We start from the raw sequence: 57671 nt of genomic DNA, 5'->3' as shown, positions 1-57671 counted from the left end.
TTCAGCTTGCGTCATGTATTCCGCACATCGAGCGAGAAGGTCTTCTACATTTACGATTTGTTTATTTGTCATCCCTTTTCCTCACCCAGTCCCCGGGATCGTCTGCAACGGAATCCCTAATATATAATTCTTATTATCGTGAAATCTTGAGAAGATGTCAAAATAAAAAGAAATACCCCCTTGGTCATCAAGTACCAAGAGAGTATAGTGTCTTCAGTCTTCGTAGCGAATCAATGAAAGAATGTCATATCCTTCGAGTTTCTCACGTCCGCCAAGACCATCGAGTTCAATTAAGAATCCGATTCCGGCAACTGTTCCGCCTAATTTTTCGATCATTTGGATCGTTGCTTCAATCGTACCACCTGTCGCAAGCAAATCGTCAAGGATGACGACGCGTTGTCCCGGTTGGATTGCATCTTCGTGCATCGTCAAGACGTCTTTTCCGTACTCAAGACCATACTCGACACGGACTGTCTCGCGCGGTAATTTTCCTTCTTTACGAACAGGAACGAATCCGATTTCCATCGCGTAAGCTGCTGGGCAACCAACGACGAATCCACGTGCTTCCGGACCCGCGATGACATCCGCGCCTTTACTCCGTGCATACTCAACGAGTGCATCGACCGATTGTTTGTACACTGGTCCGTTCTGCATGAGTGATGTGATATCTTTGAAACTGATTCCTTCTTTCGGCCAGTTCTCGACCTCTTTTATATGCTGTTTGAACTCCATGTCTTTTCCTCCTGCTTCGCCGCTTCTACCAAAGTATCAAAACGCTCTTTCAACTGAGCGAGTGACGAATAAATGTATTGTTGCTCGAGCTCTTGACGCGCTTCATGACGCTGGTACGTCGGAGCTTCCGTCAGATCTCGTTTTGCAGCATTTGGGTTCACACCCGGCAGCCCGTCCTCCATTGTAACAAGAAAATCAAGTTCCGAGAATACCGAATGCATAAAGTTAATCGATCGTTTCGTCCATTTTCGCGATTTCGACAAACGTACGAGACCGATCCGGAGCTCGTCTCGTGGACATTTCGCGAAATACTGGAAGTAATGCTTGAAGTCTTCCCGCGACGGAATCGTCTCGAAATAGTATCCTTCATCCTTAAAGGCACAATAAATCCGCTCTGCCTGTTCCACATATGGATAAAATGCTGCTTCCTCTTCCGGCAGGTCAAGAAAGACAATGTTTTGTCGAATCGGACCATTCAATGGACGTTCAGTGTATTTCTCCTTCATCTCATCGGTAAAGGCGACGAATGTCGTCGTCTCGTGCGGTAAGGCGAATAGATCGCTCAGCGGACGCTTACCTCCACGGTAATCAAACACTTGAACATCTTCGACAGCGACGTCTTGAATCATCAATTGAGGTTTACGGAAACCATTCCATTCATTGATGTTCAGACTGCCCATCAAGTGAATCTCCGATAAGGTTGAAACTTCATCGACGAGGTCGCCGAAGCTGAAGCCAATTGCATCGAGTTCCTTCCCGTCGCCTGATAGGAGTGCCTTGACATGCGTCAAATCACGACCGATCCGTTTCATATCGCGAATCTTCGCCTGCTCAATGACAATCCGTGGCGCGGGGTTTCCTATCCCGAACGGTGCCAGTCGCTGAATGTCTTCAATCAACTGAATCGAGACATCACTGACGTGTAGACGTAGGTCGACATCGATTGTCGCGATGAACGCGTCATCCGGTAACGTGCTCGCTTGTTCATTCAAGCGTTGACGTAACGTCTCAACGTCATCGGAAGAGAGCGTCATGCCGGCAGCAGCCGGATGTCCTCCGAAATGCGGCAAGATATCTTCACATTTCGTCAGTTCAGCGAAGAGGTCAAAGGCTGGAATCGACCGTCCAGAACCCTTCGCTGTTCCTTTTTCAGCATCATGACACAGCATGATGACAGGACGATGATATTTTTCAACGAGTCGCGAGGCGACGATGCCGACGACACCTGGGTTCCAGTCTGCCGCATCGACGACGAGGACGCGGTCATCCTTGAAGCGTTCCTCGACAAGCGCCGTTGCTTCCTCCGCAATCTGCTTGACGATATCTTGACGTTGTTTATTTTGTTGGTCGAGTTGTTTCGCGAGATGAAGTGCTTCATCTTTACTTTCTGCTAGCAACATCTCGAGCGCTGGCATCGCAGAATCAAGACGACCTGCTGCATTGATCCGTGGACCGAATGCAAATCCGACCGACTCTTCCGTTAGTTCGTCCTCAGTTAAACTGCAGACGTCACGTAACGCAAGGATACCTGGACGTTCACTTGCGTTTAGCGCCTCGATTCCACGAATCGCAAGCAAGCGGTTTTCGCCGACGAGCGGGACAAGATCGGCAATCGTTCCGAGCACGGCAAGATCGAGTAATTCGACTGGTTCACGATCAAGGAGAGCATGTGCGACTTTAAAGGCGACGCCTGCCCCAGCAAGTTTTGAGAACGGATAGTCTGGATCGACACCTGGATGGATCAAGGCAAAGGCATCGGGTAACGTTTCTTTGGCTTCGTGGTGATCGGTGATGATTAAATCGACCCCGAGTTCCTTCAGGACATCTGCTTCGTGGATACCGGAAATCCCACAGTCGACAGTGATGACGAGACTAAACCCTTCTTCCGCTGCCCAGCGAAATGCTGCTTCATTCGGTCCATAGCCTTCCGTGAATCGGTTTGGGATATAACACTCTGCCATCCCTCCAATTTCAATCAAGGCATGCCAGAGAATCGCAGCGGAACTCACACCATCGACGTCATAATCACCGTAAATTAAAATCATCTCACCTTCGTTGACGGCACGTTGAATCCGTTCAACGACTTTCGGCATGTCTTTAAAAGCAAATGGATCGTGGAATGCCATTTGATCCGTCTCTAAAAAATCACGAGCAGCTTCACGTGTCGTGAATCCCCGTTGGACAAGTAATTGTGCGACGTGCGGTGAGATCGTGCCATCCGCCGTCAATTGTTCGATTTGTTCTGAATCGATGACTTTATCAAGCCATGTTTTTTTAGCATGGTACATCTCAAACCCTCCAATCAACTTCCCCATTATAATTGAAAATCCGCACCAGCGATAGCTGATGCGGATACTCTTTTAAGAAGCGCGTTTTGTGCGACCAAGTGTCCGACCTTTCATGACGAGCCAGAGCTGCGCGGCGATGAAGATCGAAGAATACATCCCCATGATCAAACCGACAAGCAGGGCGAGACTGAATCCACGGATTGCCTCACTACCGAAGATGTAGAGTGCCGCTGCCGTCATGATGACCGTGACGACCGTATTGATCGAGCGAATGATCGTTTGTTGAATCGATTCATTGACGATGTGTGCCAATTCATCAAATGAGACTTTCCGTCCACCTTTTTCAGCAAGTCCGAGATTTTCTCGCACCCTGTCGAACGTAACGATCGTATCGTTGACAGAATACCCGATGATCGTCAGAATCGCTGCGATAAAGTACAGATTGACCTCAATCTGGAACAGCGAGAAGAAGGCGACAATCATCAATGCATCGTGCAATAGTGCAAGCACTGTCGCAATCCCGTATAACGGTTGGAATCGGAACGAGACATAGATGACGATCCCAAGTGACGCGAGTAAGACGGCATAAATCGCGTTACGCGCGATTTCTTGACCAACTTGTGCCGAAACCGTCGAGATACTCGGTTCTTTCTTATATTCCGTTTCAATCGTTTGTTTCATTTTAGAGATTTGATTTTGGCTGAATTCCCCAACGAACGTGACGTTCGCTAGTTTTCCACCTTGAGCAAATTGGATGCCATCGATTTCCGCAGCATCAATGCCTGACTCTTCAATGACAGAGCGGACATCGGCTTCCTTGATTTGATTCTCAGAAGAAATCTCGACGCGTGTACCTTGCGTGAAGTCGATCCCGAGGTTCAGACCACGGAACGACAACAAAAGGACCGACACGATGACAAGCGCAATCGTGATTGCGAAATAGATTTTACGATGTTTGACGTAATCGAATTTCGTAGGATTAAAGCTCACGGATTTCACTCTCCTTTACACCGAACCATGATTTCTTCTTATCGAACCATCGGCTACTGACAAGGAGTTGCATCAGGTAACGTGAGACAAAAACGTTCGTGACGAACGTGACGGCGATCGAAACCATCAACATGATGGCGAATCCTTTGACCGTACTTGTACCAAAGTAGTACAACACGCCAGCAGAGATTAACGTCGTCAAGTTGGCATCAAGAATCGTACCAAACGAACGACGGTTACCGGCTTTGAACGCGGACAAGACAGATTTACCACTTCGTAATTCATCCTTGATCCGCTCAGCAGTGATGATGTTCGCATCGACCGCCATCCCGACTCCAAGAACGAGTGCCGCAATCCCCGGTAATGTGAGGACAGCATTGATCCCGTTAAAGAAGATCATGACGAGATAGATGTAGAACAGCAACGTAATAATCGAAACGAATCCAGAGACCCGGTAGAACAGTAGCATGAACAAGAAGACTGCAGCTACACCGATTGCTGAGGCGAAGAGCGTCTGATCAAGTGCGTCCTGTCCAAAAGCAGCAGAGACCGACGTCGAGTAGATTTCCTCGAGTTTGACCGGCAGTGCTCCTGCGTTAAGGATTGAGGACAATTGTTTACCATACTCGGCATCGATATCGCCACCGGAAATGATTGCCTTATCCGAGTTGATTGGTTGAGTGACCGATGCATCCGAAACGATTTTCGAATTCTTCTTTTGAATCTCTTTTTCGTACGTATCACCTTTTTCGTAATCGAGCCAGATGACAAGGCGGTTCGCCGGTGCTTGCATTTGTGAGACTTTTTGAGTTACTTCATAAAATTTCTGTTTTGACTTCATCGTCAATTCGACGAGTGGTTCATTCGTATTCGGATCATATCCGACTTTTGCTCCTTTAGCTTTTAAGTCTGAACCGTCAAGCAACAACTTATCGTTGATGTCACGGAATGACAATTGTGCTGTCGAAGATAGGATTTGACGCGCTTCCGTCTGATCCTTGACGCCAGCAAGTTGAACACGAATCCGGTTGTTACCTTCGATCCGAATATCCGGTTCAGAGACACCGAGAACGTTGACACGGTTCTCAATTGCCGTCAATGTGGCACTCATCGCATTTTGGTCGATGACGTCTCCTTCTTTCAGTGGTTGTACTTCATACAAGACTTCGAAGCCACCTTTAAGGTCAAGGCCAAGCTTCGTATCCTTCAGCAACCATGACGATGTCGTACCGATCAGCACGAGCAACGCGATGACGACGATGAAGAATGTGGCAAGTTTCCCTTTCTTGATCATGCTACATTATCCTTTCTCTAGTTCCCAGTATATTTTCAGACAACTTTGTTCTCCTACCCTAGCTTACAAAAGAAATGGTAATCTTAGCAAACGTTTTTCTCATATATAAACAGAAAAGACGCTCCGGAATCCGGAAAGCGTCTTTTCAATGCCTTATTCGACCGTTTCGTCGCCCATGACAGTCGTTGATTTTTTCGTCACTTCTGCCACAGCACTTCGGTTGAATGTCAATTGTGCGTTTCCTGACTTCAATGTCACCGTCGTGTCGTCCACTTTTTGGACAACCCCGTGAAGACCACCGATCGTTACGATCGAATCGCCGCGTGAGAGTTCATTTTGCATCTGACGCACTTGCTTCTGGCGTTTGTTCTGTGGACGGATCAACAAGAAATAGAACACCACGAAGATCAAGATCATCGGGAGGAATGTCAATAATTGTTGCATCATATTCAGCTCCTTTTATCATTCAAATCACGTTCATTATACCGTGAAAGGATTGATTTGTCAGACGATTTGTTAGAAATTCTTTGCGTTCGGCAAATTGTAACCGTATTCTTCGAAGAATTCTTCCTTGAAATCGAGCAGACGATCCTCACGAATCGCTTGACGAACGCCTTCCATCAACTTGACGAGGAAGTGAAGATTGTGTGTCGAACACAGATGAAGACCGAACGTTTCTTGCGCACGAATCAAGTGATGGATGTACGAACGTGAGTAATTCTTACACGCGTAGCAATCACAGTTCTCATCGAGCGGACGGAAATCACGTGCATATTTCGCGTTCCGAACGACAAGACGACCTTTTGAGGTCATTAACGTTCCGTTTCGTGCAATTCGTGTTGGTAAGACACAATCGAACATATCGATTCCGCGAATCGCGCCTTCAATCAACGCGTCCGGTGAACCAACGCCCATCAAATAACGCGGTTTGTCTTCCGGCATGAGTGGTGTCGTGAATTCGAGCGCACGGTACATGACGTCTTTCGGTTCTCCGACCGATAGACCACCGACCGCATAACCCGGGAAATCAAGCGCAACGAGGTCTTTTGCACTTTGACGACGTAAGTCTTCGTATTCTCCGCCTTGGATGATACCGAACAGCGCTTGATCATGTGGACGTTCATGCGCTGCAAGACAACGTTCTGCCCAGCGGCTTGTCCGTTCAACAGATGCTTTCATGTACTCGTGAGAAGCTGGATACGGTGGGCACTCATCAAACGCCATCATGATGTCTGAACCGAGTGCATTCTGGATTTCCATTGCTTTTTCTGGTGATAAGAACAGTTTGTCACCGTTTAAATGGTTACGAAAATGAACGCCTTCTTCCGAAATATTCCGGAGATCAGCGAGTGAGAAGACTTGGAAACCACCTGAGTCCGTGAGAATCGCGCCATCCCAGTTCATGAATTTATGCAGACCCCCTGCTTCCTTGATGACATCGTGTCCAGGACGCACCCATAAATGGTACGTGTTCGCGAGGATGATGTTCGCGTTCATGTCCTTGATTTGTTCCGGTGCCATCGTCTTGACCGTCGCTTGTGTTCCGACCGGCATGAAGACCGGTGTCTCAAAACTACCGTGCGGCGTGTGGACGATTCCTAACCGCGCTCCGGATTGTTTACATGTCTTGATATGTTCATATGTTACCGCGTGTTTTGTCATTAGTTTCGTTCCTCTCTCGTTAAGAACATCGCATCACCGAAGCTAAAGAAACGATAGCCATTCGCGACAGCTTCTTCGTAGGCATGCAGAATGTGTTCCCGTGTCGATAACGCGGACACGAGCATGATCAATGTTGATTTCGGTAAGTGGAAGTTCGTGATCAGACCATCAATCCCTTTGACTTCCTGACCCGGGAAGATGAAGATGTCTGTCCAACCCGTTGCTTCGACGAAGTCACCGTGATCACGGATGACCGTTTCAAGCGTTCGTGTCGACGTCGTACCGACCGCGATGATCCGTCCGCCTTGTTTCCGTGTTTCGCGTAGTAGAGCAGCTGAACTTTCCGGCAGTTCGTAGTACTCACTGTGCATCTTGTGACTATCGACGTCGTCGACCGAAACAGGACGGAATGTGCCAAGTCCAACGTGTAACGTCAATGGTGCGATCCGGACGCCTTTCGCTTGAAGCGCTTCAAGCAATTCCGGTGTGAAGTGAAGACCCGCTGTTGGTGCCGCAGCGCTCCCACGTTCGCGAGCGTAGACCGTCTGGTAACGATCTTGATCCTCGAGTTGTTCATGAATGTACGGTGGCAATGGCATCGTTCCGAGTTGGTCGAGCACTTCGTAGAAAATCCCGTCGTAGAAAAATTTCAGGATTCGTCCACCGTCTTCAAGTGCTTCGACACACTCAGCACGGAGTAACCCGTCACCAAACGACAAAATCGTTCCTGGTTTGACGCGTTTTGCTGGTTTTGCTAGCGTTTCCCACACATCGTCACTCGTCTGCTTCAAGAGCAACAATTCGATTTTTCCACCTGTCTCTTCCTTTACACCAAAGAGACGTGCTGGTAAGACTTTCGTATCGTTGATGACGAGTGTATCGCCTTCCCGGAAGTGGTCGACGATATCATGGAAGTGCTGGTGCTGAATCGCACCCGTCTCCCGATCGAGAACCATCAGTTTCGAACTCGTCCGGTCGAGCAATGGCACTTGAGCAATTTGTTCTTCTGGTAAATGAAAATCAAATAAGTTTACATCCATTGGTTCAATTTCCTTCTTTCAGTCCTAAATGTTGGCGGGCGAACGGTGTTAAGACGCGTCCGCGCGGAGTACGTTGTAAAAATCCTTGTTGCAGTAGATATGGTTCATACACATCCTCGATCGTCTGCGCATCTTCACCGATTGTCGCTGCGATCGTCTCAAGACCGACCGGACCACCGGCAAACCGTTCTGCAAGCGATCGTAATAAACGATGGTCGACATCGTCGAGTCCGAGCGCATCGACATGCAAGCGATCAAGTGCACTTGTCGCAAGCGAGGCATCGATCTCGGTTTGATGGGCAACTTGAGCGAAGTCGCGGACACGCCGTAATAACCGGTTCGCGACACGTGGTGTTCCGCGTGAACGAAGGGCGATCGCTTCTGCTGCCAGACGATCCGCTTGGAATCCGAACAATCGTGACGTCCGGGTCACGATGGCAGACAACTCTGACATCGTATAATATTCAAGCTTCAGCGTCACGCCAAAACGATCACGTAGCGGTGCCGATAACATCCCGGCACGCGTCGTCGCACCGACGAGTGTAAATGGTGGCAAGTCGATCCGAACGCTACGCGCGAGTTCCCCTTGACCGATGACGATATCGAGACAATAGTCTTCCATTGCCGGATATAGAATCTCTTCGATCGATCGACTCAACCGATGAATCTCATCGATGAACAGGACATCTCCCGGTTCAAGCGATGAGAGAATCGCCGCTAGATCACCCGGTCGTTCAATTGCAGGACCGGCTGTCGTCTTGATGCCGACCCCCATCTCGTTTGCGATGATTGTCGCAAGCGTCGTCTTCCCAAGACCTGGAGGACCGTAGAGAAGAACGTGATCGAGTGTTTCCTGACGAATTTTTGCCGCCTCGATGAAGACACTTAAGTTTCCTTTTGCTTTCTCCTGCCCGATATATTGTTCGAGCGTCTGAGGACGCAGACTCCACTCTTCTTGATCTTCCGCATGGGCGGATTCTGACAAAATGCGCTCTTCCATGTCCTCACCTCACATTCAATAACAACTGGAGTGCCCGTTTAACATATTGATCCGTTGACAGGACTTCTGCCTGCAACGCTTTTTTGACTTTTTCGACTTCTCGATCACTGTAACCGAGCGCCGTCAGAGCTTCACAGGCTTCGTTCAACTCAGCGTTACCTTGTGCGAACAAGCCTTCGCTCGGTACATAGTCTGGCGCGAGCTCTGCTAACTTTCCTTTTAGGTCGAGTGTCATTTGTTTTGCTGTCTTTTTGCCGACACCTGGGAACTTGACGAGATAACTTTCCTTTTCTTGTTCGATTGCTTCAACAAGCGCATCGACATTCCCTGATGCGACGATTGCAAGCGCTCCTTTAGGTCCGATCCCTGTCACACCGAGCAACTTCGTGAACAAGGCACGTTCACGCCGGGAACGGAATCCGAATAAGACTTCTTGGTCCTCACGGACATAGTGATACGTATATACGATGATCTGTTCGTCTCCGGTCCGATAAAAAAACGGGTTCGGTGCTACGATCTTGTAGCCAATCCCGCCAACTTCTACCGTCACGAATTCCGCACAGACATAAGCGACTTCGCCGCGTACGAATTCTATCAATGTGGAACGCTCCCATCTATAAACAAACTCTCGTGTTATTGTAGCATACATCTTCGTTTGGCTTCAAAGCGTTCTTCAGCAAAAATCAATACATACGTTCGCTCTCTCAATCAGAAAACAAAAAGCGTGATCGTTTGCACGACCACGCTCTCACTCTCTATTTTACGAACGCTCAAGCATTCGTTCGAGCGCCAACACGGCATGCCGCGTCGTCTCTGCGTCGACTTTAATGATGTTGACCGGCTCACCTGCTTCGACTTGTTCGAGCGCCCAAGCCAAATGCGGCAAGTCAATCCGGTTCATCGTCAGACATGGACACATGAACGGATTGAGCGACACGATGTCAAGATCCGGATGAGTCGTCGCGAGTCGATTGACGAGGTTCATCTCTGTTCCGATCGCCCACTTCGTTCCAGGAGCAGCCTGTTCGATTTGTTGAATGATGTACGCCGTTGATCCATTGAGATCAGACGCCGTCACGACTTCGTGCGAACATTCTGGGTGAACGAGAATCTTTCGCTCCGGATCCGTCTTACGGAACTGTTCAATTTGACCGACTGTGAATTTCTCATGCACCGAGCAGTGCCCTTTCCATAAGATGACGCGGACGTCTTGGTCCTCCCCGTCAAAAACGAGTTCGTCGCGAATCGGATCCCAAATCGCCATCTGCTCTAACGGAATTCCGAGCGCATGTGCCGTATTGCGACCGAGATGTTGATCCGGCAGGAAGAATAAGATGTCTCGTTCAGCAAGCGCCCACTCGACCATTTGGACAGCGTTCGATGATGTCACCGTCGCCCCACCGTGACGACCGACGAATGCTTTGATGGCTGCTGTCGAATTGACATACGTCAATGGTAAGATCGACTCCCCAAATCGTTCCGTCAAGATCGTAAAAGCACGCTCCGTTTGCGTATCATTTGCCATATCCGCCATCGAACAGCCAGCACGCATGTCAGGCAAAACGACCGTATGCGACGCATCGGTTAGCATATCTGCCGTCTCTGCCATGAAGTGGACACCACAAAAGACTGTATATTCCGCTTCTGTCATCTGCTTCGCGACTTGCGCGAGCTGGAGCGAATCTCCCGTCGCATCCGCGAACTGGACGACTTCATCCTTTTGGTAGTGGTGGGCAGGTAAGAATAAGCGACTGCCCATCCGTGCTTTGACCCCTTCGATGATCGCGATCAAGTCTGCTTCTGATTGCTGTAAGTATGACGCCGGAATTCCCTCGTGACGTAATAGATCAAATGACATCTTTTTTTCCTCCTTCGATTTTCATGCTGATATCGAGTGCTGTTGCTGAATGAGTAAGTGCCCCGAGTGAGATGACGTCTGCTCCGCTATCCGCGAAGTCCGATAATGTGTCTACCGTGATCCCACCGGATAGTTCGATTGTGATATGCGGTGGAATCAATTGCCGGAGCTGTTTAATTTCTGCTGGCGTCCGATTATCGAGCATGATGATATCGACTTCTGCAGCCACTGCCTCAAGCACTTCCGCTTCCGTCTCGACTTCAACTTCGATTGGTGTCGTATGTCCCGCGACACGTTTTGCTCGCATCACCGCTTCCGTAATCGATCCCGCGACCGTGATGTGGTTGTCCTTGATCATGACCGCGTCATCGAGTCGTCCGCGATGACTATAGCCACCACCGACGCGAACGGCATGTTTTTCGAGCATTCGTAATCCAGGGGTCGTCTTCCGTGTATCCGTGATTCGGATTCGTCCTGCTGCTACCTCGACCGCTTGACGTGTCTTCGTCGCAATCCCAGATAAACGCTGTACAAGGTTTAAGGCGACCCGTTCTCCGCTTAAAATATCCTGTAACGAGCCAGACCACTCGGCAAGGAGTGTTCCTCGCGTGACGACCGTCCCTTCCGCTACATGAATCGTCACGTCGACTTGTAAGAGATGCGCCATCTCCTGAATGATGTCTACTCCGCAAAAGACACCGTCTTCCTTTGCTAAAAAACGACCGATTCCGCGTTCTTGTCCCGTCAGACATCCTTCACTCGTGATATCCCACTGTCCGATGTCCTCGATTAAAAATGCCTCCAGTTGTTGCCGTAACTGCCACTTGTTCAATGTTCTCATCCTCTCCTGTCAACCGACTTCGCGCCCCTTCAAGCAATAGACATGCTGTCACGTAACGTAATCGATTTTCTTCTGCTTCCTGTCCGGATTCTTCTAATGCCCAGCCTTTTAACGCATCCAGACATTCTTGTACCTGCCTAATATCCATTTCGACACCGATGACCTGCGATAAACGGTCTGTTACGGAACGAAGTGTTCCTGGACGTCGTTTGACGCGTTCTAGCTTTAAATCAGGTAATAACTTGAGCTGTTCTGCTACTGCTTTCCCCATGACGACACACTCAAGAAGCGAGTTCGACGCCAGACGATTTCGACCGTGCAGTCCGATCGATGCTGTCTCGCCGACCGCGTAAAGTCCTTCGACATTCGTCTGCCCTGTCAGATCCGTCTCGATTCCACCCATTAAGAAATGAATGCCTGGTGCGATTTCAACGAGATCCGGATTTATGTTCAGTTTTTCACATTTTTCAACAAACGTTGGAAACCGTTTTGTTCGATCAACGACGTTTGACGTGTCGAGATAGACCGGTTCGTGTTTTCGCACCTCATGGATTCGTTTTGCGACTTCATCGCGCGCCGCTAAATCTTGCATCGGATGATCTGCCATGATCCGGTCCCCGCTTTTCGTCACAAGAATGGCTCCTGCTCCGCGTAGTGCTTCCGTAATCAAACCTTCTGAGCGACCTGCATGAACAAGTACCGTCGGATGGTGCTGGATATAGCCGAGATCACGAATCGTCGCTCCCGCTTCAAAAGCTAGTGCAATCCCATTTCCTTGAATCGATGGATCATTCGTCGACGCCGCGAACAATCCACCAACTCCACCAGTAGCGAGAATCGTTGCTCGCGCCACAATCTCGATCGGTTCTCCAAGGCTATATCCAACTGCACCTACAATCTGTCCATTTACTTGAATCAATTCCGTGATACACGTCTGCTCGAGAATCGGAAAAGGCACTCGCGGCATTAACGTCTCCATGATCCGTTTGCCGGTCTCGTCCCCGCCAGAGTGATAAATCCGCGGCAAACGGTGCGCACCTTCTCGACCGAGCAAGAACTCTCCCTCGGATTGATCAAACGGGACACCTTGTCGTAACAAGAATTCCATTGCCTCGGCTCCTGATCGGGTCACATAATCAACAGCTGACAAATTGATGCGCCCTTTTGCCGCCTGACACGTATCTTCAAAATGACCACGATGATCAACTTCCGCATAAGCAGAAGCAATCCCACCTTGTGCTCGGACAGAGTTGGTCTCAAATCGCGTGCCTTTTGTGACAAGCAACGTATCAGTTCCAGGCGGAAGATGCAAGGCGACCGAAATCGCGGCAAGCCCTGTTCCAATGATCAACACATCCGTCTCAAGCCTTTTATGTAAAGACATATGTTTTACACCTCTATATCTAAATGTTTACTATTGACTTGACAATAAGTTTGGCATACTTTTAGCTGAGTGACAAGACGAAAGGACAGGATTTTTTCATGATCTATCTCGATTACGCAGCTACTACTCCGCTACATCCACAAGCACTCAACCATTATCAACAAGCCGCTCAATCGTTCTACGGCAACAGTTCTTCTCTTCATGATATCGGTGGGGATGCAGAACGCCTGCTTCAACGAGCACGACAGTACCTGATGCAACAATTAGCTCAAAAAGAAGGATCTATCATCTTTACAGGAAGCGGTTCAGAAGCAAATTACATCGCTTTGACACACTTGATACGACAGAGTAACAAATCAGTTGTCTTGACACTTCGATGTGAACACGACTCGGTCTTGCTTCCACTTGCGCGCTGGGCACAAGAAACACGTCATCTTTCTCTACTACCGGACGGAACGTTCGACTGGGATCGATTCGTTACGGCTTGTACGGACGAGGTTGGTGTCGTCTCGATTCAACACGTCAATTCGGATACCGGTTTTCGGTTCCCAGTCGAACGAATTGCAGTATATTGTCAATCACGCGGGATTTTGTTTCATTGCGATGGGGTTCAAGGATTTTTAAAAGATGATGTTAACATTGACTCCTTTGACGCCTACACGATGAGTAGCCATAAAGTCTACGGTCCTAAAGGGTTAGGTGCCCTGTATTTGCGACGACCGCTCTTTAGTCCCTACTACGAAGGACATCATGAGTTCGGGATTCGCCCAGGCACAGTCGATGTTCCGGGAATTGCCGCCTTCATCGCTGCCTGTGAAGCGTCGCGCTTCGAAAATCCAGGAATCCAAGCTTCAAGCCGTCGATTTCGTGGTATGCTAAAAAAAACATTGTCTTCGTCTCGTTACACAATGATTGAGTCGCCAACGCAACTCGCTTCCATCTGCGCCATCCATACGAAACAACGGGACGGTCAATACGCGTTGCTCGCCTTGAATCGTGCTGGAATCGCCGTTTCCGCCGGTAGTGCCTGCCGGGCTGGAGAAAACGGTCCGAATGCGACATTACGCGCCATCGGCTTTGACGAATCAGCGGCTCATGGGTTGATCCGACTCAGTTTTGGAAGACACACGACGAACGAAGAAATCGAACAGTGCATTGATGTGTTGAACACGATTTCATGACACTGGAGAAAGGTAGGAGACATGATGGGGAAACGTATCTCCGGAGAAGAACGCCGGAAATCATTACTTCGTATGATTGAGGAAAGTGAACAACCTGTCACGGGAACAGCACTGGCGAAACAAGCAGGCGTCAGCCGCCAAGTGATCGTGCAGGATTTATCATTATTAAAAGCAAAAGGGTACCCCGTCATCGCGACAGCTCGTGGGTATTTGATCAATGATCCTGAAATCGACGGTTCGAAATTACGCCGCAAGATCGTTTGCCGTCATGGCATCGATCAATTAAAGGATGAGTGTGACGCCATTGTTGACGAAGGCGTCGTCATCCGCGATGTCATCATCGAGCATCCTGTCTATGGTTTCATCACAGGAGAGTTGATGCTAAAGAGTCGCCGGGATGTCCGGGTATTGCTAGAGCAGTTACATGAGACACAAGCTACTCCACTGTCGAGCCTGACGGACGGAGTCCATATTCATACGCTTGAAGCGGACCATGAAGACGCACTAGAAGCCGCCATCGCGAAACTCGATCGTCTCGGAATTCTTGTTTCGGAACTCGATGTCTAAACATTAAAAAACCGCCTATTCCTAAGGAATAAGCGGTTTTTATTGTTACATCGATTCAAGTGGTAGCTCTGGCATCGTAGCGGGCGGATCGAACGTTGCTAAGACTTTTCGAACGCGACGGTTCTCGATATGCAAGACGGTCAACGTGACACGTTCATAGCGTATCGCCGTTCCCACGTCCGGCAGCTGTCCGCTCTCTTCCATGATCCATCCCCCAAGTGACTGGGCATCCGTGTCCGGCATCGTCAATTGAAATTGCTGACAGAAGTCTTCAATGTCATACTCCGCTAGACATTCGAATTGCTCTGGACCAATCCGTTTCGTATATTCCAATGATTCATCGTGTTCATCCCAAATCTCCCCGACGATTTCTTCTAAAATATCCTCAAGGGTGATCAGACCTGCCGTCCCTCCGAATTCATCAAGGACAACTGCCATATGAGACTGCTTGACTTTGAGTTCCGGCAATAAATCCATCAATCTTGTCTGCGGCACGACGAATGATACCGGTCGAATCCATTCCCGGATATCCACAGAGCCATTCTTCACGTATGCACGCAGAAAGTCCCGCTCCGATAAGACGCCGATGACGTGATCAATCGAATCCTTATAGACCGGCAGACGAGAATAGCCGCCCTTCTGGACTTCAGCAAGGATGTCTTCGAGCCGCGCATCGATATCAATCGCTTGAATATCCATCCGTGGCGTCAACGCATCCTCGACCGTCGCATGTTGAAAATCAACTGCTTGATGAACGAGTTCAGCCTCTGCAAGCCCCATGATTCCCTCTTCCTGACTGATATCGACGAGTGCCTTGAGTTCCTGTTCGGTCACGAGCGGTCCTTTCGGATCCGCTCCAATCAATCGAAGCGCAAACTGGCGTAAGCGGAGTAACAGGAAGACAAGCGGTCGAAAGACCAACAGACACAAACGAAGTGGACGTCCGATCAATAACACGTAACGTTCCGTATGTTCACGAGCATACGACTTCGGTATCAATTCCCCGAACAACAGCAACAGGAAAAATAGCGCAAGAAAGGCAACGGTTTGTGTTGCGATCGTCTCGACGAACTGGATGATCCACCATCCACCAAATAGGATAAAGGCGACGTTGACAATCGTATTCCCAATCAATATCGACGTCAGTGTCTCTTCGTAGCGTTGAAGTAAGCGGAATACACGGGACGCACGCGCGTCCCCTGCTTCCGATTGGTGCAACAACCGCAACCGGTTGACACTCGCGAGTGCCGTCTCGGCTGAGGAAAAGAATGCGGATAAGATGAGAATCGGAATTAACCAAACGACTGAAATCATGGGCAATGGGTCCACGATGCTTTCACACTCCGTTTCCTAATGGAATGAACCGCTTAGAATGATGACTCGACGAATTCGAACTCGAAATCACGGATACGAACGACATCGCCGTCAATCGCACCAAGACGACGCAACTCTTCGTCGACACCCATTTGACGAAGTGTCCGAGCGAAACGTTTAATCGATTCTTCACGCATGAAGTTCGTCATCGTGAAGAGTTTTTCGATGCGTGGTCCTTTGATGACGAAGCAATCGTCTTCATCTTTTGTGATCGTAAAGCCAGCCTCTGGTGCTTCGTAACCATAGACGACACGTGGTGTCGCTGTTTTCTCTTCGAGTTCCTCAAGACCGAATTCTGGTGTTGCATCGACTAGGTCAGCGATTCGGAATAACAGATCGCGTAGCCCTTGACGTGTTGCTGCTGAAATCTCGAATACTTCAAGCTCTGGGAAAGCTTCTTTGAAGGCTTCGAGATGTTCTGCCGCATCCGGCATATCCATCTTGTTCGCGACGACGACTTGTGGACGCTCTGTCAAACGAAGGTTATAGTCTGCGAGCTCTTTATTGATGATGTTGTAGTCTTCGATCGGATCGCGTCCTTCCATCCCACTCATGTCGATGACGTGGACGATGACTTTCGTCCGCTCGACGTGACGGAGGAACTGGTGACCGAGTCCGACGCCTTCACTTGCACCTTCGATCAATCCAGGCAAGTCAGCCATGACGAAGCTACGGCTATCTTCCGTTTCGACGACACCGATGTTTGGCGTGATCGTCGTGAAGTGATATGCTCCGATTTTCGGACGTGCTGCTGAAACGACCGATAATATCGTTGATTTCCCGACGCTCGGGAAGCCGACGAGACCAACGTCTGCTAGCATCTTCAGTTCAAGCTTCAAGTACTTCTCTTCTCCTGGCTCACCGTTTTCCGCGTGCTCTGGAGCTGGGTTGGCTGGTGTCGCAAAACGTGTATTCCCACGTCCGCCACGTCCGCCTTTTGCGACGATTGCTTGTTGTCCGTGATGGACGAGGTCAGCGATGACCGCATCCGTATCATCATCGTAGACGACTGTGCCCGGTGGAACCTTGACGATTAGGTGCTCGGCTTTACGACCGTGCATGCCTTTTGACATTCCGTTTTCACCTTGAACTGCTTTAAAGTGACGTTTGTAACGGAAGTCCATCAATGTCCGAAGTCCTTCGTCGACTTCGAGGACGACGTGAGCTCCGTGACCACCGTCACCGCCGGCTGGTCCACCGTCTGGAACGTATTTCTCGCGACGGAACGCTACTTGTCCACGTCCTCCGTCACCTGCTTTTACATAAATATTTACCTGATCGACAAACATGTCGGATCCCTCCTCTTACTTCTCTTCCTCAAACGGAAGACTTTCAATCTCAATCACACACTCATTTTCCGTCTGCGACTCGATTTCCATCGGCGTCACTAGATCCTTAAGGCGCGACATATCTAGTAGATCCCGATAGATCTCGATGGTCACGCCCTCGTGGAAGGTCACGGATACTTCTCCTACTCCTACATCAATCATGGTGATGGCTGCTTCGACGAGTTGCTTCAACCGCTCATCTTCCATGTGGGGTGTTCCGATGACATCATACGTCACAGTTTTGCCTGACCATTCAGCTTGCAGCAACGCCAGTGCGGTTTTCGGCAATCCGATTTGCGCTAGACGTCCTTCCCGAGATGCTTGCTCCCGGTACGCCGAACAGATCGACTCGACTGCTTGTTCGTCTCCGATCGCGCCATACGAACGGACGAGTTGTATCCGGTTCAACCACTCGTGACGAAGAGTCTTTAAAAGATCAAGTACCTGTTGTTCCTCCATCGGTCGTTCCCTCCTAAAAAAAACAGACCCTAACCCTCGAAAGTGGCTAGAGTCTGCTTCGTCGATCCTTATGCTGGGTAAACGCTGACTTGTTTCTTGTCGCGTCCGAGACGTTCGAAACGAACGACACCAGTTGCAGTTGCGAAAAGTGTATCATCGCCACCACGTCCGACGTTCATACCTGGGTGAATCTTCGTACCGCGTTGACGGTAGAGGATTGAACCAGCAGAAACAGTTTGACCGTCTGCACGTTTCGCCCCAAGGCGTTTCGATTGCGAGTCACGACCGTTCTTTGTCGAACCTACCCCTTTTTTCGATGCGAAGAACTGAAGATTAAGTTTCAACATGTGGAATCCACCTCCTATACTTGTTCAAGTTGGATAAACTCACCGTAACTTTCAGCGATGGTACCAAGCTGGACCAAAGTCGCCTCCAGTAACAATTGGGTGCGTTCACTGACATCCGGTGCTAAGTCAGCATACGGTTCTACATAAAAGTAGCCACCTTCTTGTTGTTCTGCCATTTCAAGGAGCAGGACCTGCCCGAGTAATGCTTCTATGGCATTGTATGCCCCGAAGATCACCGACGATACGCCGGCACAGACAAGGTCGAGACCTGGTTCTGCAAACTCGGCATGTCCTGTCACTTCGATGGAGCGGACGAGTTCCGCTTCATCTCGTCGAATCTTGACACGTATCATGGCTTACGCTTCGATTTTCTCGATGCGGACCTTCGTGTAAGGTTGACGGTGACCTTGCTTACGACGGTAGTTCTTTTTCGCTTTCATTTTGAAGACAGTGATCTTTTTCGCGCGAGCGTGTTTGATGACCGTTGCTACGACCTTCGCACCTTCTACGAGTGGAGCGCCGACTTTAACATCGTCACCACCAAGGATCAATACTTCACCAAATTCAACTGTGCTGTCGACGTCTGCGTTTAATTTCTCAACGTAGATTTCTTGGCCAGCTTCGACTTTGACTTGTTTACCACCAGTTTTGATAATTGCGTACATTACGTGCACCTCCTCTTAGGAACTCAGACTCGCCATCACGGGCAGCAGATGCTTTAAAACCCGGTCTGTGCGGTTGTAGTCATTTGGGTGCTTCCAAACGAACTAACGTTATTCAGAATACCAAACGTTCTTCCACCTTGTCAATGCTGTTCTGAAGGATTATTCCGATCGCTTGATGAAATCGAGACAGTCCTGTGACGACCCAGTGAATAGGACGGCTGGATCGCCTTCGAGCACATGGACTTCTAGTGGTTGACGGGAGATGAATTCGTCTTGTAACAAGTGACGCGGCGCGCGAATCACGACCGCTTCCGCATAGGTCGCGATCTCAAGCAATTTCGGTTCAATCAACCGATAGACGCTTAATCGTGTCCATTGACCGGATTCCTGCGATCGTTCCTGCAATGATTTTCCGTGTCGTTGTCGCGTCAGCTCGCATAAGCCCATCTTCGTAAATCCATACACTTCGATCTGTTTCGTCTCAAGTGCGGCTCGTTCTTTGAGAAGTTGGGTCACCCGAGTCTGCCCTTTACTTGAGCCACGTAAAAAATCAATCGCAATCATCCCACTGATATTACGTAACCGTAATTGCCGCATGACTTCGACGGCAGCCGCTTCATTGATTTGATCGAACGTCCGCTTTTGTTCCTTGACGGAGATCGTCTTCCCACTGTTGACGTCGATGACAGTCATCGTCTCGACTTCCTCAATTAAAAGATACGCTCCACCATCAAGCCAGACGACTCTTTGCATCGCTTTTTCGATCGCCCCATCAATGGCTTCCATCTCGGGTAAGCGTCCTTTTCGTAGCGATCGTTCAACGGACAGACCGAGCAGTTCGAGGCGTTCCTTTTCCTGACGCGTCATGACGAGCGCATCGGTGACATGCGGAAGTCGCTTCGCTTCCTGGACGATCAATGCCTCGTCTTGCTCAAGACGCGGCGCCTGCATGAGTTCTTTATGCCGTATCCGTAATGACTGTAACTCTTGTTTCAATTCGTCGATTGATGCTTTCGCTGCCTCCGTCCGGTAAAGAATCCCTTCTTCTTCCGTCGTCGTCAATTGCTCCGCCAGTTGACGCTGGACGACGAGATCCAACTTCCGACTGAAACGGACGCGGCGACCGTACGGGAAATAGACAAGATAACGTCCACCATAAGTGATGTTCTGCGTCACCTTATGTTGCTTCGGTGCGACCCCTTCCTTGACGACCTGAACGAGCAATGTCTGCCCGACCTGGACGGCTTGTCCGATCGTTGGCACGTCCGGATAGCGACGAAGTGCTTCCACCGTTTCATTAAGCGGTAAGTAAAGCGGCGTACCGTCAGTCGCGATCAAAAAGGCTGCTCCGAGCGTCGGATGCAACCGGTCGACCTTGGCATAGACGAACGTTCCGACCCGGATCTCGTCACGCATCCGTTCATGATATTCAATCAATCGACCGCCTTCGACCAACGCCAATCGTTCGAGTGAAGCGGTCTGTTCACTAATCCATCGCATACTGATCCCTCCAAAAAAATTAGACTAGGCGCGACGATGTCGTCCTAGTCTAATTTCCCATTCTTATTTCATCCCAAGCATCTTCTTCAATTTGACGAAGAAGCCTTTTTGCGGTTGTTCATTTAAATCAAGCAGTGGCACGGATTCTCCGAGAATCCGGCGAGCGATGTTCCGGTAGCCGAGTCCAGCCCGGTTATCCGGATTCATCGTCACAGGCACACCACGGTGCGAAGCGGCGATGACTTCCTCATCATCGATGATCAGACCAAGCAAATCAATCGAGAGGATACGCATGATTTCATCGATATCGAGCATATCACCTGATGCCATCATGTGCGAACGCACCCGATTGATGACGAGTTTTGGAACGATGTTTCGTTCTGAGCGTTCGAGCATCCCGATGATCCGGTCCGCATCTTGGACGGCTGCCTTTTCCGGTGTCGTTACGACGACAGCTTCATCCGCTCCAGCGATCGCATTCATGAATCCTTGTTCGATTCCGGCCGGGCAGTCAATCAAGACGAAGTCGTATTCAAGTTTCAGCGTATCGATGATTGCCTTCACCTGTTCGGGTGTGACGGAGGACTTATCCTTTGATTGAGCAGCAGGCAACAGATACATCTCTTCAAAACGCTTATCGCGGACGAGCGCTTGGTGCAATTTACATTGTCCCGTTACGACGTCAACGATGTTATAGATACTCCGGTTATCAAGACCAAGCACGATATCCAGATTACGTAACCCGATATCTGTATCGACGAGACAAACCGAATGCCCCATCAATGCAAGTGCTGTTCCGATGTTCGCCGTCGTCGTTGTCTTACCGACGCCGCCTTTACCGGATGTGACGACGATGGCGCGTCCCATATTCGTCTTCGCCTCCATATGTACCTGTTCTTTCACTTGTTCCATATCCGTCACCCTCTTTCACTATCAATCGCAAACTGATCCATCCGCGCAAGCGGAACGGTTTGAAGGCGGGAGAATTCCACCCCGTCTTCGCCTAAAAATGCACAGCCCATATCGAGAGCAGGAATCGGTGCGTCATCCGGCTCCTCATGGACGGTTCCAGCGACCGCGACCCATTTCGGTTGCAACACACTTGCAGCGATGACTGCTTCCGTATTACCGCCTTTACCTGCATGAACGGTACCACGCAAAGCTCCGAGACAATAGATACTTCCTGTCGCATGGACGACCGCCCCCGGATTGATATCTCCGATGATGACGATCGAACCTTCAACGTCTAATACATGCCCACTGCGTGCCGTGCCACCAAAATAATGGAACGTCCGCTCTCCGTACAAGGCTTTTGCCTCGTCTTTCGTGATGCACTCACTGTCATAGCCTTTGAAAGAGAAGGAATCATGTCGCGCGACGATAGATTCGACGGCCGTCAACACCCCTTCATCGACATAACGTCGACCGAAGAAGAAGGTGATGGGTACGGCGCGTCCGTTCTCGACGGATTTGTCCGTAAGCGTCAACTCTAAATCGTCAAGAAATTCATCCACACTGCACCTTTCATTCACATAGACGGCGAGGCCACCACGATGGCCTTTCATCGTTACATAACGTTTACGCTCAATCATGACTCATCCTCTTTTCTCGTCAAGGGTCGACTGCACGAGTCGGGTCATCGGATAATACAGGATGATGATCCCGATCAACTGGGCAACCAAACTCCTTGGAATGATCTGTGTCGCGAGTTCTTGGAAGGAAACCCCGACACCAACGACCGAAGCCGTGAAGAAATATATATCGAGTTCATACAAAATGGCACTGAACGTGAACGTGACGAGAATCGTCAATACGTTCTCCTTTACATATTTTAGCACGAAGCTACTAAAAAGCGGAATGGCGGATAACGCAAATAAGTAAATCCCGATAATATCCGAGTACACAAAATCATAGAGCAATCCGAAAACGAGTCCGAATCCGAGTGCTTGTTCAAGCTTCCCGTACCGACCGAGGAACATCAGACCAATCAAGGTCGTATGAATGACATACGGCGAACCATCTCCAAGCGGTCCCGCGAACAACGTTCCTTCTAAGATAAAAAGAAGGAACACGGCGAAAAACAACTTAACGTTATTCACGAGTGTTCCCTCCCTTATCGGTCTCAGCGAAAGGTTCCTTCGCTTCGCGTTCAATCACGAAGACATGACCGAACTGTTCGAAGTCTGCTGCCGGTTTGACGTATGCGATTTTCGAAGCCCCATACTGATCGGATTTCACTTCTTCGATTTTTCCGATGACGATCCCGCTCGGATACTTTCCGCCAAGACCGGACGTCGTGACGGTCTGCCCTTTTTTCAACTTCGCGTCGTTCGGAATTTTCGTGAACTTGAGTAATTTCGTCTCTTCATCGAAGCCTTCAATCGTTCCGAAGACTCCTTTTCCTTTCGTGTCGTCTGCCGTTGCCGAAACGTTATTCGTCCGACTCGTATCAGACATCAACTGCACAAGGGACGTATAGGCGCTCGCCTGGATGACGCGACCGATCAATCCATCTGCTGTTACGACGGCCATGTTCGGTTTGACACCTTTTTGTTCACCGATGTTAATCGTGACGAACCGTTGCCATTCGGACGATGTCCGCCCGATCATCTCTGCCGGTAACAGTTTATAGTCGCGAATCGAACCTTTGAGGTCGAGCATGTCTTTTAATTCTTTATTTTCACGCTCAAGATCACGGACTTTCACGGCATTACCGGCATAGTCATTCAATCGTGATTTCAAGTGTTCATTCTCTTTGTACACGTCACGCACTTCTTTAATCGAAGTGACCGTATCATCAATCCAGCCAATCGGTGTCGCGAAAAAGCGTTGACCGACGCCCACGGTATCACGCACGAAGCTTTGATACCAGTGGGATTGGTTACGCCCTTGCAGCGAAATCCCGATTAAGATCACCAAAAGGAGAAAACTAAGGAGTGTGATGAGCAGTTTTCGATTATTTAAAAATCGCTTCATCGCTCATCCCGTCCTTATCTTTTTTGCGAGATGCCTGATTTCGAACGAAGGACATTCATCATCTCGAGTGATTTTCCTGTACCGATTGCGACACAATCAAGTGCGTTTTCTGCAACGAGTGTCAAAATACGTGTTTCGTCTTCGATGACAGCGTCGAGGTTCTTCAAGAGCGCCCCACCACCTGTCAGGACGATACCGCGGTCCATGACGTCTGCTGATAATTCAGGAGGTGTCTGCTCAAGCGTGTGCTTAACACCTGCAAGAATCGCTTCGACCGTATCTGAAAGTGCGTCACAAATTTCAGCACTTGTGACTTCGATCTGTTTCGGAAGACCTGTGACGAGGTCGCGTCCACGGATTTCCATCGTTTCGTTCTCTGATTCTTCATCGATGCGAGCATAACCGATCGTCATTTTCAACGTCTCAGCTGTCCGTTCTCCGATCATCAAGTTGTATTTTGATTTGATGTAACGAATGATCGACTCATCCATCTCATCACCACCGACACGGATCGATTGGCTCGTGACGATACCACCGAGTGAGATGACAGCAACTTCTGTCGTACCACCACCGATATCAACGACCATCGATCCTGTTGGTTCTGAAACCGGAAGACCTGCACCGATTGCTGCTGCGAATGGTTCTTCGATCGTGTATGCTTCACGAGCACCCGCAAGTTTCGCTGCATCTTCAACCGCACGTTTTTCGACCGATGTAATACCACTTGGTACACAGATCATGACGTTCGTCTTAGAAGAGAACAAGCCTTTTTTCTTTGAAGCTTGATCCATGAAATATTTGATCATCGTAGCGGTTGTTTCATAATCCGCGATAACCCCGTCTTTCATCGGGCGTCGTGCAGTCACGTTACCCGGCGTACGACCGATCATGTTTTTTGCTGCATTACCAACCGCCTCAATTTTCCCTGTATCCGTACGGAAAGCAACGACGGACGGTTCACGGACGACGATTCCTTGCCCCTTTACATACACGAGCGTGTTAGCCGTACCTAAGTCAATGCCGATTTCACGGCTGAATGATCCAAACATTATTCAAAAAACCCCTCTCTGAGAATACACTTCACTAATTATAACGGAAAAGCCTTCATTGGAAAGCGTTAAAACGTTACAGCTTGTTTACAGTTCGCCTTAGAAAACACACAAAAAAACGTCTGACGGAAAGAAACGAAACTTTCCCTTCAGACGTTATTCTTACATAAATCCGCGCTGTTTCATACTAATAAATTGTCCATGCCCGATGATGATGTGGTCAAGACAACTGATTCCAATGAGCCTTCCTGCCTCAACGAGCCGTTCGGAGACCTCGATATCTTCCCGACTTGGCGTCGGATCACCGGACGGATGATTATGGACGGCAATGAAGTTCGCAGCCGAGCAGCGAATCGCTTCCCGGAAAACGTCTCGCGGGTGGACGATTGACGTGTTCAATCCTCCAATGAATAACGTCTTTTTCGAGACAACCTCATTTTTCGTATTCAAATACAGGCAGATGAAATGTTCCTGTTGATAGAGGCGCATTTCTTCTAACAACAGCTCCGCTGCGTCTTCCGGTGAACGGATCGTCGGTCGAACCCACTTCGGTTCCGTGACGAGACGACGACCGAGTTCCAGTCCCGCCATGATTTGCAACGCCTTTGCCTTCCCGACCCCCGGTGCTTTCTCGAGTCCACCGACTCCGGCTGCCTCGAGTTCGATCAACGAAGGATAGATGTGCAGTAATTCTTCCGCGATTTCAAGCGGTGTCCGGTCGCGCGTCCCACTTCGGACGAGACACGCCAGTAACTCGACTGTCGTCGCTTGTGCCAAGCCTTTCAACTGAACCATATCCTTCGGCCATTCAATCACAGCATCCGACCTCTCTGTTTCAGGATTACGCAAACATCGGCTTGATTTCAAAGGACGCGAGACGTTTTGTGATCTCGTGGATCGGCAGTCCGACGACATTATAGTAATCGCCCTCGATTGCCTCGACGAACAGACCACCCATCGCTTGAATGCCATAGCCGCCCGCTTTATCATAGGGCTCGTTCGTCGCGATATAGCCTTCCATCCACTCGTCTGGTAATGAACCAAAACGGACGTGCGTCGTCACATCGAACGTCTCTTCCTTCTCTCCGAAGCGAATCGTCACGCCTGTCACGACTTCATGAGCACGTCCTGACAGACGCGCAAGCATCGCCCGCGCTTCAGAAATATCCGCTGGCTTCTCAAGAATCATATCGTCAATTGCAACGACTGTATCGGCAGCCAGAATGACCCCGTCTGTCATAATCGCTCGTGCTTTCTTTTGCGATAGATGACGGACGTATTCATGCGGGGACATCGGATACGGCGCTTCTTCGACGACATTCGCTGGTACGACTGCGTGAGCGATTCCGATTTGTTGCAGGAGTTCCGTCCGGCGCGGTGAAGCCGACGCTAGAATCAAGTGTGGTTGCGTTATCATTAGTATCACGTTCTTTCCCGTTAATTTCGAATCGGATAATTCGAGTCATCGAATAGTCTAACAAAAAACAAGCGGTCCCTAACAGCATAGGAACCGCTTGTTTTCTTTTAATTTCCTGTCACATCGACAAATGGATCCGACTTCGGCGTCTTCTCCTCGAGTGGCGTTTGCTTATCCGGCGTCAACTTCGTCAGGTCCGGACGATAATACGATTCAATCTCGACTGTGAATGAAAGCATCTCATCCTCAAGCAAAAGCGTTCCGCTACTCGGACCCGGTTCTTCCGGTCCCGATAACTGGATTTGGCGTAAGACCGTGATTCGATCCGTCCGCTCGATTTGTTTTAAGAATGCCATTAATTCAAGATACGACGGGGCTTCAACCGTCAATGATGCCGGAAGTGGCGTCGCATTCGCAGTGGTCGTTCCTGTCGCCGCAGCTGTTGTCGCTTGATCTTGATCAGACTCCGTCGCCATCGCTCCGTCAACGGCAGGCGTTGATGTCACCGGTGACTGTGACGTTGGCGTTGTAGTCGCCTGACCAAACGTGATCGACTGAACTTTGACACCGGCAATCTGACTTGACGCGTTGATCGCATCGATGACGTCATCATTTGACGGCGTCACCGGGACTTTTTGTTGCAGGAAGCTCGACTCAGCGACGTCGACTTTCTGTTCGTTCGCTTTCGCTTGCTCGAGCACCATCTGTTCTCGCTTGAGCGTCGCTTCTTTTTCTTGCAACGTTTGGTGTGTCGTATAGGTCGTATAACCGAAGTAACCGACCGCACCGAGAACGATTAAGATCGTTAGACCGAGGAGAATGAAGCTACTATAACGTTTCAATTGTCCGGCACCTCCTCGATTTCAGTCGTTACATTCGGATCAGTCGTCTCCGTCGTCGGATCGGTTGAAGGAGTCGCTTCCGTCGAGCTGTCCGTTTCCGATTCAGACGGCTGATCTTCTTTTGGTACTGCCGGATCAGCTTCGTTCGTTTCGCCTTTGACGACTTCCGTCGGGTTGACGTTCAACGAGAATTGTCCGATATAACGGGGTTCTTCAGATTTCGCATCATCCGATGGTGTGATTTCCGTCGTCGGAATTTCTTGCCCGGTCGTCGGATCAACCGTCGTCGTCGTAACGACATCTGCCTTTTCATTCATCGTCCGAGTCGTCACACTCGCAAGGTTCGTTCCTGAGAAGACTTTATCCGTCAACAATTCACGATAAAAATCGTTCAGTTCATCGAGCGTCTCGAACTGAGTTGTCATCGTCACGGCATGATCTGCCCCATAGGCGAATTGAAGAATATAACCGCGTTCCGGGAGATAACGGGTAATCCGTTCAAGCGTCGGTACGGCAGGGCGCGGCGTCGTCTCGAGTCCTTCGACCGTCTGTTTGAGTTGCGCGACTTCCTGCTTTGCCGATTGGTCCGATTCCGACTGCAACTGACGGACGATCTGGATTTGATCGTTCGTCGACTCGACGCGATCCGCGAATTGATCGGTTTGCCAGTAGAGATAACCACCAGCGAGTCCGCCGAACAACAACAGAATGAGTGAAGCGACAAGCGGATATTTCGGTGCTTCGTCGTTTTCCGGTAATAAGTTGATCCGGTCTTTTCGCGGTGAAGCAAGACCAGCGAGCGGTAAGTACGCTCGTGGAATTGACTGTCCGTCGATCGTCATCATATCTGGAATTTCATCGAGACTTAAATCAAAGTTCGACCGGAAACGTGTTGCCAGTTCATCACGGAACGGGAAGTCCCCGGCAAGGACGACATTCGTGATCTCTCGTCCTTCGCGCGCGAGCGAAAAACGATAGAAATCGAGTACTCGCGAGAACTCGAGCAACATCTCATCTAAGACGAGTTCGACCGTCGGATCATCCGACCGGTAACGATAATGCAATTGATCATCGATGACATCAACATCCCACGCGTCAGCCGCAAACGTGTCGACCGAGCGAATCAGACGCGGCACGTGATCTTCGATGATGATCAACTGATGATTCGTCGCATTCGCATTCCAAATCAATAACGTATCGGCTTCCGTTGCAACTGGGTGATGAGCTTCAGTCCCGAAGTAGGTCGCAAGTGGTTGAGGTTCAGCAGCAACCAGTCGCAAATGCTTTTGTTTGAACAGTTGCGTGTATTGCTTCAGCGCTTCGTTTGGGGCGGCATACAGCATGATTTCCCGCTTGCCGTCTTCTTCAAGAACTGTGTAATCAAAATATGGTTCTTCAAACGGCAAAACGATACTATGTCCGATCTCCATAAATAAATAGCCACGGATTTGATTCGTCTCGATCGTCTCCGGAATATCAAGTTTCCGGGCGAGAACGAGTGAACCGTCGAGCGCAAGCACCGCTTGCGAACCACGCGGTACTTTCAGTTTCGTCAGTAGCCCGTCAAAGATGAAATCAAGCGAGGCTTCCGGCTGTAACCAGCCTCCTTGAAGTGTTCCTGGCGGCAGCGCGACGACTGCCCGGCGCTTGATGACGCCTTTTTTGACGACCGCACCGAAGATTGCGACATCGGTAAAATTAAAGTAGATATAAGTCCCTTTACGCCGTTGCGCCATATGTACGTTCTTCCTTTCTTAAAGCAGTAAATCGAGGTACCACGATACCCAATCATCCGCAAAATAATATGTCAGTAATGTTCCGACGGCAATCGACGGAACGAAGGGAATGGGTTGTTTCCGCTTCACGCGTCCGAGTCCAAGTAATGTTAAGCCAAGAACGGAACCAACGAATGCCGAGACGAACAAGGCAATGACGACGTGAAGCGGTCCAAGGAAGATTCCGAGCAGTCCGAACAGTTTGACATCCCCTGCTCCCATACCACGACGGGAAGCAAGAAAGATGACGAATAATAGAACGAACCCAACGATTCCACCAATAATTGGATTATACCAGTTTTCGAGTGGAGAAAGGTAGCGCACAATCAAGGCAATCGGCAAAAAGATGAGCAAAATTTTATTCGGGATCAACATGTAGGCTAAGTCGGACATCGTCAGGATGAACAACAAGCTCGTCAGGACGAGTGTCAACGCGAGTTCCATCGACCAGCCGAACTGCCAGAAGGCATAGGCGTAAAGAATTCCTCCGAGTAGTTCAAGCGCTGGATACTTGATTGAGATCGACTGTCCGCAAGAGCGACATTTCCCGCCGAGCAGTGCGTAACCGAGTACCGGTGTTAGTTCGAGCGGTCCAAGAACATGTCCACACGTCGGACAATGGGAGCGCGGATGAACGATCGACTCCCCGACCGGGACGCGCAGACCGACGACGTTCGTAAACGACGTGATGAGTAAGCCTAACAAGAAAAAATAAACCGTGAAGACGATCGTCATGACACGACCTCCCTTTCAAAAAAGTTCAGAAAAAAACCCCCGAGGAGGGGGACAATCTTTTGTTCAGTTTACTCACTAGCTGAAGAGGATTTAGTGACATTATCACGCTTTAAGTAAGAAGGAGCTTCGTTTGTGAAGTAGTCTTTATCACCTTTAAGCGTAACTGTATAAGTATATTTTCCGTTTGTTGCTGCAGTAACTGTGACGTAAGCATCTTTGTATGCTGCATCTCCATTAAATGGATCTTTCATATCATCAATGTATTCATCCATTTTCGCTTCGTTGCTACCTGCTACAAATGGGTTGCTTTCACGATAAACACCAAGCTTGATCGATGATCCTGATTTAACTGGATTTGCTGAAGTATAGAGTTTAGAAGCAGATATCAATTGCTTCGCATCCGAAACAACTGCATCCTTACGTGAGTTCTCGATCAATCCACCGATTGCAACAACAGCGATTGCTGCAATGATTCCTAAGATAACAACAACGACGAGTAACTCGATCAATGTCAGTCCGCGCTCATCGCGCATTTGTTTTGCATCTAACCAGATTTCTTTTAAACGTTCTACCATTTCTTTATGCCTCCCTAGTACTTTTTCACTGTTTTTGGTTAGTAGGTAATACTATCCAGATGAATACTATTATAGTAGCACCATATTTTTTGTAGAATATGTCTTTTTTTCACATCAGGTAAATGTTTTTACAATTGTCAACTCGCTTGGATATCCGAGTAAATTTTAAACATTGGTACGACGACAGCGATGACGATGACACCGACGATTGCGGCTAAGACAACGATCAGCAACGGCTCAATGATCGATTTCAATCGATCTGTCGTTGTTTCAACCTCTGTCTCATAGAAGTTCGCGACCTCTGTCAGCATCGAGTCAAGACGTCCTGTCTCTTCACCAATGGCAATCATCTGCGTGACGAGAGGTGGAAAATATTTGTTTTTCTCAAGCGGTTCGTGCATCGGAATGCCACGTGCCATCGCTTCGTTGGCTTCGGCGATCCCTTTCCGGATAATTCGATTCGTGACGATTCGCTCCGTGATGTCGAGCGAGGCTAAAATTGGGACGGAAGCATTAAGCAGGACCGACAGTCCCCGGGTCATCAAGGCGATCTGCGACTTTTGGATCAGGGGACCAAAAACGGGAATAATCAATAAAAAGCGGTCGAAAAATAGTCGTTGGCGTTCGTTTTTTAAATTAAAGTACAGTAAGCCAATCAATCCAAAAGCAATTAACAACATGACCCACCAGTACGCGACGAAGAAATCGGATACTGCGACGACGAGTTTCGTGATCAACGGCAGTTCGCTCCCGAGTTGATCAAAAATCGACGCGAAGGTCGGGACGACGTTCATCATCAGGAAGACGACGACCCCTACCGCAACCAGCGAGACGACTGCTGGGTAAATCAGTGCCGAGATGACCTTTCGTTTAATCTCATACTGTTTTTGCAGCTGCGTCACGATATTCTCAAGTGCTTCCTCTAAGTTACCGCTCGCTTCCCCTGCCATCGCCATACTGACGAAAAACGTATCAAAGACGCGGGGATGTTTCTCGATCGCTTTCGAAAATTGAATTCCACTGCGTAAGTCATCCTCGACTTCAATCAGTGCTCGCTCAAGCGGCTTTGATTCCGTCTGTTTTCGAAGGATCTCTGTTGCCTTGACGATGGAGACACCCGACCGCACAAGCGTCGCAAACTGACGCGCATACATGACGAGATGTTCGATTTTCGGTTTTGGACTAAGAAACGTAATCTCCGTGTTCAGTCCTTTTGACTCCTGCTTCTCAAGCGATGTCACAGCGATCTGATCCGTTCGCAGTTTTTCTGCGGCTTCTCGTTTCGTCAGCGCCGTGATTTTGCCCTTCTTTCGTTTACCGGCCATCGTGCGACCTTCATACGTGAATACTGCCATGTTCTCACCCCGATATGTACGGTGTTGCAGCAGATGCCGGAATCAACCCTCGGCTGACGAGGTCCTGCAACGCCATTTGCATCGTCTGCATGCCATATTGTTTACCTGTCTGTAAGACAGATTGAATCTGATATTCCTTACCGGTCCGAATCAAGTTCGAGACGGCTGGTGTATCGACCATAATCTCGAGTGCCGCGACACGTCCTGTTCCGTCTGAGCGGGGCATCAAGCGTTGTGAGATGACGCCAGCAAGAACGTTCGCTAGCTGAGCTCGAATCTGGTCTTGTTGCTCTGACGGAAAGACATCGATGATCCGACTGACCGTCGAGGCAGCCGTCGACGTATGGACCGTCGCAAAGACAAGGTGACCGGTTTCAGCAGCCGTAACGGCAGTTGCGATCGTCTCAAGATCCCGCATCTCACCGAGTAAGATGACATCCGGATCCTGGCGGAGCGCCGACCGTAATCCGGTCGCGAAACGTGGCGCATCGATTCCAATCTCCCGCTGATCAATCAGACTTTTATGATGACTATGTAAGTATTCGATCGGATCTTCGAGAGTGATGATCCGTTTATACATCGTCTGATTGATTTCATTGATCATCGCTGCAAGCGTCGTCGATTTTCCGGAACCGGTCGGACCTGTCACAAGAATCAAGCCGTGCGGTTTCGTCAAAAAACGCTTTAGGACAGGAGGTAATGCTAATTGCTCAAGTGTTGGTACTTCTGTTGGGATTGTTCGAAATGCTATCGATAATGCTCCCCGTTGATAAAAACAATTGACCCGATATCGAGCAACACCCGGTACTCCAAACGAAAAGTCAATGTCACGATCTTGTTTTAATTGCTGATACATCTCATCCGTGATCAACGAGCGAACGAATCCATCAATGATGACTGGTTTCATTTTTTCTGTCCCGAACGGTGCTAACGTTCCATTAATTCGAAAAACGGGTGGTGATCCCGCCGTGATGTGGACATCTGATGCATCTTGTTCTTTGGAGGAACGTAGTATGTCCTCGATTTGGGCACGTTCAATCGTACTGTTCATTCAGAAATCACCGTCCGTAATATTTCTTCTGTCGTCGTGATACCTTGAGCAACTTTTGATAATCCATCTGCAAGCAAGAAGCGTTGTCCTTGGGATTTGACACGCGCGGTAATTTCGCCCTCTGTCGATTGATTCATGATCATCCGGCGTAAAACTTCATCAATCATGATCACTTCCTGAATCGCGACGCGTCCACGGTATCCGGTCATGTTACACGACGGACAACCACGTCCCCGCATGACCATCGTCGCCTCAATTTCCTCTTGATCAAATAATTCCTGTTCTCGCGTCGAAATTGGATGTACTTCTCCACAATCGCGACACACTCGACGAACGAGCCGTTGCGCGATCAATCCACTGACGGATGCAGCAACTAGGAACGGTTCGACACCCATATCAATCAACCGAGTGATAGAACTGACGGCAGAGTTCGTGTGCAAGGTCGAAAGGACAAGGTGACCTGTCAGCGAGGCACGAATTGAAATCTCAGCTGTCTCGATATCCCTGATTTCTCCGACCATGACGACGTTCGGATCCTGACGCAAAATGGAGCGGAGACCGCTCGCGAATGTCAGACCAATTTTTGCATTAACTTGCACCTGATTGATGCCGTCAACTTGGTACTCAACTGGGTCTTCGACGGTAATGATATTGCGTGACTCGTCATTCAACTCATTCAACGCTGCATACAACGTCGACGATTTCCCGGACCCGGTCGGACCGGTGATTAAAATGATTCCATTCGGTCTCTTCAGCATATCTCGAAATTGTGATTCGTTACGCGAACTAAAACCGATTTTTGAGATTGAGATATTCGAGTTCGAGCTGTCGAGAATCCGAATGACGACCTTTTCGCCGTAAACGGTCGGTAAGGTTGAAACCCGGAAGTCATACGGCAAACCATTGAAGACGTACTTGATTCTTCCATCTTGTGGCAGACGGGATTCTGTAATATCAAGTTCACTCATGACTTTGATTCGTGTCGTCAAGATGTTTTGTACTTGTTTTGGATAGTTGTTTTCCGTCCGAAGTTCACCATCGATCCGAATTCGAATCGTCATCGACGATTCTTGCGGATCCATGTGAATATCTGACGCACGTTGTGCAATCGCATTTTCAAGAATTTGATTGACGAGACGAATGACAGGTGCCTCTTCTCGATTCACGACGTCGGCAATCTGTTCATTCGTCATGACATCGTCTGATTCGAGCAATTCCCGTAACGAGGAATCAATATCGTAATATTTTAGAATCGTTCGTCTGACTTCTTCACGTGTGGCAATTCCGACGTCAATCAAAAGACCAGTCTGCATCCGTAAATCATCAATGGCAATCAAGTCTAAGGGATCAGCCATTGCAATGAATAGTCGATTTCCTTCCCGATAAATCGGAACAAGATTGTGGCGTTGAGCTAAGTCTTTCGAAATCAATTTCGTGACAGCGACATCTACCGGGTAGTTATACAACTGAATGATTGGGATATTAAGTTGATGGTGCAAAGCTTCCAATAGCTGTTGTTCCGTCAAATGACCTAATCGTAACAGGGCATCTCCCAATTTTTCAGTCGATCGTTTGATGGTCAACGCCTCATTCACTTGCGCTTCTGTCACGACACTCTCTTCAATCAACATCTCACCCAAACGCTTTCGCTTCATTGCCATTTAAATCGTCATCCTTCCGCGTGCCATGTTTCTTCTGCTTCTAACACATTCGGTCGTTGTTTCTTTTCATCAATCACACTTGTCACAGCAGCCGTGATGACACCTAACATGAAAATTCCGACCGGTACAAGTGGGTTCGTCATCCAGTCAAGCTGAATGCTGAAATAAATCAAGGTCACGATGACAATCGTTGCCATCGATAAAATCGCCTTAGCTGCCATCGAAGTCACATATGGAATCGTGACGGCGAACATCAAACCACATACAATCGTAGCTAGTCCGATGATGATTCCTAATTCAATCGCGATCGTCGTCCAGTTCATCGCTGTTTCCCCTTTCTTAGCCGACAGGTTCACCTGTCGTTTCGTCATCGACCGGTGATGCGGGATCACCTGTCTCATCACTACTTGGAGATGTTGGTGATGTCGGAATATCCGGTGTCGATGGTGATTCAGGTGTATCTACATTCGTATCTGGTTCTGTCGTGTCAGTTGCTGGCGTATCTGTAGATGGTGTATCAGTCGCTGGCTCTGTCGTATCCGTTCCGTTATCGTCTGTCGTTTCATCGACGGGTGGCGTTACCGGTACAGGTTCAGCTTGGTTACTTTTCGTGACGATCGCAGGGATCGCTGCGTAAAAGTCGAGCGCTAACAGCTGCTTCTTCTCACCTTTCGCTGATTTTACAACGCGATAGACCTCGATGGATTTCCCATCTTCCCCAGCTTGTGTGTCACTTGTTGATCCGGCTGTCAAAGTCGCCGAATAACGTGTGATTGTCCGATATGGAATCGTTTTTTCGCCTTCTAAGACTGTAGTGACCGTTTCTTTAAATGGTGTTCCCCTAAGTTCCAACGTAACGTCACTGCCATTTTGAACTGCGACCAGACGATACGAAATGGCTTGGGTATTACGGACAGCAAAGTCTGTTTTTTCATCAATCCGCACATCATAACCGAGTGTGATTCCGTCCGGTAACGTGGAATGCGGCATCCGTTCCACAATCTCAAACGGTGTTTTTGCAAACAATTCATACAATTTACTACCGACGTAGGATCCAGCGACAGCGTCCATGCCGTATGTTTTAACGTTCATCAGTTGTCCTGCTTTAATTTCAACGTTTGCCATTGCAGTAACCATTTGTTCTTCTGCAACAGACCGTGTCGTAAAGGCGACACTTGAGACGACCGTCTCAGAAGGATCAGCCGCTGATTCTGTTTTAGCAGGATCGTAGTTTCCTTCTGTTAATGTCTTGCTCGTATTGATTAACCATTTTTCAAATACTTGCTTTTGTTCAGGTGTGTAACTGATCGGTTGTGATGCTAAGTAACTCTCTAAATTTACTTCATCAATTCGAACGACCAAATCGCCACCTTTTTTCAAAGATGCTTTTTTGACCGCCGCCGCAACATCAATTGCTACGACATTCGTTGGAATCGGAGTTGTTTCTTCCCCGGTTCCGGTCGTCAGTGGTGTCTTCTTCGTCCATTCTGTCACTGCTTTTTCAACAGTTGACTTCGCTTCGTTCCGTTCCATACCATTAACGGGTACAGATCCGATTCGTGCCGTTTCAGAGAATGTCGTAGTTTCTGTCGCTTTGCCCGTAAATGAAATCAAGGCAAACGAAGGTACATAGATGAGGGCGACGAGTAAAACGAGTAAAAGAGTATGTACAGCAAAACGCTTAAAATTGATCATCATCTGTTTCCTTTCTGTATCAATTAATCATTTCAGGTATCTAGTATTTCCATTATAATGAATGGATAAGTGAAAGCGTAGCCTTTTCCTTACATATACTGTTTTCTTTTGCATTTTAAAAATATGAGGCATTATATCTATTCTTCAAAAGGAGTTCTTTTCATGATCCAGAAGGAAAATGGTTTTTCTTTAATCGAAGTACTTGTCAGCGTCGTCATCTTATCAATCGTGTCGATTGCCTTAATCAGTATTTTTTCTCAATCTTTACGTTCGAGTCACTCTAGTATGGACGAGACGACAGCGGCTAATCTGACTTCCTACGCGGCTTCTTACTTACAACGAGAAACACTTGTCAAAACATCTCCTTTATCCTTCAATTACTTAAAGACTCAAGTCGGAAAAAGTACGTTTGATATCTGCCCAACGTCTGATACTAACGTAGCGATCTGTAATCAAGTATTCGCACCTGTCGTCAACGGAACACAATACCGAATCAACCTACAAGTTAATTCAACTACAAGTAACGATCCTCGTTTGTTGAATACTACCTTAACGATCAAAAAGGATCAGTCGAATGATATTCTATTTTCCTTAAAAGGAGTCTTAAGTAATGAACAGCTTAATCAAGAATTTCCGTTTGATTTATCGGCACGATGAAGGATTATCACTGATTGAGATTTTAGTCAGTATCGTCATTGCATCGATACTGAGTGCGGTCGTTTTAACCGTTTTTCTACTTGGTGCAAAAAGTTTTAAGGAAACGGATGCCATCAGTGACGTTCGAACGGAGGCGGATATCATGATTAGTTCCGTCTTATCTGATATTACAACGAGTGGTTACGATTTCGTACGATTGAGCGAAGACGGCCAGACGTTATCGCTTTATGATGCAACTCCGTTAAACGTCGATCCCGATTCAGGATTACTCGTTCGAATCAATGATCAGAACATGATCATGAATCCGAAGCCCATTAAAGTTCTTCGGTTTGGTGAAGGGGCGCTGGCATTGACTGATTGGGAAGACGAGTTACTGTTATCGAATACGGATAACGCTTCTCAGTTTCGAATTAAAAAAGCGACTCCGATGACAATCAATGGTGTCACCTATTACCAACACGGAATATTAGAAATTTCTTTAAAAATTCAATCCACGCAAGAAGAGAAATTACTTTCCCTTCAGAGTGGTATCGGCTTCTAGAGGTGAAATATTAACTATGAAAAAACAAGAAGGCTATACTTTGATTTTTGTCCTCGTTACACTAGCAGTCGTCTCAACACTTGCCCTTGTCGTCATTGGTATCAATCTGCAGACGAAACGTTCAACAGAAATTCGAAAAACAGAAGTCTCCATCTCTTATGAAGCCCGTTCGTTACTAAACGAAGGGGTTGCGAAACTATACAATACCTTTCCGACGACACGTCCTGTTTCAGCTGACTTTAAACAACAACTCGAACAATTGATGTATTCACCGAACACGACAACACCTGTTACATACGACAGTCTCTTAAAAAAAGGGACACAGTCGATCGGAACGTATGAATACAAACTCGTGACTTCAGCAAATGCATCAGTAAAAGATCTCGACAACGTCAAAATCGTCGAAATCACAGCCATCGTCTCTTCTCATATTTCAGATCAACCGGAACTGAAACGAACGTATACGCAACGTGTCTCGCTCTCGACACTTCCAAGCTTTTTGTATCATGTACTCGGCTCGGAAAATCAGCTGACACTCAACGGTGCCCCGAGCATCAAAGGAAATGTCTTTTCGACTAAACCGATTCGCTTATCACAAATCCCACTTTTCTCTTACAAAGGAACTGCTTATTCGCCATCTATCGCTGGCAACTGGACAGCAAAACCAATCATCGAAGGCGTTATCAATGTCAGTCCGCCAACGCCAAACCCTACTTTAAAACCGTTTGAGATTTGTAATACGGCGAATAAGTTCTGTAGCGAATCCGTCTCTTCTTGGCAAGACGCTTCGGAACCCATCTCCTCATGGCTTGATGCTTCTGAATTGACACGCGTCGTCTCAACACCGTACGAGTTCTCGTCACTCAACTATCTATACTCGTTTATCGAGTATTTACATCGACATAACTTACCGATTCAGGAATCAAATATCGCTACAGTCGATAAACAAATCGATGTAGAAAAACTACGAACTGCATTGCCACAAACGAATGGGATTAAAGTTCTTCCGATTACTGCGACAAGTACCGTCTTTGACGAGAGTCTGACCATCGACAATCCAAACGATAATTTGCTCGTCACCAACGCTAGTTATACAACGCCTTTATCAGCAATTTTACTCGATCAAGATATCGGTTTCTCAGAAAGTCCACTTATTCTAAATGGTAATCTATCGATTCAGAGTGTACGTACGCTATCGAATCCGCTGAAAATTTCTCGTCCTTTGATTGTCATCGGAGATTTGAAAATAAGTGGGAACGTGGCCTTTAATACGACGATCTTCGTTCTTGGAAAAACGACGATTGACGACGCGAACATTTCATCGATTGAAAACAACTCGATGGTTCTGCTCAGTAAAGGCGAGTTGTTGATTAATCGATTTGATAAATTCTCGCAAGCTACAAATGAGATCGAAGCCTTTTTATACAGTGATGCGATGACGAATAATCGAATCTATACCGTTGGATCGAACTTATCGATTTCCGGTGGATTATTTACGAAAGGTAATTTAACGATCAACACATTCCGTGGTAGCTTTACGACAACGACCAATCCGACGGATTTAACAGAGTTCGTTTCCCGGATGCGTAGTTCGGGTGATCGTCAACAATCACGTCTTCAACTGAATTACGATGCCAACATCATTAAAAACCAACTTTCTTCATTACCTGTGACCGATCGCATTCATCTGTACGTCGAACCTCCTCAACGGAAAGATACCCAATAAAAAACACACAGCTGTGGCTGTGTGTTTTTTATTTTAATATAAATCACTTGTGTTGATTTGTGTCGGATCCTCATAAACGAGTACTTTGAAGCGAGCGGACACTTCACTACCGTTCACCAGTTTTGGTTGTAACTGATCCACTGCAGGTGTTTTCGAATCATTATCCGTATCAACCTTAACCGTTTCAAGAGCTGTCAATCGGACATACACTTTCCCGCGTGATTTTCCTTTAATCATCGGTCGATTGACAGTCTTTGATGGCACGATTTCAATCGCATCTGCATCACCCGACTCAATCGTCAAACGATAACCAGAGAACCATGATGGAACAGCATCACTTCCTGCTTGATCACGGAATCCGTACAAAGGTGTTGCATTCGAGCCGACTTGAACTTTCAACTCATCTGCGCTCAGTGTCAATCCATCTTCAACGATCTTCAATTTTTTCTCGATAGTACTATCCGAAAAATCTTTCAGGCCGATTGTCACCGTGACTTCATTGGCACTTGTTTTCGCATTCAAGGGTACCGTCAATAAATCAGTCGGTGATGTGACCGGGAGAGCCGTAGGAAGAGACGATGTTACCGTGTACGTAAATGGTTTAGTCGGTGTAAACGATTGATTCTCTTGCGTTACAAGGCGAAATGCAAGAGTATCTGGTTGATTCACTCTAATTTCCTTTTTCAAAGCATCCGCAAATGATCCCGCTAAGACGATTTTCGGCAACTTCACAGTAATTGGTACAGAATGATTCAAGGAGATCGATGTTCCATTGATTTTCTTGAAATCCGAGAAGACAGTCGTCACGTTAATCACAGATGATTCTTTCGGTCGAACACCAGAAAGGTTCGTCGCGATTTGTGACGCTGTATTAGTTGGTGTACTAAACGTTAAATAGCTTGTATCCGTCGTAAAAGTCGACTTCGTATTGGCAAATGCTTCACTCCATTTAAAAGTATAAGCAGCTGTTTCATTGACATACAAATCGGATCTAGAATTAGTCAATGTCGGTCGATTGTAGAGTTGAAGTGTTGCAGTCTCAAACGGTGTTTCATACTCGATTAGTGAGCTATCCGATGAACATTTTTTGTGATTAGGAAATTTACAATAGCCCCATGCATTCCCATTAGGTCGCGTTGTCGAACGAGTTACAGATGCTGTCGATTTAAACAGAGCTTGTGTCTCGTCAAACGTAACTGTCCCCGCTTTTGGTGCTGTCCGTAAAATGAAACGCCATGTCAGTGTATTTCCTGCCGTCTTACTAATCGAATTCCCATTCTCATCATAGCGAATAATGAATGGGTCCCATGACTTAATCGCTCCGTTTCCACTTTTTCCGGCACGGACCGGTTCAAACTCTACGACATGTGGAAAATGCAACATTATTTTTTGTTGTGTTGTTGTGTTGTTTATTTTTTCAAAGAAGACCGTCTTACCATCTTGTTTTAAATCAGGTGAAGCTAACAGTTTCGTGCTTAAACCTTCCATGACAACACCTTCAAACGTAAATCCATCCGGCAACAATTCTTCGAAGTTGAGTTCCCCGATTGCGAACGTCCCAGACTTCGAGTTCCCACAATTACCAGTGATGTATTTTTGACCAATCCGATTTAACTCAATCGAATAGTCCATGGCAACTAAATCGTCGTCGCTGTTTGGTATTGGGTTTTTCACAAATGCTTTTTGAACGTTTAAATCACGGGAAGCGATTGGTGTTCCATTATCAAAACAACTATTCTTCGCACTCGTGTAACCAAGACCAATCCCGAGTAGAAAGACGATGAATACTAGTGAAGCCAGCAGTTTATAAGTTTTCATCAAGGGCGCTCCTTGTACATGAATTTTATAATGACACTATTACTTTCATTGTACGCCCTTTTATGACTTTTTACCTATTTTTTAATTAATTCCCAGTATCTTCGTACTTCACTGATGAAATAGAGTGATCCCGTCACGACGTATGTCCGGTCCATCTCTAATTGATTGAAGAACGCTTCGACCGTCGTTACATTAGCCCCGTCTTGTTTTAACTCATCGAATGTCCTTGCTCGCGGAAAATCAAATGTCGTCTCGTAAATATCTGGTGTAATGCTATGTAACTGCGTTAGCATCGCCACCCGGTCTTTGTCACGTAAAATCGAACAAAGTAACGTCACAGGTTTGGACTCCTCTTTTAACCGTTCAACCAGTGCCGTGATGCCTTCCGGGTTATGGGCACCATCGAGAATGATTCGTGGTTTACGCGAGATGATCTCAAAGCGTCCCGGATGTTTTGCTTCCCGTAGTCCTTTTCGGATTGCCGCCTTCGACCAGCCGAGTCGTCGCGCACAGATGACGGCGTTTGCCGCATTGTGGACTTGATGATGGCCTTCGAGCCCTAAACGTGTCTCCGGAATCCCATCATATGTCGCCCAGGTACCCGTCTCTTTTAATCGGTAACGGATGATGGCTTCCTGACTCCATTTCAACGTCGCATTCCGATCCCCGCAATACGCCATTAACGGCACCGTCAGCTCTTCCTGCAGTTTTCCGGCGATGACCGGTGTCCCTTGTTTGATGATGCCGAACTTCTGTAAGGCAATCTCTTGGAGCGTATCTCCGAGAATCGCTTGGTGATCGTGTCCGATCGACGTGATGATTGCTGCGACCGGCTTCTTGAAGACGTTCGTCGAATCATACAACCCACCGAGTCCGACTTCATAGATAACGAAATCCGGGCGAATCTGATCAAAGTAGTAGAAGGCAAGCCCCGTCAATGCTTCAAACTCGGTGACCGTACCGAGTGCCGGATCGATGCGCCCGATGGCAGCTTGAACGGCAATCGCAGCTGTGACGAGATCATCTTCTGCAATCGGTAACCCGTTCAACATGATCCGTTCCTCAAACTGAATGATGTACGGTGACGTAAATGTCCCGATTTGCAATCCTTCCGCAACCCCCATCTCACGCAAGAACGCAACCGTCGATCCTTTTCCGTTCGTTCCGGCGACATGAATCGTCGGAATCGCGTCCGGGTCAATCTGTAATTCCAGTAACATCGCTTGCATCCGTTCAAGACCTGGTTTGACGCCGAATGCTAGTAAGCTCGATAACCAATCCAATACATCTTCTCGCGTCCTCATGCTGTTCGCTCCTTTAAAAAAAGTGGCTCAAGGAGACTTGAGCCACTGCTGTAATTAGTGTGAGAGTTCGTTGATGCGTGCTTCGACAGCTTGACGTTTTTCCGTATAATCAAGTGCCTTCGCTTTTTCTTCATCAATGACATGTGCTGGTGCTTTGCCGACGAAGCCAGGGTTGTTGAGTTTTTTCTCGACCCGTTCGACTTCTTTCGTATACTTGACGAGTTCTTTATTCAAGCGCGCGATTTCTTCCTCGATGTTGATTAAGTCAGCGAGTGGGATGAACAATTCTGCTCCCGTTACGATCGCACTCATTGCTTTTTCTGGCGCCGGCATCTGTTCTTCAATCCGGAGTTCAGACGCGTTCGTGAACTTTTGCAAGTACGAGCTGTTTGACGACAAGTCGTCTTGAACACGTGCGTCATTCGTCGATATGAACAGTTGGATCTGTTTCGACATCGGTGCGTTCACTTCCGCGCGGATGTTACGAACCGAACGGATGACGTTCTGAACCGCTTCAAATGCTGGAACAGCTTCCGGGAAGTCGAGTGACGCCTCGCGTGTCGGCCATGCGGCACGTGTGATCGTCTCACCTTCATGCGGTAAGTGTTGCCAGATTTCTTCCGTGATGAACGGCATGAACGGATGCATCAAGCGCATGATCCGGTCGAGTGTATAGGCAAGAACCGAACGCGTCGTTTGTTTCGCTGCTTCGTCTTCTCCGTTGAGCGGCAACTTCGCCATCTCGATATACCAGTTACAGAAGTCTTCCCAGATGAAGTGATAGAGAATACGTCCCGCTTCACCAAACTCATATTTGTCCGACAAACGCGTCACATCGTCGATCGTCGTCTGTAAGCGTGTCAGAATCCATTTATCTGCGAGTGATTTCTCGCCTGTCAAATCAATCTGATCAAACGTTAGACCATCCATGTTCATCAAGGCAAAACGGCTTGCGTTCCACAGTTTGTTCGAGAAGTTCCATGTTGCTTCGATCTTTTCCCAGTAGAAACGAAGATCATTCCCTGGCGTCGATCCTGTCGTTAGGAACCAGCGAAGTGAATCGGCACCATACTTCTCAATGACATCCATCGGGTCGATCCCGTTCCCGAGGGATTTCGACATCTTGCGTCCTTCCGAATCACGAATCAATCCGTGGATCAAGACGTCTTGGAATGGACGTTGTCCCGTGAATTCATACGATTGGAAGATCATCCGTGATACCCAAAAGGCGATGATGTCGTACCCTGTAACGAGTGTCGATGTCGGGAAGTATTTCTGATAATCCGCTGCGTCCGTGTTCGGCCAACCCATCGTTGAGAACGGCCAAAGGGCTGAAGAGAACCATGTATCGAGAACATCGTTGTCTTGCTCCCAGTTCTCGAGATCGGCTGGTGCTTCCTTGCCAACGTAGACTTCGCCTGTTTCTTTATGGTACCAAGCCGGAATCCGGTGTCCCCACCACAGTTGACGGCTGACACACCAGTCACGGATGTTTTCCATCCAGCGTACATACGTGTTCTCAAAGCGTTGTGGAACGAAGTTGACCTTGTCTGGTCCTTGTTGTTCCTCGAGTGCTTTTTGCGCGAGTGGTTCCATTTTGACGAACCATTGTAATGAGAGATACGGCTCGACGATTGCATCTGAACGTTCCGAGTGACCAACAGAGTGCAAGTGTGGTTCGATTTTGATTAGAACACCTTCTGCTTTTAAATCTTCAACGATTTGTTTCCGGCATTCGAAACGATCCATGCCTTCGTATTTCCCTGCGTTCTCGTTCATCGCTCCATCTTCATTCATGACGAGGACACGTGGTAATTCGTGGCGGTTACCGACTTCGAAGTCATTCGGGTCGTGTGCAGGTGTAATCTTCACGACACCTGTACCGAACTCCATGTCGACATATTCATCGGCAACGATCGGAATCTCGCGACCAACAATTGGTAACGTGATCGTTTTTCCGACGAGGTGAGCGTAACGCTCATCCTTCGGGTTCACGGCGATCGCTGTATCACCAAGCATCGTCTCAGGACGTGTCGTCGCGAGTTCAACATGACCTGAACCGTCCGTCAGTGGATAGCTGAGGTGGTAAAACGCCCCTTCGATATCTTTGTAGATGACTTCGATATCCGAGATCGCTGTTTTCGTCGCCGGGTCCCAGTTAACGATGTATTCGCCACGATAGATCAAGCCTTTTTCGTAAAGTTTCACGAAGACTTCTTGAACTGCTTCCGACAAGCCTTCGTCGAGCGTGAAGCGTTCACGCGAGTAATCGAGTCCAAGACCGAGTTTTGCCCATTGTGCACGGATCGTTGACGCATACTCTTCTTTCCATGCCCAAGATTGCTCGAGGAATTTCTCACGACCCATTTCAAGACGTGATTGCCCTTCTGCTCGCAGTTTTTGTTCGACTTTTGCTTGCGTCGCAATACCAGCATGGTCCATTCCTGGTAGATAAAGGACGTCGAACCCTTGCATCCGCTTCATCCGTGTCAGCATGTCTTGTAACGTCGTGTCCCACGCGTGACCAAGGTGCAATTTACCTGTGACGTTCGGTGGTGGAATGACGATCGTGTACGGCTCTTTTTCTGGATCCTGATCGGCTTTGAAATAGTCACCTTTCACCCAAAAGTCGTACCATTTTTCTTCCGTTGCCTGCGGATCATACTTCGTTGGCATTGATAATTCCTGCATCCTGATCGCTCCCTTTTTGTCCATAATAAAAACGGCTTCTCTCGTCCTATGCTAAGGACGAAAGAAAGCCGTTGCTTTTTTCCGCGGTACCACCTTAGTTCACCCACAATCGGATGCCCTCGAGCCACGTAACGTGTGGAGGACGGATATCGCTCGTAAGACTCACGATACCAGCTCGTGGGGTGACCTTCCTCCTGTTCGCCCGTCACATCTTTCAGCCAAGGATGTGTTCTCTACACCGGTACGAATACAGGACTACTCTTCCCGTCATCGCTGTTGCCATTTTCTTCTTTACTCATTTTAGCCGAGAGTTCAAGCAATCGTCAAGAACTGCTTAACGACCAAATTCAACTTGGAGTTCCTTGAACGTCAATTCGACGGCTTCGATCGTCCGCTCGATGTCTTCATCCGTATGAGCGATCGACAGGAAGAGACCTTCGAATTGTGATGGTGGTAAGAAGACACCACGCGCCGCCATCTTTTGATAATACGAACGGAACATCTCAAGGTTCGATGTTTTCGCTTTTTCGAAGTTCGTGACGCGTTCATTCGTGAAGAAGACACCGAACATCGCGCCTGCACGGTTCGTCGTCAGCGGAATGTTGTATTTCGCCGCAGCGTTCAGGTAACCTTCCGACAAACGGCTCGCTTTCCGGTCGAACTCTTCATAGTGCTCTGGTTTCAATTGTGTCAATGTCGCTAGACCCGCTGCCATCGCGAGTGGGTTCCCGGATAATGTACCCGCTTGATAGATTGGACCTTGTGGTGCGATCTGTTCCATGATGTCACGACGTCCGCCGTAAGCCCCGACTGGCATGCCGCCGCCGATGACTTTACCGAGACATGTGATGTCCGGTGTGACACCGAAGTGTCCTTGCGCACAGTGGAATCCGACACGGAAACCGGTCATGACTTCGTCAAAGATCAATAAAGCGCCGTTTTCCGACGTGATTTCCCGTAAGCCTTCGAGGAAGCCTGGTTCTGGTGGCACGAAGCCCATGTTCCCAGCAGCCGGTTCGACGATGACACCGGCGATATCGTCGCCGTGTTTTTCAAACGCGATCCGGACAGCATCCAAATCGTTGTACGGAACTGTCAGCGTCATGCTCGCGATTTGCGCCGGAACGCCTGGTGAATCCGGTAATCCGAGTGTCGCGACACCTGAACCTGCTTTAATCAAGAGCGAGTCACCGTGACCATGGTAACAGCCTTCGAACTTGAGGATTTTCGTCCGACCTGTGTAGCCGCGTGCGAGACGAAGGGCAGCCATCGTCGCTTCTGTACCCGAATTGACCATCCGGACGACTTCGACCGACGGTACCCGACTGATGACGACTTCCGCCATCGCTGATTCGATTTCCGTTGGTGTCCCGTAACTCCAGCCACGCGTCGCTTGTTCTTGAATCGCTGACGTGACGATTGGATCGGCATGACCGAGAATCATCGGTCCCCATGACAGGACGTAATCGATATACTCTTTTCCGTCGATATCATAGAGCTTTGATCCTTTCGCATGATCTGCGAAAATCGGTGTCATCCCGACCGATTTATAAGCACGAACCGGACTGTTGACACCACCCGGCATGAGCGGGAGTGCCCGCTCGAATGCTTCTTTTGATTTTGAGTTCTGGTTAATTAAGCTCATTTCGACCCCTCCAGGTAACGACAAATGTCTTTTGCGAAATAGGTGATGATTAAATCAGCGCCTGCTCGTTTAAAGCCAAGCATCGTCTCAAGGACGATTCGTTCTTCGTCGATCCAGCCGTTCAAGGCAGCGGCTTTGACCATTGCATACTCACCCGATACGTTATACGCAACGATTGGTAGATCGATTCGCTCGCGCACATCACGAATGATATCCATGAACGCAAGTGCAGGTTTGACGATCATGAAGTCAGCTCCTTGATCGACGTCCGCTGTTGCTTCGCGGAACGCTTCGCGACGGTTTGCTGGATCCATTTGATAACCTTTCCGGTCGCCTTCTCCCGGTGCCGAATTCGCTGCATCACGGAATGGACCGTAATAAGCAGACGCGTATTTAACACCATAGCTCATGACCGGAATATGGTTGAAGCCGTTCTCGTCTAATCCTTGACGAATCGCTGCGACGAATCCGTCCATCATCGATGATGGCGCGATGACGTCGGCACCTGCTCGAGCTTGTGAGATGGCTGTTTTGACGTGAAGCGGTAATGACGCATCATTATCGACCGTTCCGTCGGCGACGATTCCACAGTGACCTGTCGACGTATATTCACATAAGCATGTGTCGGCGATGACCGTTAGCTGCGGAGCAACTTTTTTAACGAGACGTGTCGCTTCTTGAACGATCCCGTGATCGTGAAACGCACCTGATCCTTGCTCGTCTTTCAAGTGGTCATGCGGAACACCGAATAAAATGACAGATTCGATTCCGAGTGCGACGACTTCTTCAATCTCAGCCGTCAGATGATCAAGTGATAAGTTGAAGACGCCAGGCATCGAACTGACTTCGCGTTTAATATCTTCACCTTCAGCGACGAAGATCGGATAAATCAAATCTGATTTATGCAACTGGTTCTCGCGGACGAGTGACCGGAGTGATGCGGTATGACGTAAACGACGGTGACGTGCGTATTCTAATGTGTTCATGCTGATTCCTCCTCAATGATACGATCAATCATGCCGTCCACCGTGAATTCACGGGCGACATGGATCGGTTGAAGTCCGGCTGCTTTTGCTGCTTGCTCCGTGATCGTCCCGATGACGATGAAGGTCGTCTTCGGGTCTAGCGGAGCAATCGCTTCGACAGCGGAAGGACTCTGCAGTCCAATATAGGTGGCTGTTTTGACAAGTGCTTCAGGTAGCCGACGAGTGACGGTTTCATAGGTGATGATATCCTCGATCGTATATCGATTCAGTTTTCGTAACTGATCGACCGGTGCTTGCCGCGAGCGGTTCCCTCGCGCAAAAACGATATGATCGCCGTCAGACAAGTATGGTACGAGTTCTGCGACGAGTGCATCTCCTGTAAAGGTCGACGGACAGAAGTCGGCTGTTCGACCGTACTTCGCAAGTGCGTCTGCCGTCTTTCGTCCGACGACCGCGATACGCGTTGCAGCTAATTCAGGCAACGCATCAGCAATCCGGTGGACACCATTCGGACTCGTCACGATGAGCCAATCAATTCCCCTTGGCAACGTAAACGAAACCGGTCGCGTTTCAATGACAGGATAGTGCACCGACTCGATCGCGACGGCGCGCAGTCGCGCCATCTGCTCGGTCGTCGGTGGTCGACTGCCCGTGAAGAGTACCTGCTTACAAGTCATCCGGAAGTGTCGCGAGAATCTCACGACCGCCCGAAGCAAGCAGACGTTCGGCAACGTCTTGACCGAGTTGCATCGGGTCAAGACCTGATTCGCGCTCGATTAGGATTTGCTCTCCATCGACGGATCCGATGAATCCAACAAGTGTCGTTGACATGTCTTCGTTGATCGTTGCGAATCCACCAACAGGAACGTGACAGCTACCTTCGATCGCCGCTAAGAAAGCGCGCTCTGCGTATGCCACTTTTTCTGTCATCTGATCATGGATCAGGTGCAGGAGATCACGTACTTCTTGATCATGTTCGCGACATTCGATACCGAGGATTCCTTGACCGACGGCTGGAATCATGTCATCTGTCGAGAGATATTCCGAGACGACGTCTTCAGACCAACCCATCCGTTTTAGACCAGCTGCTGCAAGCAGAATCCCGTCAAACGGACCATTTTTTAATTTATCAAGTCGTGTATCGATGTTCCCGCGAATCGATTCGATTTTTAAATCAGGGCGGAGTTTTAGCAATTGTGATCCACGACGTAAGCTGCTCGTGCCGACAACCGCACCTTCTGGCAAGGAAGCAAGACCTTCTCCTGTTTTCGTGATCAAGGCATCACGCGCATCGACACGCGCTGGTGTGGCACCGATGATGAGACCATCCGGTAGTTCAGACGGTAAATCCTTCATGCTGTGAACAGCAAAATCGATTTCTTCGTCAATCATCTGCTGTTCGATCTCTTTTACGAATAACCCTTTACCACCGACTTTTGAGAGCGTCACATCCAAAATGCGGTCTCCTTTTGTGATGATGTTCTTGATTTCGAACTCATACGGCGCGCCGGCTTGTTTCAACTGATCAATGACCCATTTCGTCTGTGTCATCGCTAGCTTCGAGCTTCGCGATCCAACAATGATTTTTCGCATGCTAAAATCCCCCTGTACAATGATAAAGGGGCGGCACAAGTCCGCCCCATGCATTTTCTATTGTAACACAAATCGTACTTTGTTCACCGGTTCACAGCTTTTGCTGAAGGTGTCGTCTCTTCTGACGTCACGATTTCATCTTCGAGCCCATCAAACAAGTCTTCGTTTAATGCGAACGTATCCATGAACTGCGCAATCCGCTCATCAGCATCCGGTTTCGCTGCCGCATCTTTGATGTAAGATAGCGGTTCACGCAACAATTGATTGATGATGGATTTCATGTGTTTACCAATGACGGTTTTTTCACGTTTTGACATCTCCGGTAATTTCCGTTCCAAGCTTTGCATTGTCTCTTGTTGAATCCGCAATGCTTGGTCTCGTAATTCCGTGATGATCGGCACGACACCAAGTGTCGTCATCCACCCTTCGAACTCAGCGATTGCCGCTTCGATTCGTTGTTCGATTTTCGCCGCTTCCTTCATCCGTTCCGCCATGTTTTGCTGGACGATCGATGTCAGATCATCGACATCATATAAATGAACGCCTGGCAAGTCACCAACGGTCGGTTCGATGTCGCGCGGTACTGCGATGTCAATCAACAAGAATGGACGATCGTGACGGAACAGCTGTGCTGCTGCGATGTCTTCCCGTTTGATGATGGCACGTTTTGCACCTGTTGAAGAAATGACGATGTCTGCCCGAAGCAAACCGCACTGCATTTCATTAATCGAATGCGCTGATCCTTCGAACCGATTCGCGACCTCTTCTGCTTTGGCGAGCGTTCGGTTAAAGACCGTGATGTCACGAGCTCCTGCTTCATATAAGTTGAGCGTCGTCAATTCGCCAGTTTCTCCCGCACCGATGACGACAATCGATTTATCTTCAAGCGATCCGAGTAACTGTTCGGCAAGCGTGACGGCAGCAGCACTGACAGAAACGGCATTTTCACCGATTCCAGTTTCTGCGTGAGCCCGTTTGGCGAGCGTGACCGCTTCTTTGAAGAGTTTGTTAAAGACCGTTCCTGTCGTTTCAAGCTTCTGTGCCATGAAGAAGCTTGTCTTGACCTGACCAAGGATTTGCGTTTCACCGACGATCATTGAATCAAGACCACTTGTCACGCGGAACAGATGTTTCATCGCATCGAATCCTTCATGGATGAAGAGATACGGCTCGAGCTCTTCCATCGTCAAACCAAACCAGTTTGCAAGGAAACGTTTTGTATAATACCGTCCTGTATGTGGCTGATCCGTCACGACGTACAGTTCCGTCCGGTTACATGTCGAGACGATGACACTTTCAAAGATACTTTTTTCATCGCGCAATGCGACGACCGCTCCCTTCATCTCATGCTCCCCAAATGAGACTTGTTCGCGTATTGATACAGGCGCTGTTTTGTTATTCAAGCCGACCACTACGATATGCATGCGCTCTACCCCTTACGTCCAAAGATTTCGTTCCGATCTATCTTTTCGTTCTCTATCCTACATTATAACCATTATAAAAAAGATTCCAATCAATTTATAAACTAAAATGAGTCGAAGTTGTGAAATCTTCTTCATTTTTTCTCTTCTTCTACCTTATCCCTCTCCCGTAAAAATCACAAACCCTCTGCTCCTAAAAAGAGCAGAGGGTTACACTTTACTTCAACGATTCAGATGATACCGTCACGTCCGGTACGTCGAGACGTTGCTGACGTAAACGATAAATCCGAGCGATGTTCTGAATGACGACTTTTGAGACCGCATAGGTCGGAACTGCCAAGATGACACCGATGATGCCACCGATTTTCCCGGCAACGAGCAAAACGATGATGATCGTCAGGGGATGGACCTTGAGTGTTTTTCCTTGAACGTAAGGAGAAATCAAGTTCGATTCGATTTGTTGCGCGACGACGATCGTGATGATCGCATAGACCGCTTTGATCGGATCATCAATGAATCCGACAATGACTGCCGGGACGGCACCGATGTAAGGTCCAAGATACGGGATGATGTTCGTCACCGTACAGAATAAGGCAAGCAATAACGCATATTGAATGTCAGCAATGAAAAAGCCGATCAAGGACATCACACCGACGCAGATTGAGACGATGACCTGTCCGTTGACGTAATGCTTTACTGTCACGTGCATGTCGTGCAGAATTTTACGCGTTTCCGTTTCGTAGCTACGCGGTAACAATTTCACGACGGAGTCAGGGAATTTATACCCGTCAAGCAACATATACACTAAAATGAACGGCACTAAGACAATGATTAAGACCGTCGAAGAGATGACACCGAAAATCGTTCCAACGGACGTCGAGACGGACTTGAAGACGGTACCGACATACGATGTCGCTTCATTCGTCCACTTATCAAATAAATCTGTATTCTCATGTACCCAGGTCGAGATAAAACGATTGTCCATCAGCTGATCGCGTAAATTTAACGTTTGATCACGCAATTCGATGACGAGCGTCGGAATGCTCGTTGCAAAATCTGTCACCTGCTCAACTAAGATCGGTCCGATTGAAGCGACGGCGATCGTCAGGATCGTGATGAAACCAAGTAAAACGATCAACACGGCAAGACCACGTTTCTTGACTCGTTTTTGTAACGCATCTACGATCCCAAGCGTGAAGTAATAGAAAATACCCGCAATAATGAGCGGTGGGAAGATCAATGCCAGCATGACTTTTATCGGCTGGAATAAAAATGAGATCTTTGTACCGACCCAGATGACAAGAAAAATCACTAATACCCAAATTAATGCTTTAAACCATTTGTTTCGTAACAAATCCACCTAGCATATCCTCCTCATACCTATTCGTCAGCCGACTTTTTCCTCGGTGACGTCTTCGAGGCGTTGGCGCTCCATCTGTCCCCAGTTTCCTCGACCAGTCAAGAATTGAATCAATCCACCTAGTTTGAAGAAGACTAAAATCGGACGGTACCAGAACGACTCGGTCAAGGACCATAAATACAACCGAATCAATTCTTTGACGTTCTTGAATCGGTGCATCGTCCACTCTTCCAATAATACGGCACCTGCTGATAATAAGGAACCATAGAGTAAGGCGACGACCAATAAGACGATACCAAATTCAAAGTTAAGCGTCCCGACGAGCAGGTTGAGCGGAATGATGAAATATCCGATCAGTTCAACGATAGGTCCGAGTAATTCAATCAAAAAGAAATATAGCATCGAAACGCCACCAACAGAACCATATTTCGGATTACCGATCATGCGCTTATGGGTCCAGAGTGTCTCAGCTAGCCCACGGTGCCAACGTGTCCGTTGCGACCGCAACACTTCCATTGACTCCGGAGCTTGCGTCCAACAGACTGGTGCCGGAACGTACTCGATGCGTTTATCGAGTTTATTTTCCTTCATGTATCGGTGCAAACGAACGACAAGTTCCATATCCTCACCGACAAGTCCTTCCTTATATCCACCTGCCTGGACAACGATGTTCTTTTGGAACAGACCGAACGCACCAGAGACAATCAATAAGATGTTGAAACGGCTAAGTCCAAGGCGGCCAAATAAGAATGCTCGGAAATATTCAATCATCTGCATCAAGACGATCCGTTGTTTTGGTGTCCGAATCTCGACGATTTCACCACCTTCAATCGTACAGCCATTGACGAGGAAGATTGAACCGCATGTCGCGACGACCTCTTCGTCGGACTCGACGATCGGTTTCATGACTTTTAATAGGGCATCCCGCTCTAAAATCGAATCCGCGTCAAGCGAGCAGAAATACGGATAACTGGAATGGTCGATACCGGCATTCAAGGCATCCGCCTTTCCACCATTCTCTTTATCGATAACGATCAAACGACTATCGATCCGCGAACGGTAGACTTGTTTGACCGGCTTCGAACCGATTAGAATCCTCGGATAGCGGATTTCCTTCTCCAGCTCATACGATCGGAACAATTCGTCCATCGTTCCGTCCTTTGAACCATCATTGATGACGATGACTTCATGCTCCGGATAGTCAAGTGCTAGCAAAGCTTGGACACTCGAGACGATCGTATATTCCTCATTGTACGCTGGTACAAGGATACTGACCGGCCGTGTATAGAGAGAGCGCATCAGTGGCAAGTAAGAGCTCTCTTTCCGACGGAAGCGTTGCCGTCGCACCATTTGAGCTGAAATCAGGTAAAGCATCGAATAGAACACGATGACGAGTAACATATAAATCAACACTGTCCATGAAAGGACTTCAATAATGGCTTGGATTGTCTCAGACGACATGATGCTTCATCTCCTTTGCCAACCGTTCTGTAGCTTTTTGACGTGCATAGCGGTCGGGATGTGTACTTGATACCTTCGCCAATTGTTCGATCCCGCCACAAGCAAGCAGCGCATCAAAGGCAGCCGTCCGGACCCACCACGATCGACTACCGACAAACGGCAAGATCGCTGGTATCGCATCGGCTGGAACGACATGTTCTAAGAAACGAAGGGCAAGCATTTGCTCAACCCAACTTGATTCTTCTTCCAAGTAAGGCACATATAACTTCCAGTCCTCCTCAAGCCCGATTCGCGTGAGCGCACGAAGGGCACGTTTTCGGATTTCTGGATTTTCATCTGTCGTCTTGTCACGAACGAGTGCGATATAACGTGTCTCATCGCGATCAAAGATCAACTGAAGGATCGCTAACTTAAAAGACAGTGTCAATTCTTCAAACACAGCCACCCATTCCTCTAAGTCTTGACTACGACCGACCGCAAGAATCGCACCGAAGAAACTAATCCCATTTTCTTGCTTGGCGATGGCGATTGCATCTTGCGGTGATAGTGAGACGAGGGTCCGAACGATGACATCGCTCTCTTCTTTTTCAATCGTGTTTCCCCAACGCGCATGAATCATCGGTGCGACTGCTACCAAACGGAATTGAGAGACGGCCTCATAAGCGTTCAAGCGACGGTCAATACGGTGATGCTTCAATTGTTGTTCGTAATAGGCTTGCATATTAGCAGCGACAAAAGCTTGCACTCGTTCGAGATGTGCCGGTGTTGCCGTCAAGTTAGACAGTGCGAAGAGCTCAAGCTCAGCTAAATCCTCGTTTCCTTTTTGAACCGTCGGCATGTCCTGACGTTCACCTGTCGCATAGTCGTAGATGTCATCTCGAAAAGCAAGTTGCCAATCGCTACGGGAATGCTCGCGGTTGGCACGTTTTCGTTTTTGAACGACGAGATAGACCAATGCTCCACCTTGTAAGAAAACGAGTACAACGATAAATACTAGAATCGCCTGCATCATCGGCCATCCTCAACTTTTCGAATCCACGCGCGGAATTCTTCGATTTTTAAGGGAAGGGTCATAATATAATCAACACCTCGGTCAATCGCAAGAACATGATCGCGTTCACGGTTGTACATCGAGATCATCATCGATTGGAACGGTGCGACACTCTGTTGTTTTGCTCGCAGTAGTAATTCCAGCCCATCTGCTCGTGGTAATGCTGACGTAAACACGAGTAAGTACGGACGGGATGCTACGTACTCGTCAAGGAATGTCTCTGCTCGTTCGAATGTGACGAACCGTTCGAAGCGTTCCGTCAGTTCCCGTTCCATCATCCGACGGATATGCGGATCTTCCGTTACGACGACGACATCCGCGATATGATGGATTTTCTTATAACGCGCTAGCCGGTCAAGGACAAGCTCCCGCGATAGTGTCGCCGGTAGAATTTCTCGCGCATTTTCTAAACCATAGAAAGAGGTCTCCGTATTAAAATACACGACGGGAATTCGTTCCTCGATGACAGGTTCGCTTGCGAGAACGACATCGGCATAAGAGATGTCCGTTTGCACGCACCATCCCTCTTCGATCAGACCATTGACCGTCTCCGGCATTCGTCCAACTGTGTGCACGAACAAGGTATTCGTCGACGATTGCCGGACGGTTTCTTCCGTCCATTCAATCGACGAACTGACTTCACGATCTTGACTTGTTGATTCAAACGACTGATTGATTATTTTCCACATCTCTTCACGTCGCATTTAGTTTCCTCCCTCAGTGAATGCTTTTTTCATCGTCCGATAGACAGGTTTCAGTTCTTCTCGCTGTTGCGGATTCGTCCACTCTGCCCAGTTGTAGAAACCACGATCCTTTTCAGGGATACGTGTCTCACCAACTTGACCTGTGACTTCGATTCCTTCCGTAATCATCTTCGCTTCTAATCCATCTTTCCAGAAGTCACCGATGATTTCATGTTTACTAGGGTCTCGCATATTCAAGACCATCCATGGAATACGGAGCTCTACGGTTGGTTTCGTGATATCTGAGATATCTGTCAAGATATCGTCTGGTTCTCCTTCATGTAAAACACCCGTGTCCCACTTGACGGCTGGTTTGACGATTTTTTTCGTCACCGGGTCGCGTCTTGCATAATCGAGCATTTGATAAATTGGAACGAACTTACCGCTGTCTTTTTGATCAGACGGTGGTTTTACCATCTCAAACGGCATCTTGAGACCATAGTGATAACGGAAGATATCATAACGAGCATCGACATCGATGCGCGCCTTCTGATCGATCGTCAGGCGATATTCCGCTCCTTCGTCAAGCATCAACGGACCGACTTTCGTATTCCCATCGTTCGGTTTCGTCGATAGCGCAAGTGTCGTCGGCTCTGCTTTTTTCCGGTCGATACGCAAATAGAGATAGGCTTCGTCGGATGTCATATATATCGCTTGATCCTTATTTTCAGCGACTGGTGCATACCCTTTCCAATCATCCAATTTCCCGTCAATGACGATATCTGAACGCAGGAAACCAAGCATACCGAAATGTTGTTCGCTCGTCTGGACATTCGACCAACGGGGACGCGTATTGGCATCATCATAATCCATCGTGTTCCACGTCCGCTTGAACCATTCATCTTGCCAGATGAAGACGAGTCCACCGGCTGTTTTGACGTCTTTAATGTCTTGATAGAGTTGTGCGACGAGTTCGCCTTGTTTCTTCTCACTGACATGCCCTTGATCGAAACCATTTGGTCCGAGGTGCGTCTTCCCGCGAGAACTCGGAATTCCGAATTCTGATACAAGTAGCGGCATATCATGATAATCCTTCATCTTCTTCAAGTAACGGGCATACGATTCAGATCCTTTGTCCGTTTTTTGACTGTACTCTTCCTTTATGAACGAAGGATAGTACGGATAGATGTGGTAAGACGCGAACAAGCCACCCGGGAAATCCTTCGTTGCTTTTAAGTGATTGAAATCAATGGAGACGAGGTCCTGTTCTTCCTCAATCTCTTTTGGGTGTTTCAACGGATCCGTCGTCGGCCAGTTCGTCGAACCGATTGGTCGTGTTGTGCCGTACTCTTTGATTTCGTGTGCAGTCGCCGTATCCATCCGACCTGCTAACCACGATTCGAAAGGAGACGCTTCTTTCGTCGTCGTTACATATTGTCCTTCGAAACGTGTTCCTTTGTTCTTTTTATTTGTTTCAACGACAGCTTCCGGTAACCATTCGATTCCGAAGACAAATGCTGAAACGTATTGCGAGACGTCTGAAGTGTATGTTCCGGAAGCATGACCAACAACTTCTTTAACGACTGCGTTTCCATGAATGACGTCAACCATTCGTTTTGCTTCCGTATCTGTCATCTTCATGAACTTTGGATCAAATGCATTTTTTAGTTCCTCGAACGGCTTCTCTTCGACCCACATGCCTTGCATGAGATAAATCGGTTGTTTCGCCTGTTCGTTGTAAGCTTTTAATGCATCGTAAAAAGCAGGAGGGTGCAACGTGTACACACGAATCGTATTGACCCCCATCGCTCCGATTTCCTTCAACCAACGATCATATTCGTTTCGGCTGATGGCATGTTCCCCGGGAAATGCACCTGGTCGACCAAGTCCAATGTTGACACCCTTAACGAAGTACGGCTTCCATTCACCATCTTGATACATCTCAAGTGTGTCCTGTCCTTCACGAGCTCGGGTCCGCAACTCTTGATTACCGACCTTCGTTTGTGAAAGTGGTTTGATCTTCGCAGTTTGTGTCGAGATCCGTTTCGTATCTTCAAGAATCCGCGTCAGCGTCGGGGCGTAAATCTTCCAGAAGAACGCCGATTCACTTTCCGCACTATCGAGGATGAACTGTTTGCGGAACCAATCGAGACCACTGTATCGATAATAACGTGGGATATCCGCGACGTCCGTATAATCACCGGCAAAATAGTGACCACTTCCTTGCGTGACATACGCTGGAAACTCAAGCGGCAACTGGTATTTTCGAAGCATTGCTTGTGTCTGTTTCGAAGGATTCCAAGAGAAATGCGCTTGTTGTTTCCCGCCATCTAGTTCAAGAATCTCGAACCAGTAGTTATAACGGACCTCATCTTTTGCATTCCCCTTATTTTGATCCCACTTATAAAGTAAAGGAGTGTCATCATTGACGAAAAAAGCTTTTTCGGTCGAATCATTAATAAAAACATAACCCGGACCTGATAGTTTGAACTCTTTTTCTTTCGCTTGTGTTTTTAATTGAGCTACGACGTTTTTCTCAAGACCTTGCAGTTTTGTTAAATCTGGGAAAAATCGACCTATCCATCCTGTCCAAGCCGTCCCGAATAATTGTCGAAACGCATTGGACCGCTCGACTGACGTCGGACTTGCTGCTGTATTAAATTCCGCCACGACGGTTTTCCCTTGCGAAATCGCTTCAGTTGCGAGCTCGACGTCTTCTGTCGTCAAGCCACCACGATGTTCTTTTTCCCCGTTGACGTCATATGATTTTCCGTACGTATCCGTAAACAACAGCACATCTGCTTTAGAGGCTTGTTGTAACATTTTTTTACCTTGTGTACCATCATACCGGTTGATGTAGTCCGAATACGTATAATCTTGCCCTTGCGTATTTCGGATCTTTAAGTGATTCAATAACCACGTCGTTCCGGCATGCTCTCGCTCTTCCGTTCCGTTCGTGTAATCAAATAGCGCAATGTCTAATGTCTTTTCCTGCTTCAAGAACCAAATGGCAAATGGTGTCAGAATGAGTAAGACGACGATTGCGAACGTCCATTTATAACGCCTCATATTGGCATAGCCTCCCACTAGAAC

Annotated in this window: 52 protein-coding genes, 1 pseudogene and 2 other annotated features (1 of these 55 cut by a window edge); of the genes and pseudogenes, 5 read left to right on the top strand and 48 right to left on the bottom strand. The window is 48.2% G+C overall.

Translation table 11 applies throughout. The features are described 5' to 3' along the window. The 12 genes and pseudogenes from Q9R23_RS06475 to Q9R23_RS06420 all read right to left on the bottom strand — a co-directional run. Positions 1–72: the beginning of a RelA/SpoT family protein gene (locus Q9R23_RS06475; RefSeq protein WP_311246636.1), read on the bottom strand. It extends 2127 nt beyond the left edge of the window; 72 of the gene's 2199 nt are visible here — the first part of the coding sequence; it begins with the start codon at positions 70–72; its stop codon lies off the left edge, out of view. A 141-nt stretch (positions 73–213) separates the two neighbouring features. Beyond that, positions 214–732, bottom strand: coding sequence for an adenine phosphoribosyltransferase (locus tag Q9R23_RS06470; protein ID WP_214771006.1), 519 nt, complete (start codon positions 730–732; stop codon positions 214–216). Then, entirely contained in the window at positions 711–3020 is a 2310-nt protein-coding gene (gene recJ, locus Q9R23_RS06465) for a single-stranded-DNA-specific exonuclease RecJ (protein WP_311246635.1), read from the bottom strand. The genes Q9R23_RS06470 and recJ overlap by 22 nt, the downstream gene beginning before the upstream one ends. A gap of 72 nt (positions 3021–3092) precedes the next feature. Next, positions 3093–5301: pseudogene (gene secD, locus Q9R23_RS06460) on the bottom strand (protein translocase subunit SecD). A 156-nt stretch (positions 5302–5457) separates the two neighbouring features. Next, positions 5458–5748, bottom strand: a complete 291-nt coding sequence (gene yajC / locus Q9R23_RS06455; protein ID WP_214853065.1) for a preprotein translocase subunit YajC — start codon at positions 5746–5748, stop codon at positions 5458–5460. Positions 5749–5820: 72 nt separating this feature from the next. After that, positions 5821–6966 (bottom strand): tRNA guanosine(34) transglycosylase Tgt, encoded by a 1146-nt coding sequence (gene tgt / locus Q9R23_RS06450; RefSeq protein WP_214853063.1) that lies wholly within the window; start codon positions 6964–6966, stop codon positions 5821–5823. Continuing rightward, positions 6966–8006 carry a tRNA preQ1(34) S-adenosylmethionine ribosyltransferase-isomerase QueA gene (gene queA / locus Q9R23_RS06445; protein WP_214853061.1) on the bottom strand — a complete coding sequence of 347 codons (1041 nt, stop codon included), beginning with the start codon at positions 8004–8006 and terminating at the stop codon, positions 6966–6968. The genes tgt and queA overlap by 1 nt, the downstream gene beginning before the upstream one ends. A gap of 4 nt (positions 8007–8010) precedes the next feature. Next, complete coding sequence (ruvB, locus tag Q9R23_RS06440) at positions 8011–9006, bottom strand: Holliday junction branch migration DNA helicase RuvB (RefSeq protein ID WP_311246634.1); 996 nt, start codon at positions 9004–9006, stop codon at positions 8011–8013. Between the two features lie 4 nt (positions 9007–9010). Then, positions 9011–9604 carry a Holliday junction branch migration protein RuvA gene (gene ruvA / locus Q9R23_RS06435; protein WP_023468936.1) on the bottom strand — a complete coding sequence of 198 codons (594 nt, stop codon included), beginning with the start codon at positions 9602–9604 and terminating at the stop codon, positions 9011–9013. A gap of 162 nt (positions 9605–9766) precedes the next feature. Continuing rightward, a complete protein-coding gene (nadA, locus tag Q9R23_RS06430; RefSeq protein ID WP_311246633.1) occupies positions 9767–10864 on the bottom strand; it encodes a quinolinate synthase NadA in 1098 nt (365 codons plus the stop codon). Further along, a complete protein-coding gene (gene nadC / locus Q9R23_RS06425; RefSeq protein WP_311246632.1) occupies positions 10854–11705 on the bottom strand; it encodes a carboxylating nicotinate-nucleotide diphosphorylase in 852 nt (283 codons plus the stop codon). The genes nadA and nadC overlap by 11 nt, the downstream gene beginning before the upstream one ends. After that, the gene (locus Q9R23_RS06420) at positions 11620–13089 is read right to left on the bottom strand and encodes an L-aspartate oxidase (protein ID WP_290783127.1); all 1470 of its coding nucleotides are present in this window, start codon (positions 13087–13089) and stop codon (positions 11620–11622) included. Before Q9R23_RS06420 ends, nadC begins: the two co-directional genes overlap by 86 nt. 98 nt (positions 13090–13187) lie before the next feature. On the opposite strand from Q9R23_RS06420, the gene Q9R23_RS06415 reads away from it, so the two are divergent. Further along, complete coding sequence (locus Q9R23_RS06415; RefSeq protein WP_290783129.1) at positions 13188–14270, top strand: cysteine desulfurase family protein; 1083 nt, start codon at positions 13188–13190, stop codon at positions 14268–14270. 24 nt (positions 14271–14294) lie between these two features. Continuing rightward, entirely contained in the window at positions 14295–14837 is a 543-nt protein-coding gene (locus tag Q9R23_RS06410; RefSeq protein ID WP_058264756.1) for a transcription repressor NadR, read from the top strand. 45 nt (positions 14838–14882) lie between these two features. Here the strand turns inward: Q9R23_RS06410 and Q9R23_RS06405 are convergent, their stop codons facing one another. The 23 genes from Q9R23_RS06405 to Q9R23_RS06295 form a co-directional block, all read right to left on the bottom strand. Beyond that, positions 14883–16151, bottom strand: a complete 1269-nt coding sequence (locus Q9R23_RS06405; protein ID WP_290783131.1) for a hemolysin family protein — start codon at positions 16149–16151, stop codon at positions 14883–14885. A 53-nt stretch (positions 16152–16204) separates the two neighbouring features. Further along, positions 16205–17500 (bottom strand): GTPase ObgE, encoded by a 1296-nt coding sequence (obgE, locus tag Q9R23_RS06400; protein WP_214853046.1) that lies wholly within the window; start codon positions 17498–17500, stop codon positions 16205–16207. Between the two features lie 15 nt (positions 17501–17515). Continuing rightward, on the bottom strand, positions 17516–17998 hold the full coding sequence (locus Q9R23_RS06395; RefSeq protein ID WP_311246631.1) for a Spo0B domain-containing protein: 483 nt from the start codon (positions 17996–17998) through the stop codon (positions 17516–17518). A gap of 68 nt (positions 17999–18066) precedes the next feature. Continuing rightward, positions 18067–18345 carry a 50S ribosomal protein L27 gene (rpmA, locus tag Q9R23_RS06390; protein WP_012370976.1) on the bottom strand — a complete coding sequence of 93 codons (279 nt, stop codon included), beginning with the start codon at positions 18343–18345 and terminating at the stop codon, positions 18067–18069. A 14-nt stretch (positions 18346–18359) separates the two neighbouring features. Next, entirely contained in the window at positions 18360–18698 is a 339-nt protein-coding gene (locus Q9R23_RS06385) for a ribosomal-processing cysteine protease Prp (protein WP_023468945.1), read from the bottom strand. A gap of 3 nt (positions 18699–18701) precedes the next feature. Next, a complete protein-coding gene (rplU, locus tag Q9R23_RS06380; protein ID WP_012370978.1) occupies positions 18702–19010 on the bottom strand; it encodes a 50S ribosomal protein L21 in 309 nt (102 codons plus the stop codon). A 15-nt stretch (positions 19011–19025) separates the two neighbouring features. After that, positions 19026–19095 (bottom strand) — a sequence feature (ribosomal protein L21 leader region). Positions 19096–19169: 74 nt separating this feature from the next. Then, on the bottom strand, positions 19170–20510 hold the full coding sequence (locus Q9R23_RS06375; RefSeq protein WP_290751810.1) for a ribonuclease E/G: 1341 nt from the start codon (positions 20508–20510) through the stop codon (positions 19170–19172). A gap of 63 nt (positions 20511–20573) precedes the next feature. After that, complete coding sequence (minD, locus tag Q9R23_RS06370) at positions 20574–21377, bottom strand: septum site-determining protein MinD (protein WP_029342255.1); 804 nt, start codon at positions 21375–21377, stop codon at positions 20574–20576. A 50-nt stretch (positions 21378–21427) separates the two neighbouring features. Further along, positions 21428–22102: a septum site-determining protein MinC gene (locus tag Q9R23_RS06365; protein ID WP_214853036.1), complete on the bottom strand. Its 675-nt coding sequence runs from the start codon at positions 22100–22102 to the stop codon at positions 21428–21430. A gap of 3 nt (positions 22103–22105) precedes the next feature. Further along, a complete protein-coding gene (gene mreD / locus Q9R23_RS06360) occupies positions 22106–22609 on the bottom strand; it encodes a rod shape-determining protein MreD (RefSeq protein ID WP_035406481.1) in 504 nt (167 codons plus the stop codon). Further along, positions 22602–23486 carry a rod shape-determining protein MreC gene (gene mreC, locus Q9R23_RS06355; RefSeq protein WP_311246630.1) on the bottom strand — a complete coding sequence of 295 codons (885 nt, stop codon included), beginning with the start codon at positions 23484–23486 and terminating at the stop codon, positions 22602–22604. Before mreC ends, mreD begins: the two co-directional genes overlap by 8 nt. A gap of 14 nt (positions 23487–23500) precedes the next feature. After that, entirely contained in the window at positions 23501–24535 is a 1035-nt protein-coding gene (locus tag Q9R23_RS06350) for a rod shape-determining protein (protein ID WP_029342258.1), read from the bottom strand. 162 nt (positions 24536–24697) lie between these two features. Beyond that, positions 24698–25330 (bottom strand): RadC family protein, encoded by a 633-nt coding sequence (gene radC, locus Q9R23_RS06345; RefSeq protein ID WP_050677672.1) that lies wholly within the window; start codon positions 25328–25330, stop codon positions 24698–24700. Positions 25331–25376: 46 nt separating this feature from the next. Continuing rightward, entirely contained in the window at positions 25377–25952 is a 576-nt protein-coding gene (locus Q9R23_RS06340) for a Maf family protein (RefSeq protein WP_214853032.1), read from the bottom strand. 107 nt (positions 25953–26059) lie between these two features. Then, positions 26060–26794 (bottom strand): YfgM family protein, encoded by a 735-nt coding sequence (locus Q9R23_RS06335; RefSeq protein WP_311246629.1) that lies wholly within the window; start codon positions 26792–26794, stop codon positions 26060–26062. Continuing rightward, positions 26791–28530, bottom strand: coding sequence for a fimbrial assembly protein (locus Q9R23_RS06330; RefSeq protein WP_311246628.1), 1740 nt, complete (start codon positions 28528–28530; stop codon positions 26791–26793). Before Q9R23_RS06330 ends, Q9R23_RS06335 begins: the two co-directional genes overlap by 4 nt. 18 nt (positions 28531–28548) lie before the next feature. Next, a complete protein-coding gene (locus Q9R23_RS06325; RefSeq protein WP_149427676.1) occupies positions 28549–29304 on the bottom strand; it encodes a prepilin peptidase in 756 nt (251 codons plus the stop codon). Between the two features lie 68 nt (positions 29305–29372). Then, positions 29373–29879: a type II secretion system protein gene (locus Q9R23_RS06320; protein ID WP_311246627.1), complete on the bottom strand. Its 507-nt coding sequence runs from the start codon at positions 29877–29879 to the stop codon at positions 29373–29375. Between the two features lie 137 nt (positions 29880–30016). Beyond that, the gene (locus Q9R23_RS06315; protein ID WP_311246626.1) at positions 30017–31234 is read right to left on the bottom strand and encodes a type II secretion system F family protein; all 1218 of its coding nucleotides are present in this window, start codon (positions 31232–31234) and stop codon (positions 30017–30019) included. 4 nt (positions 31235–31238) lie between these two features. Continuing rightward, positions 31239–32285: a type IV pilus twitching motility protein PilT gene (locus Q9R23_RS06310; protein ID WP_311246625.1), complete on the bottom strand. Its 1047-nt coding sequence runs from the start codon at positions 32283–32285 to the stop codon at positions 31239–31241. Next, on the bottom strand, positions 32282–33946 hold the full coding sequence (locus tag Q9R23_RS06305; protein WP_311246624.1) for a GspE/PulE family protein: 1665 nt from the start codon (positions 33944–33946) through the stop codon (positions 32282–32284). Before Q9R23_RS06305 ends, Q9R23_RS06310 begins: the two co-directional genes overlap by 4 nt. A gap of 8 nt (positions 33947–33954) precedes the next feature. Further along, positions 33955–34269 carry a hypothetical protein gene (locus Q9R23_RS06300; RefSeq protein ID WP_311246623.1) on the bottom strand — a complete coding sequence of 105 codons (315 nt, stop codon included), beginning with the start codon at positions 34267–34269 and terminating at the stop codon, positions 33955–33957. A gap of 16 nt (positions 34270–34285) precedes the next feature. Continuing rightward, a complete protein-coding gene (locus Q9R23_RS06295) occupies positions 34286–35644 on the bottom strand; it encodes a VanW family protein (protein WP_311246622.1) in 1359 nt (452 codons plus the stop codon). Positions 35645–35803: 159 nt separating this feature from the next. Between Q9R23_RS06295 and Q9R23_RS06290 the strand changes: the two genes are divergently transcribed. From Q9R23_RS06290 to Q9R23_RS06280, 3 genes are read left to right on the top strand one after another with little or no spacing between them, the layout of a single operon-like run. Then, positions 35804–36298 carry a type IV pilus modification PilV family protein gene (locus Q9R23_RS06290; protein WP_311246621.1) on the top strand — a complete coding sequence of 165 codons (495 nt, stop codon included), beginning with the start codon at positions 35804–35806 and terminating at the stop codon, positions 36296–36298. Then, the gene (locus tag Q9R23_RS06285) at positions 36252–36839 is read left to right on the top strand and encodes a PilW family protein (RefSeq protein WP_311246620.1); all 588 of its coding nucleotides are present in this window, start codon (positions 36252–36254) and stop codon (positions 36837–36839) included. The genes Q9R23_RS06290 and Q9R23_RS06285 overlap by 47 nt, the downstream gene beginning before the upstream one ends. 16 nt (positions 36840–36855) lie before the next feature. Beyond that, positions 36856–38565 (top strand): type II secretion system protein, encoded by a 1710-nt coding sequence (locus Q9R23_RS06280; protein ID WP_311246619.1) that lies wholly within the window; start codon positions 36856–36858, stop codon positions 38563–38565. Positions 38566–38598: 33 nt separating this feature from the next. On the opposite strand, the gene Q9R23_RS06275 is transcribed toward Q9R23_RS06280, so the two are convergent. The 13 genes from Q9R23_RS06275 to Q9R23_RS06215 all read right to left on the bottom strand — a co-directional run bounded on the left by Q9R23_RS06275 (position 38599) and on the right by Q9R23_RS06215 (position 57647). After that, positions 38599–40383 carry a hypothetical protein gene (locus Q9R23_RS06275; protein WP_311246618.1) on the bottom strand — a complete coding sequence of 595 codons (1785 nt, stop codon included), beginning with the start codon at positions 40381–40383 and terminating at the stop codon, positions 38599–38601. A 74-nt stretch (positions 40384–40457) separates the two neighbouring features. Continuing rightward, the gene (locus Q9R23_RS06270; RefSeq protein ID WP_311246617.1) at positions 40458–41687 is read right to left on the bottom strand and encodes a bifunctional folylpolyglutamate synthase/dihydrofolate synthase; all 1230 of its coding nucleotides are present in this window, start codon (positions 41685–41687) and stop codon (positions 40458–40460) included. Between the two features lie 54 nt (positions 41688–41741). Next, entirely contained in the window at positions 41742–44378 is a 2637-nt protein-coding gene (locus Q9R23_RS06265; RefSeq protein WP_396136357.1) for a valine--tRNA ligase, read from the bottom strand. Between the two features lie 50 nt (positions 44379–44428). Continuing rightward, positions 44429–44658, bottom strand: a binding site (T-box leader). A gap of 54 nt (positions 44659–44712) precedes the next feature. Then, positions 44713–46023, bottom strand: coding sequence for a glutamate-1-semialdehyde 2,1-aminomutase (gene hemL, locus Q9R23_RS06260; protein WP_290755011.1), 1311 nt, complete (start codon positions 46021–46023; stop codon positions 44713–44715). Continuing rightward, positions 46020–47009 carry a porphobilinogen synthase gene (gene hemB / locus Q9R23_RS06255; RefSeq protein WP_311246616.1) on the bottom strand — a complete coding sequence of 330 codons (990 nt, stop codon included), beginning with the start codon at positions 47007–47009 and terminating at the stop codon, positions 46020–46022. The genes hemL and hemB overlap by 4 nt, the downstream gene beginning before the upstream one ends. Next, entirely contained in the window at positions 47006–47686 is a 681-nt protein-coding gene (locus tag Q9R23_RS06250) for a uroporphyrinogen-III synthase (RefSeq protein ID WP_290755013.1), read from the bottom strand. The genes hemB and Q9R23_RS06250 overlap by 4 nt, the downstream gene beginning before the upstream one ends. After that, positions 47676–48602 (bottom strand): hydroxymethylbilane synthase, encoded by a 927-nt coding sequence (hemC, locus tag Q9R23_RS06245; RefSeq protein ID WP_214852993.1) that lies wholly within the window; start codon positions 48600–48602, stop codon positions 47676–47678. Before hemC ends, Q9R23_RS06250 begins: the two co-directional genes overlap by 11 nt. 83 nt (positions 48603–48685) lie before the next feature. Next, positions 48686–50026 (bottom strand): glutamyl-tRNA reductase, encoded by a 1341-nt coding sequence (hemA, locus tag Q9R23_RS06240; protein WP_035406423.1) that lies wholly within the window; start codon positions 50024–50026, stop codon positions 48686–48688. 214 nt (positions 50027–50240) lie between these two features. Beyond that, on the bottom strand, positions 50241–51383 hold the full coding sequence (locus tag Q9R23_RS06235; protein ID WP_311246615.1) for an AI-2E family transporter: 1143 nt from the start codon (positions 51381–51383) through the stop codon (positions 50241–50243). Between the two features lie 27 nt (positions 51384–51410). Further along, positions 51411–52844 (bottom strand): glycosyltransferase family 2 protein, encoded by a 1434-nt coding sequence (locus Q9R23_RS06230; RefSeq protein ID WP_056062594.1) that lies wholly within the window; start codon positions 52842–52844, stop codon positions 51411–51413. Beyond that, positions 52834–53853: a HEAT repeat domain-containing protein gene (locus Q9R23_RS06225; protein ID WP_290755018.1), complete on the bottom strand. Its 1020-nt coding sequence runs from the start codon at positions 53851–53853 to the stop codon at positions 52834–52836. Before Q9R23_RS06225 ends, Q9R23_RS06230 begins: the two co-directional genes overlap by 11 nt. Then, positions 53853–54599 carry a response regulator gene (locus tag Q9R23_RS06220; protein WP_214852987.1) on the bottom strand — a complete coding sequence of 249 codons (747 nt, stop codon included), beginning with the start codon at positions 54597–54599 and terminating at the stop codon, positions 53853–53855. The genes Q9R23_RS06225 and Q9R23_RS06220 overlap by 1 nt, the downstream gene beginning before the upstream one ends. Further along, complete coding sequence (locus Q9R23_RS06215) at positions 54600–57647, bottom strand: hypothetical protein (RefSeq protein WP_311246614.1); 3048 nt, start codon at positions 57645–57647, stop codon at positions 54600–54602. Between the last annotated feature and the right edge of the window lie 24 nt (positions 57648–57671).

Source organism: Exiguobacterium sp. BRG2, from assembly GCF_031844245.1.
Lineage (GTDB): Bacteria > Bacillota > Bacilli > Exiguobacteriales > Exiguobacteriaceae > Exiguobacterium_A.
The sequence above is the reverse complement of the archived record's forward strand: the minus strand, read 5'-3'. Positions and strand labels throughout refer to the sequence as shown.

Coding starts and splice junctions, on each gene's coding strand:
- Q9R23_RS06470 (WP_214771006.1), bottom strand. CDS start 732: ATGGAGTTCAAACAGCATATAAAAGAGGTCGAGAACTGGCCGAAAGAA.
- recJ (WP_311246635.1), bottom strand. CDS start 3,020: ATGTACCATGCTAAAAAAACATGGCTTGATAAAGTCATCGATTCAGAA.
- yajC (WP_214853065.1), bottom strand. CDS start 5,748: ATGCAACAATTATTGACATTCCTCCCGATGATCTTGATCTTCGTGGTG.
- tgt (WP_214853063.1), bottom strand. CDS start 6,966: ATGACAAAACACGCGGTAACATATGAACATATCAAGACATGTAAACAA.
- queA (WP_214853061.1), bottom strand. CDS start 8,006: ATGGATGTAAACTTATTTGATTTTCATTTACCAGAAGAACAAATTGCT.
- ruvB (WP_311246634.1), bottom strand. CDS start 9,006: ATGGAAGAGCGCATTTTGTCAGAATCCGCCCATGCGGAAGATCAAGAA.
- nadA (WP_311246633.1), bottom strand. CDS start 10,864: ATGTCATTTGATCTATTACGTCACGAGGGAATTCCGGCGTCATACTTA.
- nadC (WP_311246632.1), bottom strand. CDS start 11,705: ATGAGAACATTGAACAAGTGGCAGTTACGGCAACAACTGGAGGCATTT.
- Q9R23_RS06420 (WP_290783127.1), bottom strand. CDS start 13,089: ATGTCTTTACATAAAAGGCTTGAGACGGATGTGTTGATCATTGGAACA.
- Q9R23_RS06415 (WP_290783129.1), top strand. CDS start 13,188: ATGATCTATCTCGATTACGCAGCTACTACTCCGCTACATCCACAAGCA.
- Q9R23_RS06410 (WP_058264756.1), top strand. CDS start 14,295: ATGGGGAAACGTATCTCCGGAGAAGAACGCCGGAAATCATTACTTCGT.
- Q9R23_RS06405 (WP_290783131.1), bottom strand. CDS start 16,151: ATGATTTCAGTCGTTTGGTTAATTCCGATTCTCATCTTATCCGCATTC.
- obgE (WP_214853046.1), bottom strand. CDS start 17,500: ATGTTTGTCGATCAGGTAAATATTTATGTAAAAGCAGGTGACGGAGGA.
- Q9R23_RS06395 (WP_311246631.1), bottom strand. CDS start 17,998: ATGGAGGAACAACAGGTACTTGATCTTTTAAAGACTCTTCGTCACGAG.
- rpmA (WP_012370976.1), bottom strand. CDS start 18,345: ATGTTGAAACTTAATCTTCAGTTCTTCGCATCGAAAAAAGGGGTAGGT.
- Q9R23_RS06385 (WP_023468945.1), bottom strand. CDS start 18,698: ATGATACGTGTCAAGATTCGACGAGATGAAGCGGAACTCGTCCGCTCC.
- rplU (WP_012370978.1), bottom strand. CDS start 19,010: ATGTACGCAATTATCAAAACTGGTGGTAAACAAGTCAAAGTCGAAGCT.
- Q9R23_RS06375 (WP_290751810.1), bottom strand. CDS start 20,510: ATGCGATGGATTAGTGAACAGACCGCTTCACTCGAACGATTGGCGTTG.
- minD (WP_029342255.1), bottom strand. CDS start 21,377: ATGGGACGCGCCATCGTCGTCACATCCGGTAAAGGCGGCGTCGGTAAG.
- Q9R23_RS06365 (WP_214853036.1), bottom strand. CDS start 22,102: ATGATTGAGCGTAAACGTTATGTAACGATGAAAGGCCATCGTGGTGGC.
- mreC (WP_311246630.1), bottom strand. CDS start 23,486: ATGAAGCGATTTTTAAATAATCGAAAACTGCTCATCACACTCCTTAGT.
- Q9R23_RS06350 (WP_029342258.1), bottom strand. CDS start 24,535: ATGTTTGGATCATTCAGCCGTGAAATCGGCATTGACTTAGGTACGGCT.
- radC (WP_050677672.1), bottom strand. CDS start 25,330: ATGGTTCAGTTGAAAGGCTTGGCACAAGCGACGACAGTCGAGTTACTG.
- Q9R23_RS06340 (WP_214853032.1), bottom strand. CDS start 25,952: ATGATAACGCAACCACACTTGATTCTAGCGTCGGCTTCACCGCGCCGG.
- Q9R23_RS06330 (WP_311246628.1), bottom strand. CDS start 28,530: ATGGCGCAACGGCGTAAAGGGACTTATATCTACTTTAATTTTACCGAT.
- Q9R23_RS06325 (WP_149427676.1), bottom strand. CDS start 29,304: ATGACGATCGTCTTCACGGTTTATTTTTTCTTGTTAGGCTTACTCATC.
- Q9R23_RS06320 (WP_311246627.1), bottom strand. CDS start 29,879: ATGGTAGAACGTTTAAAAGAAATCTGGTTAGATGCAAAACAAATGCGC.
- Q9R23_RS06315 (WP_311246626.1), bottom strand. CDS start 31,234: ATGGCAGTATTCACGTATGAAGGTCGCACGATGGCCGGTAAACGAAAG.
- Q9R23_RS06310 (WP_311246625.1), bottom strand. CDS start 32,285: ATGAACAGTACGATTGAACGTGCCCAAATCGAGGACATACTACGTTCC.
- Q9R23_RS06305 (WP_311246624.1), bottom strand. CDS start 33,946: ATGGCAATGAAGCGAAAGCGTTTGGGTGAGATGTTGATTGAAGAGAGT.
- Q9R23_RS06300 (WP_311246623.1), bottom strand. CDS start 34,269: ATGAACTGGACGACGATCGCGATTGAATTAGGAATCATCATCGGACTA.
- Q9R23_RS06295 (WP_311246622.1), bottom strand. CDS start 35,644: ATGATGATCAATTTTAAGCGTTTTGCTGTACATACTCTTTTACTCGTT.
- Q9R23_RS06290 (WP_311246621.1), top strand. CDS start 35,804: ATGATCCAGAAGGAAAATGGTTTTTCTTTAATCGAAGTACTTGTCAGC.
- Q9R23_RS06285 (WP_311246620.1), top strand. CDS start 36,252: ATGAACAGCTTAATCAAGAATTTCCGTTTGATTTATCGGCACGATGAA.
- Q9R23_RS06280 (WP_311246619.1), top strand. CDS start 36,856: ATGAAAAAACAAGAAGGCTATACTTTGATTTTTGTCCTCGTTACACTA.
- Q9R23_RS06275 (WP_311246618.1), bottom strand. CDS start 40,383: ATGAAAACTTATAAACTGCTGGCTTCACTAGTATTCATCGTCTTTCTA.
- Q9R23_RS06270 (WP_311246617.1), bottom strand. CDS start 41,687: ATGAGGACGCGAGAAGATGTATTGGATTGGTTATCGAGCTTACTAGCA.
- Q9R23_RS06265 (WP_396136357.1), bottom strand. CDS start 44,378: ATGCAGGAATTATCAATGCCAACGAAGTATGATCCGCAGGCAACGGAA.
- hemL (WP_290755011.1), bottom strand. CDS start 46,023: ATGAGCTTAATTAACCAGAACTCAAAATCAAAAGAAGCATTCGAGCGG.
- hemB (WP_311246616.1), bottom strand. CDS start 47,009: ATGAACACATTAGAATACGCACGTCACCGTCGTTTACGTCATACCGCA.
- Q9R23_RS06250 (WP_290755013.1), bottom strand. CDS start 47,686: ATGACTTGTAAGCAGGTACTCTTCACGGGCAGTCGACCACCGACGACC.
- hemC (WP_214852993.1), bottom strand. CDS start 48,602: ATGCGAAAAATCATTGTTGGATCGCGAAGCTCGAAGCTAGCGATGACA.
- hemA (WP_035406423.1), bottom strand. CDS start 50,026: ATGCATATCGTAGTGGTCGGCTTGAATAACAAAACAGCGCCTGTATCA.
- Q9R23_RS06230 (WP_056062594.1), bottom strand. CDS start 52,844: ATGTCGTCTGAGACAATCCAAGCCATTATTGAAGTCCTTTCATGGACA.
- Q9R23_RS06225 (WP_290755018.1), bottom strand. CDS start 53,853: ATGCAGGCGATTCTAGTATTTATCGTTGTACTCGTTTTCTTACAAGGT.
- Q9R23_RS06220 (WP_214852987.1), bottom strand. CDS start 54,599: ATGCGACGTGAAGAGATGTGGAAAATAATCAATCAGTCGTTTGAATCA.
- Q9R23_RS06215 (WP_311246614.1), bottom strand. CDS start 57,647: ATGAGGCGTTATAAATGGACGTTCGCAATCGTCGTCTTACTCATTCTG.